Annotated in this window: 54 protein-coding genes, 2 tRNA genes and 2 pseudogenes (1 of these 58 cut by a window edge); 28 read left to right on the top strand and 30 right to left on the bottom strand. The window is 41.3% G+C overall.

Annotated elements, in window-relative coordinates; genetic code table 11:
• Window positions 1-149: 149 nt before the first annotated feature.
• From BFG52_RS14835 to BFG52_RS14825, 3 genes are all read left to right on the top strand, one after another.
• Window positions 150-482 (top strand): DUF485 domain-containing protein, encoded by a 333-nt coding sequence (locus BFG52_RS14835; protein WP_067557951.1) that lies wholly within the window; start codon window positions 150-152, stop codon window positions 480-482.
• Window position 483: 1 nt separating this feature from the next.
• Window positions 484-2,199 carry a cation acetate symporter gene (locus BFG52_RS14830; protein WP_067557948.1) on the top strand — a complete coding sequence of 572 codons (1,716 nt, stop codon included), beginning with the start codon at window positions 484-486 and terminating at the stop codon, window positions 2,197-2,199.
• Between the two features lie 498 nt (window positions 2,200-2,697).
• Entirely contained in the window at window positions 2,698-4,686 is a 1,989-nt protein-coding gene (locus BFG52_RS14825; RefSeq protein WP_067557945.1) for a BCCT family transporter, read from the top strand.
• A 184-nt stretch (window positions 4,687-4,870) separates the two neighbouring features.
• Here BFG52_RS14825 and omp33-36 read toward each other — a convergent pair whose 3' ends face one another.
• Together omp33-36 and BFG52_RS14815 are read right to left on the bottom strand one after the other, a co-directional pair.
• Complete coding sequence (gene omp33-36 / locus BFG52_RS14820; RefSeq protein WP_067557943.1) at window positions 4,871-5,794, bottom strand: porin Omp33-36; 924 nt, start codon at window positions 5,792-5,794, stop codon at window positions 4,871-4,873.
• Between the two features lie 890 nt (window positions 5,795-6,684).
• On the bottom strand, window positions 6,685-7,386 hold the full coding sequence (locus BFG52_RS14815; protein WP_067557940.1) for an HAD family hydrolase: 702 nt from the start codon (window positions 7,384-7,386) through the stop codon (window positions 6,685-6,687).
• 469 nt (window positions 7,387-7,855) lie between these two features.
• On the opposite strand from BFG52_RS14815, the gene BFG52_RS14810 reads away from it, so the two are divergent.
• The 4 genes from BFG52_RS14810 to BFG52_RS14795 are packed head-to-tail and all read left to right on the top strand — an operon-like array spanning window position 7,856 to window position 12,803.
• Complete coding sequence (locus tag BFG52_RS14810; protein WP_067557938.1) at window positions 7,856-8,422, top strand: fimbrial protein; 567 nt, start codon at window positions 7,856-7,858, stop codon at window positions 8,420-8,422.
• A gap of 22 nt (window positions 8,423-8,444) precedes the next feature.
• Entirely contained in the window at window positions 8,445-9,155 is a 711-nt protein-coding gene (locus tag BFG52_RS14805) for a fimbrial biogenesis chaperone (RefSeq protein ID WP_067557935.1), read from the top strand.
• Between the two features lie 6 nt (window positions 9,156-9,161).
• Entirely contained in the window at window positions 9,162-11,738 is a 2,577-nt protein-coding gene (locus BFG52_RS14800) for a fimbria/pilus outer membrane usher protein (protein ID WP_323807456.1), read from the top strand.
• Window positions 11,739-12,803, top strand: a complete 1,065-nt coding sequence (locus tag BFG52_RS14795) for a fimbrial protein (RefSeq protein WP_067557930.1) — start codon at window positions 11,739-11,741, stop codon at window positions 12,801-12,803.
• 142 nt (window positions 12,804-12,945) lie between these two features.
• Here BFG52_RS14795 and uvrA read toward each other — a convergent pair whose 3' ends face one another.
• Together uvrA and tenA are read right to left on the bottom strand one after the other, a co-directional pair.
• The gene (gene uvrA, locus BFG52_RS14790; protein WP_067557927.1) at window positions 12,946-15,786 is read right to left on the bottom strand and encodes an excinuclease ABC subunit UvrA; all 2,841 of its coding nucleotides are present in this window, start codon (window positions 15,784-15,786) and stop codon (window positions 12,946-12,948) included.
• Window positions 15,787-15,933: 147 nt separating this feature from the next.
• On the bottom strand, window positions 15,934-16,611 hold the full coding sequence (gene tenA, locus BFG52_RS14785; protein WP_067557924.1) for a thiaminase II: 678 nt from the start codon (window positions 16,609-16,611) through the stop codon (window positions 15,934-15,936).
• Between the two features lie 408 nt (window positions 16,612-17,019).
• Here tenA and BFG52_RS14780 point away from each other — a divergent pair, with 408 nt between their 5' ends.
• The gene (locus BFG52_RS14780) at window positions 17,020-18,384 is read left to right on the top strand and encodes an MFS transporter (protein WP_067557921.1); all 1,365 of its coding nucleotides are present in this window, start codon (window positions 17,020-17,022) and stop codon (window positions 18,382-18,384) included.
• 51 nt (window positions 18,385-18,435) lie between these two features.
• Complete coding sequence (ssb, locus tag BFG52_RS14775; RefSeq protein WP_067557918.1) at window positions 18,436-19,017, top strand: single-stranded DNA-binding protein; 582 nt, start codon at window positions 18,436-18,438, stop codon at window positions 19,015-19,017.
• A gap of 64 nt (window positions 19,018-19,081) precedes the next feature.
• Here ssb and BFG52_RS14770 read toward each other — a convergent pair whose 3' ends face one another.
• Entirely contained in the window at window positions 19,082-19,999 is a 918-nt protein-coding gene (locus tag BFG52_RS14770) for a DMT family transporter (RefSeq protein WP_067557915.1), read from the bottom strand.
• A 183-nt stretch (window positions 20,000-20,182) separates the two neighbouring features.
• Here BFG52_RS14770 and BFG52_RS14765 point away from each other — a divergent pair, with 183 nt between their 5' ends.
• The 3 genes from BFG52_RS14765 (at window position 20,183) to BFG52_RS14760 (ending at window position 22,067) form a co-directional block, all read left to right on the top strand.
• Window positions 20,183-21,058: a helix-turn-helix transcriptional regulator gene (locus BFG52_RS14765; RefSeq protein WP_067557912.1), complete on the top strand. Its 876-nt coding sequence runs from the start codon at window positions 20,183-20,185 to the stop codon at window positions 21,056-21,058.
• Window positions 21,039-21,188 (top strand): hypothetical protein, encoded by a 150-nt coding sequence (locus BFG52_RS17130; RefSeq protein WP_157758122.1) that lies wholly within the window; start codon window positions 21,039-21,041, stop codon window positions 21,186-21,188. The genes BFG52_RS14765 and BFG52_RS17130 overlap by 20 nt, the downstream gene beginning before the upstream one ends.
• 144 nt (window positions 21,189-21,332) lie before the next feature.
• The gene (locus BFG52_RS14760) at window positions 21,333-22,067 is read left to right on the top strand and encodes an SDR family NAD(P)-dependent oxidoreductase (RefSeq protein ID WP_067557909.1); all 735 of its coding nucleotides are present in this window, start codon (window positions 21,333-21,335) and stop codon (window positions 22,065-22,067) included.
• Between the two features lie 104 nt (window positions 22,068-22,171).
• Here the strand turns inward: BFG52_RS14760 and BFG52_RS17345 are convergent, their stop codons facing one another.
• The 4 genes from BFG52_RS17345 to BFG52_RS14740 all read right to left on the bottom strand — a co-directional run bounded on the left by BFG52_RS17345 (window position 22,172) and on the right by BFG52_RS14740 (window position 25,291).
• Window positions 22,172-22,624 carry a hypothetical protein gene (locus tag BFG52_RS17345; RefSeq protein WP_067557906.1) on the bottom strand — a complete coding sequence of 151 codons (453 nt, stop codon included), beginning with the start codon at window positions 22,622-22,624 and terminating at the stop codon, window positions 22,172-22,174.
• 23 nt (window positions 22,625-22,647) lie between these two features.
• The gene (locus BFG52_RS14750) at window positions 22,648-23,709 is read right to left on the bottom strand and encodes a LysM peptidoglycan-binding domain-containing protein (protein WP_067557903.1); all 1,062 of its coding nucleotides are present in this window, start codon (window positions 23,707-23,709) and stop codon (window positions 22,648-22,650) included.
• Window positions 23,699-24,130 carry a hypothetical protein gene (locus BFG52_RS14745; protein ID WP_067557900.1) on the bottom strand — a complete coding sequence of 144 codons (432 nt, stop codon included), beginning with the start codon at window positions 24,128-24,130 and terminating at the stop codon, window positions 23,699-23,701. Before BFG52_RS14745 ends, BFG52_RS14750 begins: the two co-directional genes overlap by 11 nt.
• 417 nt (window positions 24,131-24,547) lie before the next feature.
• Window positions 24,548-25,291: a hypothetical protein gene (locus tag BFG52_RS14740; RefSeq protein WP_067557897.1), complete on the bottom strand. Its 744-nt coding sequence runs from the start codon at window positions 25,289-25,291 to the stop codon at window positions 24,548-24,550.
• A gap of 146 nt (window positions 25,292-25,437) precedes the next feature.
• Between BFG52_RS14740 and BFG52_RS14735 the strand changes: the two genes are divergently transcribed.
• Together BFG52_RS14735 and BFG52_RS14730 are read left to right on the top strand one after the other, a co-directional pair.
• Entirely contained in the window at window positions 25,438-25,842 is a 405-nt protein-coding gene (locus tag BFG52_RS14735) for a transposase family protein (RefSeq protein ID WP_067552566.1), read from the top strand.
• Window positions 25,775-26,287, top strand: a complete 513-nt coding sequence (locus BFG52_RS14730; RefSeq protein WP_067552569.1) for a transposase family protein — start codon at window positions 25,775-25,777, stop codon at window positions 26,285-26,287. The genes BFG52_RS14735 and BFG52_RS14730 overlap by 68 nt, the downstream gene beginning before the upstream one ends.
• Here BFG52_RS14730 and BFG52_RS14725 read toward each other — a convergent pair.
• The 12 genes and pseudogenes from BFG52_RS14725 to BFG52_RS14675 form a co-directional block, all read right to left on the bottom strand.
• On the bottom strand, window positions 26,273-26,464 hold the full coding sequence (locus BFG52_RS14725) for a hypothetical protein (protein ID WP_067557894.1): 192 nt from the start codon (window positions 26,462-26,464) through the stop codon (window positions 26,273-26,275). The two genes, BFG52_RS14730 and BFG52_RS14725, sit on opposite strands and share 15 nt — an antisense overlap.
• Window positions 26,465-26,466: 2 nt before the next feature.
• A complete protein-coding gene (locus BFG52_RS14720; protein ID WP_067557891.1) occupies window positions 26,467-26,652 on the bottom strand; it encodes a hypothetical protein in 186 nt (61 codons plus the stop codon).
• 103 nt (window positions 26,653-26,755) lie between these two features.
• Window positions 26,756-26,848, bottom strand: a pseudogene (locus BFG52_RS17125) (IS5/IS1182 family transposase); the annotation flags it as partial.
• Between the two features lie 76 nt (window positions 26,849-26,924).
• On the bottom strand, window positions 26,925-27,539 hold the full coding sequence (locus BFG52_RS14715; RefSeq protein ID WP_067557888.1) for a hypothetical protein: 615 nt from the start codon (window positions 27,537-27,539) through the stop codon (window positions 26,925-26,927).
• A 390-nt stretch (window positions 27,540-27,929) separates the two neighbouring features.
• Window positions 27,930-28,104: pseudogene (locus BFG52_RS17520) on the bottom strand (RHS repeat-associated core domain-containing protein); the annotation flags it as partial.
• Between the two features lie 34 nt (window positions 28,105-28,138).
• Window positions 28,139-28,519, bottom strand: coding sequence for an RHS domain-containing protein (locus BFG52_RS17450; RefSeq protein ID WP_067557883.1), 381 nt, complete (start codon window positions 28,517-28,519; stop codon window positions 28,139-28,141).
• Between the two features lie 115 nt (window positions 28,520-28,634).
• Window positions 28,635-28,976: a hypothetical protein gene (locus tag BFG52_RS14700; protein ID WP_067557880.1), complete on the bottom strand. Its 342-nt coding sequence runs from the start codon at window positions 28,974-28,976 to the stop codon at window positions 28,635-28,637.
• Between the two features lie 148 nt (window positions 28,977-29,124).
• Window positions 29,125-29,196, bottom strand: coding sequence for a hypothetical protein (locus BFG52_RS17390; protein WP_267284039.1), 72 nt, complete (start codon window positions 29,194-29,196; stop codon window positions 29,125-29,127).
• Between the two features lie 59 nt (window positions 29,197-29,255).
• The gene (locus tag BFG52_RS14695) at window positions 29,256-29,681 is read right to left on the bottom strand and encodes a hypothetical protein (RefSeq protein ID WP_067557877.1); all 426 of its coding nucleotides are present in this window, start codon (window positions 29,679-29,681) and stop codon (window positions 29,256-29,258) included.
• A 1,213-nt stretch (window positions 29,682-30,894) separates the two neighbouring features.
• A complete protein-coding gene (locus BFG52_RS14685) occupies window positions 30,895-33,102 on the bottom strand; it encodes an OsmC domain/YcaO domain-containing protein (RefSeq protein ID WP_067559620.1) in 2,208 nt (735 codons plus the stop codon).
• Between the two features lie 169 nt (window positions 33,103-33,271).
• On the bottom strand, window positions 33,272-33,412 hold the full coding sequence (locus BFG52_RS17010; RefSeq protein ID WP_228703769.1) for a DinB family protein: 141 nt from the start codon (window positions 33,410-33,412) through the stop codon (window positions 33,272-33,274).
• A gap of 126 nt (window positions 33,413-33,538) precedes the next feature.
• The gene (locus BFG52_RS14675) at window positions 33,539-34,294 is read right to left on the bottom strand and encodes a hypothetical protein (protein ID WP_081408719.1); all 756 of its coding nucleotides are present in this window, start codon (window positions 34,292-34,294) and stop codon (window positions 33,539-33,541) included.
• Between the two features lie 503 nt (window positions 34,295-34,797).
• Between BFG52_RS14675 and BFG52_RS14670 the strand changes: the two genes are divergently transcribed.
• The 5 genes from BFG52_RS14670 (at window position 34,798) to BFG52_RS14650 (ending at window position 39,317) form a co-directional block, all read left to right on the top strand.
• The gene (locus BFG52_RS14670; RefSeq protein WP_067557872.1) at window positions 34,798-35,358 is read left to right on the top strand and encodes a carboxymuconolactone decarboxylase family protein; all 561 of its coding nucleotides are present in this window, start codon (window positions 34,798-34,800) and stop codon (window positions 35,356-35,358) included.
• Window positions 35,351-36,412 (top strand): acyl-CoA dehydrogenase family protein, encoded by a 1,062-nt coding sequence (locus tag BFG52_RS14665; protein ID WP_067557869.1) that lies wholly within the window; start codon window positions 35,351-35,353, stop codon window positions 36,410-36,412. Before BFG52_RS14670 ends, BFG52_RS14665 begins: the two co-directional genes overlap by 8 nt.
• A gap of 176 nt (window positions 36,413-36,588) precedes the next feature.
• Window positions 36,589-37,374, top strand: a complete 786-nt coding sequence (locus BFG52_RS14660; RefSeq protein ID WP_067559614.1) for an ABC transporter ATP-binding protein — start codon at window positions 36,589-36,591, stop codon at window positions 37,372-37,374.
• Between the two features lie 15 nt (window positions 37,375-37,389).
• Entirely contained in the window at window positions 37,390-38,571 is a 1,182-nt protein-coding gene (locus BFG52_RS14655; RefSeq protein ID WP_228703767.1) for an ABC transporter substrate-binding protein, read from the top strand.
• Complete coding sequence (locus BFG52_RS14650; RefSeq protein ID WP_067557862.1) at window positions 38,568-39,317, top strand: ABC transporter permease; 750 nt, start codon at window positions 38,568-38,570, stop codon at window positions 39,315-39,317. The genes BFG52_RS14655 and BFG52_RS14650 overlap by 4 nt, the downstream gene beginning before the upstream one ends.
• Before the next feature lie 300 nt (window positions 39,318-39,617).
• Here the strand turns inward: BFG52_RS14650 and BFG52_RS14645 are convergent, their stop codons facing one another.
• The 4 genes from BFG52_RS14645 to gmk form a co-directional block, all read right to left on the bottom strand.
• Window positions 39,618-40,004: a RidA family protein gene (locus tag BFG52_RS14645; protein ID WP_067557859.1), complete on the bottom strand. Its 387-nt coding sequence runs from the start codon at window positions 40,002-40,004 to the stop codon at window positions 39,618-39,620.
• A 75-nt stretch (window positions 40,005-40,079) separates the two neighbouring features.
• Window positions 40,080-42,182, bottom strand: coding sequence for a RelA/SpoT family protein (locus BFG52_RS14640; protein WP_067557856.1), 2,103 nt, complete (start codon window positions 42,180-42,182; stop codon window positions 40,080-40,082).
• Between the two features lie 199 nt (window positions 42,183-42,381).
• A complete protein-coding gene (rpoZ, locus tag BFG52_RS14635) occupies window positions 42,382-42,663 on the bottom strand; it encodes a DNA-directed RNA polymerase subunit omega (RefSeq protein WP_067557853.1) in 282 nt (93 codons plus the stop codon).
• A 64-nt stretch (window positions 42,664-42,727) separates the two neighbouring features.
• The gene (gene gmk, locus BFG52_RS14630) at window positions 42,728-43,357 is read right to left on the bottom strand and encodes a guanylate kinase (protein WP_067557849.1); all 630 of its coding nucleotides are present in this window, start codon (window positions 43,355-43,357) and stop codon (window positions 42,728-42,730) included.
• A gap of 131 nt (window positions 43,358-43,488) precedes the next feature.
• On the opposite strand from gmk, the gene ispH reads away from it, so the two are divergent.
• The 5 genes from ispH to BFG52_RS14605 all read left to right on the top strand — a co-directional run bounded on the left by ispH (window position 43,489) and on the right by BFG52_RS14605 (window position 51,207).
• A complete protein-coding gene (gene ispH / locus BFG52_RS14625; protein ID WP_067557846.1) occupies window positions 43,489-44,439 on the top strand; it encodes a 4-hydroxy-3-methylbut-2-enyl diphosphate reductase in 951 nt (316 codons plus the stop codon).
• 220 nt (window positions 44,440-44,659) lie between these two features.
• Window positions 44,660-45,172, top strand: a complete 513-nt coding sequence (locus BFG52_RS14620) for a hypothetical protein (RefSeq protein WP_067557843.1) — start codon at window positions 44,660-44,662, stop codon at window positions 45,170-45,172.
• 81 nt (window positions 45,173-45,253) lie between these two features.
• Window positions 45,254-46,738: a TolC family protein gene (locus BFG52_RS14615; RefSeq protein ID WP_228703765.1), complete on the top strand. Its 1,485-nt coding sequence runs from the start codon at window positions 45,254-45,256 to the stop codon at window positions 46,736-46,738.
• A gap of 4 nt (window positions 46,739-46,742) precedes the next feature.
• Entirely contained in the window at window positions 46,743-48,002 is a 1,260-nt protein-coding gene (locus BFG52_RS14610; protein ID WP_067557840.1) for an efflux RND transporter periplasmic adaptor subunit, read from the top strand.
• Window positions 47,992-51,207 (top strand): efflux RND transporter permease subunit, encoded by a 3,216-nt coding sequence (locus BFG52_RS14605; RefSeq protein ID WP_067557838.1) that lies wholly within the window; start codon window positions 47,992-47,994, stop codon window positions 51,205-51,207. The genes BFG52_RS14610 and BFG52_RS14605 overlap by 11 nt, the downstream gene beginning before the upstream one ends.
• 171 nt (window positions 51,208-51,378) lie before the next feature.
• Here BFG52_RS14605 and BFG52_RS16695 read toward each other — a convergent pair whose 3' ends face one another.
• The 5 genes from BFG52_RS16695 to BFG52_RS14580 all read right to left on the bottom strand — a co-directional run bounded on the left by BFG52_RS16695 (window position 51,379) and on the right by BFG52_RS14580 (window position 54,045).
• The gene (locus BFG52_RS16695; protein WP_071890144.1) at window positions 51,379-51,720 is read right to left on the bottom strand and encodes a hypothetical protein; all 342 of its coding nucleotides are present in this window, start codon (window positions 51,718-51,720) and stop codon (window positions 51,379-51,381) included.
• Window positions 51,721-51,884: 164 nt separating this feature from the next.
• Window positions 51,885-51,960, bottom strand: a tRNA-Glu gene (locus BFG52_RS14595).
• A gap of 33 nt (window positions 51,961-51,993) precedes the next feature.
• Window positions 51,994-52,069 (bottom strand) — tRNA-Ala (locus tag BFG52_RS14590).
• 53 nt (window positions 52,070-52,122) lie between these two features.
• Window positions 52,123-53,634 (bottom strand): glutamate--tRNA ligase, encoded by a 1,512-nt coding sequence (gene gltX, locus BFG52_RS14585; protein ID WP_067557832.1) that lies wholly within the window; start codon window positions 53,632-53,634, stop codon window positions 52,123-52,125.
• A 114-nt stretch (window positions 53,635-53,748) separates the two neighbouring features.
• On the bottom strand, window positions 53,749-54,045 hold the full coding sequence (locus BFG52_RS14580) for a hypothetical protein (RefSeq protein ID WP_067557830.1): 297 nt from the start codon (window positions 54,043-54,045) through the stop codon (window positions 53,749-53,751).
• 742 nt (window positions 54,046-54,787) lie between these two features.
• Here BFG52_RS14580 and BFG52_RS14575 point away from each other — a divergent pair.
• The 4 genes from BFG52_RS14575 to ftsI form a co-directional block, all read left to right on the top strand.
• Entirely contained in the window at window positions 54,788-55,807 is a 1,020-nt protein-coding gene (locus tag BFG52_RS14575) for a sulfate ABC transporter substrate-binding protein (protein WP_067557827.1), read from the top strand.
• A 251-nt stretch (window positions 55,808-56,058) separates the two neighbouring features.
• On the top strand, window positions 56,059-56,970 hold the full coding sequence (rsmH, locus tag BFG52_RS14570) for a 16S rRNA (cytosine(1402)-N(4))-methyltransferase RsmH (RefSeq protein WP_067557824.1): 912 nt from the start codon (window positions 56,059-56,061) through the stop codon (window positions 56,968-56,970).
• 15 nt (window positions 56,971-56,985) lie between these two features.
• On the top strand, window positions 56,986-57,318 hold the full coding sequence (locus tag BFG52_RS14565) for a cell division protein FtsL (protein WP_067557821.1): 333 nt from the start codon (window positions 56,986-56,988) through the stop codon (window positions 57,316-57,318).
• A 9-nt stretch (window positions 57,319-57,327) separates the two neighbouring features.
• On the top strand, window positions 57,328-57,671 hold the start of the coding sequence (gene ftsI / locus BFG52_RS14560; RefSeq protein WP_067557819.1) for a penicillin-binding protein PBP3. The gene runs 1,486 nt beyond the window's last position; 344 of the gene's 1,830 nt are visible here — the first part of the coding sequence; the start codon lies at window positions 57,328-57,330; the stop codon falls past the right edge of the window.

The following is a 57,671-nucleotide window of genomic DNA, read 5'->3' as shown; positions in this document are numbered from 1 at the left end:
CGTAATACGGCTCGAATACACCGTATATCCTGTGATTTAACGACCAAAGTCTAAGTTACGAAACTCATCGAACATTGCTAATTTAATATGTGCAAAACAACTACAAAATAAACAGCAATTTTCGGATTGGTTTTACAAGGAGCAAGATTATGGACGGACAACAGGTAGAACGTATTCTACACAATCCAAAGTTCAAAGAGATGGTCGCAAAAAAAAGAAATTTAAGTTGGACACTTACGGCAATTATGTTGATTGTGTATGTCGGATTTATGCTTCTAGTTGGCTATAACAAAGAATTTTTGATGAGTTCATTTGATGGTGGTGTAACCACTTGGGGAATTCCATTAGGACTTGGAATTATTGTATTGTCATTCGTTTTGTCAGGTATTTATTCTTTTATCGCAAATAACTTTTTGGACAAGCTGACACAAGAAGCCATGCGTGAAGTGGAAGCAATCACACATGACAAGGGAGCAAACTAAGATGAAAGGGATTTCATACAAAGCGCTTGCAATGCTGTGTCTAAGTGGCTTACTCAGCACCTTTGCACAGGCAGCACCAGATTTAGGGACAGCAGAGCAACAAGCAACCAACTGGCATGCCATTATCATGTTCTTGGTCTTCGTTGGTTTTACCTTGTTTATTACCAAATGGGCTGCGAAACAGACCACCAGTACCAAAGATTTCTATACGGCAGGTGGTGGTATTAGTGGTTTTCAAAATGGTTTAGCCATTGCTGGGGATTATATGTCTGCGGCATCCTTCTTAGGAATCTCCGCAATGGTGTTTAGCTCAGGCTTCGATGGGCTATTGTACTCACTCGGTTTTATGGTGGGTTGGCCGATTGTTTTATTTTTGGTTGCTGAACGTTTAAGAAACTTGGGTAAATATAATTTATCTGATGTGGTGTCATTTCGTTTAGAAGAAAAACCGGTGCGAACGTTAGCTGCGATTAGCTCCTTGGTTGTGGTTGCATTTTATCTCATCGCACAAATGGTTGGTGCAGGTCAGCTCATCAAATTATTGTTTGGCCTAAACTATAATATTGCTGTCATTATCGTTGGTATCCTGATGATGGCTTATGTCATCTTCGGTGGAATGTTGGCAACCACTTGGGTACAAATCATCAAGGCAGTGTTACTGCTGAGTGGTGCGACCTTTATGGCATTTATGGTGCTCAGCTCAGTCGGTTTTAGTTTCACCAATATGTTCAATAATGCAATTACCGTATTTGGTGAAGTGAATAAAATTAGCTTTGAAGACGCTAGTAAAATTATGGGACCAGGCAGTTTAGCGGCCAATCCATTAGACGCTTTGTCACTCGGTTTGGCATTGATGTTTGGTACAGCAGGTTTACCACATATTTTGATGCGTTTCTTTACTGTAAAAGATGCTAAAGAAGCACGTAAATCCGTGGTGTATGCAACAGCATTTATTGGTTATTTTTATTTATTGACCTTTATTATTGGTTTCGGTGCGATTTTATTTGTTGCCAACGATCCGCAGTTCTTAGATACCGCTAAAGCCATGGTTACTGGTAAATTAGAGTTGGTCGGTGGAAATAACATGGCAGCCGTGCATTTAAGTGATGCAGTCGGCGGCGATTTATTCATGGGCTTTATTTCTGCGGTTGCATTTGCCACCATCTTAGCTGTGGTAGCTGGTTTGACATTGTCTGGTGCATCAGCAATTTCACATGACTTATATGCCAACGTATTTAAGAAAGGACAAACAACGCCTGCATCTGAACTACGTATGTCAAAAATTGCCACTTTAGGTTTGGCGATCTTTGCGATGTTCCTTGGAATTATCTTTGAAAAGCAAAACGTTGCGTTTATGGTAGGCTTAGCTTTCTCGGTTGCTTGTTGTGCCAACTTCCCAGTTTTGGTTTTATCAATGTTCTGGAAAGGCTTGACCACCCGTGGTGCAGTCATCGGTGGTTTGGTAGGACTTATTGGTGCGGTGACGTTGATTGTCTTATCTAAAGCAGTTTGGGTAGATACTTTAGCACTGTCGGATACTGCGCCGAATCCATTTAATGGTCCAGCGTTATTTGCAATGCCATTAGCATTCTTATGCTGTTGGTTCTTCTCCATTACTGATAACTCTGAACGTGCGAGAAAAGAACGTGCTGCATTTGATGCTCAGTTTGTACGCTCTATGACAGGGATCGGTGCATCTGGTGCTTCAGATCATTAAGTTTTGATGGTGCTATAGGATATAGCATCTGCGGTGGTGACAGGCGTGAAGGCTAAATGTCGAAGCTCGTCAACCGCAGTAGATGCTCAAATATACACCGCTTACGGATTTCAATCTTTTTTAAAAAAACCAATATGACCTATATTGGTTTTTTTATGTCACGAGAATGTTGATCGCGAGAGAATGGCTTTTAAGTCGTTGGAATAATAGGTGATTAATTGAAATAAATCACAAATAATTAGAGTGACTCAAAGGATATATCTTGCGTGGTCTAGTTGGGAATTACTTGTTTTTATTAATTTTTATAAAAAAGCTTTTGTAACATTTTTTCATTTTTCACTGAATAGTGAATGTAATTTCGATACTATTACTACGGGTTGTTTTCAGAACTTATTGCGATCCGAAACACACTATTTTGGTGATAACTTTGGGTCGTGTCTTTTTGTATTGCTTTTTTAGCAATCTATCTATCTTTAGAAATAAAAATATGGGGGAGTTATGCCTTCCAATAAACGGCAATGGTTTGATAATGTTAAGCCAAACGTTTTTCTCAGTACCGTCGCAATTATTGCAGTGTTCTTAGCATTAATCTTAATTGACCCACAGGGCTTTGAGAAAATAGCAACAGCACTGAATCATTGGATTATTAATTCATTTAGCTGGTTTTATGTTTTAGCTGTCGCAATCTTCTTAATTTTGTTGGTTTTTTTAGCTTTCTCTGATACCGGTAAAATCAAACTTGGTCCCGATCACAGTACGCCTGAATACAGCAATGGTTCATGGTTTGCCATGCTCTTTACCGCAGGAATGGGCATTGGTTTGATGTTCTTTGGTGTTGCTGAGCCGGTGATGCACTATCTCAGCCCACCAGAAGGAGAAGGTGAGACCATCGCCGCTGCGCAGCAAGCAATGCGAATTACTTTCTTCCATTGGGGGCTACATGCTTGGGCAATTTATGCCTTAGTAGGCTTGGCACTTGCTTATTTTGCCTTTAGGCATAATCTGCCTTTAAAGATTCGTTCTGCTTTTTATCCTTTGATTGGTAAAAAGATTTATGGGCGTTGGGGAGATAGTGTCGATACCTTTGCCACGATTGGTACCGTTTTTGGGGTGGCGACGACTTTGGGGTTTGGTGTTACGCAAATCAACTCTGGTCTTAATTATTTATTTGGTTGGGAACAAAGTGTTGTCACGCAATTGGTGTTAATTCTAATCGTGACAGCGCTGGCATCGATGTCGGTTGCTTTTGGTTTAGATAAAGGCATTAAACGTCTATCTGAAATTAATCTGATCTTAGCAGTGATCTTATTGGTTTTCGTTTTTCTCGCCAGTTCTAGTTTATACATCTTACAAACTTCAATACAGAATGTCGGTCAATATGTGTCAAATCTCTTTGATATGACCTTTAATTTGTATGCCTATCATCCCAATGGCTGGATCGGTGGCTGGACGATTATGTATTGGGCTTGGTGGATTTCTTGGTCACCTTTTGTTGGAATGTTTATTGCTCGGGTGTCACGTGGGCGAACCATTCGTGAATTTATTATTGGCGTGCTGCTTATTCCGACGGGTTTCACCTTGATTTGGATGGGGGTAATGGGTAATGCGGCTTTATTTAGCATTTTAGAACAAGGCAACAGCGAATTGATTCGTGCGGTCCAACAAGACTCATCGTTTGCTTTGTTTGAATTCCTGACTCATTTGCCTTTTTCTATGATTTCCAGTGTATTGGCAACCGTGCTGGTGGCATTATTTTTTGTCACTTCTGCAGACTCAGGCGCATTGGTTATCGATTATCTTACTGCCCATGATGAAAATTCGCCGTTATGGCAGCGTTTATTTTGGACAATTTTAATTGCGGTGCTTGCCATCATGTTGCTCATGGTCGGTGGTTTGTCTGCTTTGCAGTCAGCAACAATTATGAGTGCTTTACCATTTACTTTTATTTTGCTGATGATCTGTTGGAGCTTATTAAAAGCTTTACGTATAGATGTTACCAAAATGCGCGCTTTGCAGGTTGCACGAATTACCCCACGCGCCGTACAAAACCCACGCAGTTGGCAGCAGCGTCTTGGCTTGATTATGCACTATCCACATGGTGCAGAAGAGGTACAGCAGTTTATTGAAAATGCAGTGAGAAAGGCATTTGAAAGTATTCAGCGCGAGTTTGAGCGTCGAGACCTCCAAGTCAAAATTAGTGAGGTCGAAAATGGGCTACAGTTACGTGTCAATCATTTAGACGAAATTAACTTTATCTATCAGGTTGTACAACGTGAAACTGTAGCGCCGAGCTTTATGTTAAATGATGCTGCAGACCAACAACAGCAATTTTATATGGCAGAAGTATTCTTACGTGAAGGCGGACAAAATTATGATGTGATTGATTGGACACAAGAAGATTTACTGCAAGACATTATTGATCAATATGAACGTCATCTACACTTCTTGAGTATTGTGCGTCAACAAGAGCAAGGCGGTTCAACCTGATCATTTAAATGAATGACAGCCAAATTGACATCTTAAAAACCGAGCATGATACGCTCGGTTTTTTATCGCCGCGGGCTTGCTTGATCTATTATGAGAATTTGATAGCAATTATAATAAAAATTGTTTAAAAAAATAGGATGCCATGATGGCATCCTATTTTGAATAGATCAATTCTGCAAGCTAATTAGAAGCGGAATTTAGCATTTACGCCAACAGTATCAGTGTCGTAAGCAGCTTTGATGGTATTGGCATGTAAGTAAGAAACGCCTACTGCAACCGCTGGGTTGATGAAGTAGTTTACGTTCGCCCCCCAAGCTTGGTCAAAACGACCGCCTTCTGGGAAAGTACCATTTTTATGGTTGCTGTTCATATCGCTACCTAAGAAAGTCGCACCTACGCTTAATTTAGGGTTTAGATATAAATCGCCTTTTACGCCATAAATGTTGTTTTCACCGAAAGTCGCAGCAGTTTCAAAACCAACTGCCATGTTTGTACCAGTGATTGGACCCACATATTTCGCACGTGCAGTTACGGCATCAGATTTGTTTTGAATACCAGCAAGGGATTCAAGTGCAGCTGGTGCGATACCGTTATTTAGAACACCAAAAGTATCCATTGAGAATTGGTTAGTTACATTGGTATAACCAACAGCAACTAAAAAGTTTGGTGTTAATACTGCACCAACTTCAAGTGCATAACGGTCACCATTGTCTTCACCAGAAAGAGCTTTTTTACCTTCTGTATAAGTATGGCTATAAGATGCGCTACCGTATACAGGGACATATTCAGTTGGTAAATAACCTTCAGCTTTTACACCGTAGCTTTGGCTTTCAGTACGGAATTTTTGACCAGCATGTTTAACATCATGCTGTGCAAAGCTGTAGCCCAAAGAAACGTTAGAAGCCTGGTTTAAGAAAGCTGCTTCAGCCAATGGACCTTTAGTGCTGTCTACATCTTTGAAGTAGTAAGTACCTTGTACTGCACCAGCAAAGTTCTCAGCATTTTGAGGAGTATCAATATACTCAGCTTGGCCTTGAACTTCGAATTGATAAGCTTGAGCACCAGTTACAGCCAATAAGAGGGCAGTTGCTAAACCAAGTTTTTTCATAATCATTTCCAAGTAGTTGAAATGGGTTAATTTCCACCTATTATATTGTAACAGTATATGAGTTCAAACCCGTGTCAGGGCACTCAGCAAGAGTCTTTTACGTTACTTTTCAACTAGCTTGTTTTTTGTTCATTTGGTTTTGATTTTGTCAACCAAAAAATAAACATATAGAATACAAGTGCTTGTGATGTTGTTGTTGCGTTAGTTTAGTGGGATTTTTGATACTAATCTCATAGTTTTTTTATTGAGTTTGTCGATTGGAAGTGCATTTTTAATCTATAAATAAAATGAGTCCTGCAATAAAATTGCAAGAATTAATGTGAATTATTAGGTGTTTTTGGCGAAATTCGACCAAATTATATTCTAAAATTTATCGTTTTCAGTCAGTTATTTATGTCGGTTATTCCTAATCATTTTTGCTTAAATTAAAAGCAGAGTAGCCTGCTTGGTTATTGTAAATAATAATCCTTTTCATCTAACTTGTATAGTAATAACTCACCTGATTGTATAAAAAAGTTGCATTTTTACAAGTGTTAAAAGTGTAAGGAAGAGAAGGTTTGTGTATCTATGAATGGTTGCGATTTTTGTTTGATTAAATGCCTTAAGGCATGCATTGAGTTGAGTGGATTGCTAGGTGAGAGCTAAAGCCAAAACAGCTGAAGACCTGTAAATATTTATTTTTTTCCATAAAAAAATCCAGTCTCTCTGGAAAACTGGATTTTTAAGCCAAAACTTAGATATCTTTCAACTATTCTGCTGAGAAATAGTGCTTAATGATCTAATTTGGTGCATTATGCACCATAATGTCGCCTTTGTAAATATGGTGTTTTGTCGTTATTGCGGAATTTTTTTGGTTGAATCCATTGGATTTTGCCATAGAATTTACAGGGTTATATTTGCGCTAATATGCTGGGTAGCTGACTGAATTGTTGCATACAAGCATCAGCAGCATAAAGATCATTTGCCAAGGGTTTTACTTTTTGCGGTTGCATGACATGTTGGTGACATGTGGGGTCAAATAAGACTGCACGCATCATGGCTGTTTTGGCACCACGGATATCTGCTATAGCATCATCTCCAACCATGACACATTGCGAAGTCTGAAGATTGAGACATTGCGCTGTATAGGTGAAGATTGCTGGATCTGGTTTGCGCATGGCTACAGCCTCAGAGACTACAACGGCTGAAAAATACTGAGCCAGATTTAAGGCTTGAAAGTTACGTTGTTGAAAAGGACTGCGACCATTGCTGAGTAGAGCCAGTTGATAACCGGAGGCATGCAATTGCTTGATACATGCTGTGACACCTTGGTTTTCAATACAAAATAAATGAAAATTCTCGATATAACTGCCAAGTAACGCGGTCATGCTAAATTTTAAAGCAAAACACTGAATCAGCTCTTGATAGACAATATCTTTCCATACATGACCTTGTGCATCTAATTCGATAAATTTTTTAATATAGTACTGTGCGATGTCTGTTGGGAGTTGTAGTTGAGAGATGGCTTGCCATGTACAAAAGTCGCGTAATGTCTGTTGCCGATTCAATAGTGTTTGATCTAAATCAAATATAACCGCTTGTAATGGGGGCATGGGGATTCCTGAATTATTTGATCTGAATTATTTAATAATGAACATCATAAGTGCTATAGAGTGGTGTTGTTCATTCAATTGAACAAAGACTAGACTCAATATTGAAAAATCTATTGAGAAATCTTTTTAAAACTAAGGTGAGTTTCATCTAATTCCTAGTGCTGAAATTCTATAAAAAATTAGCTAGATTTTATGGGCAATCAATTATCAAAATACTGTAAACATAAAATTACAAAACAAGTCAAATCCAATAGTCTTTAGATTCTTTTATGTTATTAATATATTGATTTTAAATAAATTTTTATCATTATATTGGGTTAATATTTATTTATATTACTGCGATATAATCCGCTGGAATGATCAAAAAATAGTAACATTCTTCTAATTTTTTTGATTCTGATTCATTTTCTTAATAGTGAAAATAATTTAATGATGTCTAAGCTATTTTCACACTAAAAGGCGTTTCAATATGAAAAAAATGAACTTTAAGTTTTTGGTTGCAGCTCTAGGTGTAATGGGTATAGCAAATGTTGCATTAGCAACTGATGGCATTATTTCGGTCAATGGTAAAGTTGTGACAGCGACTTGTACACTTACAGGTTCTGATGGAGCTACAGGAACAGAAGATGTTACCGTTCAGCTTGATACAGTACGTAATGATGTTTTTAGTGCTGTAAATACTACAGCGGGCGAAAAAGAATTCGAGCTCAAAATAACGAATGCGAATGGTCAGGCTTGTGATGACCTAACAATAGGGGCTATTAAGGGCATTACTTTAAGTGGTACTGAGGGTACAAATTTTGATGCCACAGAAAAATCATGGTTAATCAACACAGATGGTACTGCACCAGAGACTAAAGATGTGTATGTACAAATTTTAAGTGGTACTACAGCCATAGATTTTTCATCAAACAAACAATTAGGCACACCTGTTGATGGTACTTATAAACTTGCTGCTCGATATATTTCAAATAAAGCAAATCCAGCACCACAGACTGTGAAAACAAGTATTAACTACACTTTGGAATATAACTAAGTATTTGAGTTGGAGTGAAATAATGTTGCGTACCAGTCTTTTATCATTAGCCGTACTTTTGAGCCAGTCACTTTATGCTGGTGTCACGATAGATGGTACGCGCGTTATTTTTCCATCCAATGCAAAAAGTGTCAGTGTTCAGTTGCGTAATGGATTAAATACACCAGCTTTGGTACAAACATGGATTGATGATGGCGATGTTAATCGAATTCCAGCCGCAGACCAAATTCCATTTGTACTAACACCACCTTTATCTAGAGTTGAGCCCAATAAAGGACAGATAATCCGTATCATTCCAACAGGTTCACCCAGTTTAGCACAGGATCGTGAGTCATTATTCTGGTTCAATATGTTGGATATACCGCCTAATGATCCACAATATATTGGGAAAAACCTTTTAACGTTTAATGTACGAACGCGCATTAAGTTATTTTATCGACCTGCAACATTAAAGATGTCTACCAAGACTGCCTATCGTTCAATCAAGGCTACCTACAATGGGGCTTCGCAAGAAGTTACTCTAAATAATCCAACACCTTACTTTATTACGATTACGCAAATGGATTTTAAGTCAGCCTCTAAAAATACCAATTATAAGCAAGCCGTTATGCTTGAACCTTTTTCGCAACAGACTGTGGAAAAACTGATCGTGAACTTTTTACCTGAAAAACTTTCTTATCAAATCATGAATGATCTTGGCGGAATCCAAAGTTTTGAAACTCAATTTGATTAAAAGTCTTTGCCAGGAATAGAATTGATGAATACTAAAAATCGGTGGAAGTGCTTTATTTTAGTAGCACTGGTCACAAAAGCGTATGCAGTTTCTGGTGAAGAAGCACTTACACAAAATATAGAGAAACTCTCAGCCAAAGATAATACTCAATTCATGTCTTTTAACTCTGCCTCTTTATTCGGGGAACAAAATAAAGATGTCAATTTAGATTTATTCCGGACAGCAAACTATATCGCTGAAGGTAATTATTTTGCTGAAGTTTTAATCAATACCAACTCATTAGGTGAGTTGAATTTTAGTTTTCAGCATTTAGATGCTTCGCAAAGTGTCGTGTTATGTATAGATCCGGTTTTGCTCGCTAAATTGGATCTTCAAACACAGCATCTAAAACAGCTTGAGAAAAAAGATTGTTTAACGATCAAAGAAATTTCTCCTGATGCCTATTATGATTTTGATCTATCAACTCAAAAATTAGCGATATTTATTCCGCAAATTTTTGTTAAAGAAAGACCGGTTGGTTATATTGACCCTGCACGATTTGATAAGGGCGTGAACTCTGGTTTTATTGGTTATAATGCCAATTATAATCATACCGAAACCAGTGATGATCAATATCTAAGTCTGACTGGCGGATTAAATTTGGGTGGCTGGTATTTTAGACATTCAGGAAGTTTTCAATCAAATAATCGCTCCAGTTTAGGGAGTTATCGTTCATATCAGAATGTTTTAAATCGCGATATTCTACCGATTCATTCGCGTATCAGTGTAGGTCAGTTTAATAGCAATGCGTTACAACAAGAAAGTATCCCTATTGTTGGTGTGCAACTTGCTTCTGATTTGAATATGTTACCTTGGTCTATGCGATATTATTCGCCTGTGATTGAAAATGTGGCGAATACCAATGCGCTAGTTCGTGTTTTTCAGAATGGGCAAAAAATCTATGAGCGCACAGTGCCCGCAGGACCTTTTAAAATCACAGATTTGACATCAAACTTATCTGGTAATTTATCACTTGAAATCATTGAGAATGGTGGTGAAAAGAAAACCTTTATTATTCCAATGCAGAATAGTTTCAATTTGCTAAAACCAGAACAATATAATTATAGTTTGGTGTTGGGTAACTATAAAACGATTGATAAAATCACTCATGATACTATTTTTCAGGGAGGATATAACTATGGTATTAATAATTATTTGACATTATTGGGAGGAGTAAATCTAGCAGAGAATTACCAGAGTATGCTTGCTGGGGTTGGGTTAAATACAGCTATTGGTGGTTTTAACTTAATCGGGAATATCAGTAAAGCTTCTATATACTCTAATGATTACCAAGGGCAGCGCATGTCTTTGGATTATGTTTATAATTGGCACCCATATGATTTTAATATAAATGTTGGTGGTATCTTACAAAGTAGAGACTATTTAACCGTATCGAATGCATTGGCGATATTAAATTATGATGATTTAGTTGTTGATGAACAAAAAAATTTAACATTGACTGCTGATTTAAAAAATCAATTTAATATTAATTTTAATAAAAGCTTTAGCAATTACCGTTTAGGTTCTTTTAGTTTCGGCTTTTTAACCAATCAATATTGGACAAACAAACCGAATCAATATCAGTTTAATCTGAGCTATGGAAATGCTTGGAAACTTCTTAACTATTCTATTGGGCTAAGCCAAACAAATTATGTCGATAGTCATACTGGCTCTGACCGTAGTGTTTATGTCAGTTTATCTCTTCCATTCGATTATAAAAAATCGAATGTATTTGTGAATTCAAATTATCAACATAATACATTGCAAGATCAGACGAGCGATCGTTTTGGTGTCAACCTATCAGGAACCGCTGGTGAACAAAATCAATTGAATTATGGTCTAGGAATTTCTCAATATAAATATAATGATCATAACAGCACTAGCTATAATGCAAATGTTGGTTATTTACTTCCGCAAACGAACCTAGCTGCAACGGTGTTTAAAAATGGCAGTGATACTCAATATTCTCTGTCAGCTCGGGGAGCAATTGTTGCACACCCTTATGGCATAACAGCAACCAACTCCGCGGCAGATACTTATTCTATCGTGCATGTAGAGCATGGTGCGGGTGCAATTGTAGAAAATGCATGGGGCATAAAGTTAGATCGTTGGGGAAATGCAATTTATCCAAATGTATCGGCTTATAATATTAATTCAATTGCAATTAACCCAGATCAACTTCCAGCAGAAGTTACTTTAGATAGTAACCAGACTCAAGTGATACCACGCTTATATAGTTCAACTTTGGCGACCTTTAAAGCAAATATTCAGTCAAACATTTTGCTGAGAATAAACAATACGATTGATAATGCTCAATTTCCAATGGGAAGTCGCATCGAAACTCAATCTGGTAAATTGATAGGAATCATGGGGCAGTCGAATCAATCTTTATTAAGCAATGGTATTCATGATTTAACTGAGCCTTTAACAGTGGTTTGGGGAGATCAAATGAAACAGCGTTGTGTGATTCCTCTCAGTGAGCTTTCTTCAGCTGCAGAAAATAAACAGCGTTCGATAAATATTGTCAATGTGGAGTGCCGTTAAATGTACAAGAAATTTTTGGGACTCGTGATGATATTATGTTCATCCAAGGCATATTCTGTCTGTCAGGAAAATCCAGATCAACCTGCTAATTTTACAGCAATTATGACCAATGCTCTCAGTAATAATGGTTATCTTCAACTTTCTTCGCAAGCTGTTACTCAGGCTTGGGCAACTGCTATTAATGGCTGCTCTAAAGCGAAGGAACATTCTAGTGACTTTACAATGAAAGCAAATACGGATTTAGAACTCGCTTCGCGTTTCTCTAAGGATGGTTATACCTACTATGAGATTCCTGCAAGTTATATTACGCCGACACCAACATTTAAGGCATATATAGCCTTTAGTGTAAAAGATAATTCTAATACTGTCCCAGAAATTTGGGTCAATGACCCTTCAGCAGCTTATCGACTTTATGCTAAAACTACTGGAAGTAATAATGATGTCCCAACCAGAGGTATCCGATTACCGAATGTTCGCTTACTGATTACTGGTCTGGGGAATGCCGAGGGGGTATATACAATTAGCCCTATAAGACTTGGAGCACTGATCGCTAAAGCTGATGGTGAAACGGCGAGTGCTCCCGTTAGACTTGTGTCATCTACTTTTAAAATCACCAAAACAACTTGTGTTGTGAATGGTGGCGCAGCGATCAATGTCTTATTGCCGACGGTGCGTACAACAGACTTCACTTCTGCAGGGCATGCATTAGGTGATACTGACTTTACAGTGACTGTTGGGGGCTGTGATGCGAGTGATACAAATAAAAGCCTTGTAGCGCTTTTGACTGATAATAATAGCCCGTCTGAAAGTAATAATTTAGGATTACTAAAAAATTCAGGAGTAGAAAACTCTTCCAATGTGTCCGTACAAATTACTGACAGTAATAGCTTACCGCTTCCTATTGCGCCTAAGTTAATAAACAGCTCAAATAGTTTTTTTAATTTTGGTACGATTACAGGTGGTACGGTTTCTAAATCATTTAAGGCTCGTTATTATTCTAATAGCATGCCTGTACCTGCGACCCATGTACAAGCTCAAGCAACGATTACGCTGATCTATAATTAATATATAGCACACTTGGTTGAGTTAAGGTTGGTCCGGTTTTTAATCGATTACTGCATTGTTGTGGCCTGCGGCATAAATAAAAAAGGGATCCTAAGATCCCTGACTATGCCTTGTCTGCAAAGTTGGCATTTTCAAAATTTGTTTAGCGTGCAGCCGCTAATATCGGTTTTAAAAAGCGGGCTGTATGGGAAACATCGGATTCAGCGACCTGTTCCGGTGTGCCTTCAGCAATGATTTGACCTCCACCAGAACCGCCTTCGGGACCCAAGTCGATAATCCAATCTGCTGTTTTAATCACATCCAGATTGTGCTCAATCACAATAATGGTATTCCCTTTATTGCGGAGTTCATGCAGGATATCGAGCAGTTTCGCGATATCATGAAAATGTAGCCCTGTTGTTGGCTCGTCTAATACATACAAGGTTTTGCCTGTATCTCGTTTTGCCAACTCTCGTGCCAGTTTAACTCGCTGCGCTTCACCGCCAGATAAAGTCGTCGCTGATTGTCCTAGACGTATATAGCCTAAGCCAACTTGAAACAAAGTCTCTAAACGACGGTGAATCACTGGAATGGCGTCAAAGAAATGCATAGCATCTTCAACAGTCATATTGAGTACATCAGCAATATTTTTACCTTTATAGCTGACCTCTAAAGTTTCGCGATTATAGCGCTCGCCATGACAAGCATCACAAGGCACATACATATCGGGTAGAAAATGCATGGCAACTTTAATCATGCCATCACCTTCACAGGCTTCACAGCGTCCGCCTTTGACATTAAAAGAGAAACGACCCGCAGCATAACCACGTGCTTTTGCTTCTGGTGTTTGTGCAAAGAGTTCACGAATCGGGGTAAATAAACCTGTATAGGTAGCAGGGTTGGAGCGGGGGGTACGACCAATCGGGCTTTGATCGATGTCGACGACTTTATCAAGATGCTGCAAACCATCTATAGAATCAAAACTTTCTGCGGTTAGTGTGGTTGCTCCATTGAGCTGCGTTGCAGCCAATGGCAATAGCGTACGGTTGATCAGGGTCGATTTTCCGGAACCAGATACTCCCGTTACACAGGTCATAATACCCAGCGGAATGTTTAAATCGACATGTTTGAGATTATGCCCAGCCGCCCCCATCAGTTTGATCGATTGCTCTGGATTTGGAGGGCTAACCCGCGTTGCTGGAATGGCAATTTTAAGTTTGCCTGATAGATATTGTCCGGTTAGAGAGTCTTTATTTTTGGCTAACTGTTTGTAGGTTCCCTCGGCAATGACGGCACCACCATGTACGCCTGCGCCAGGACCAATGTCAATAATATGATCTGCGGCACGGATGGCATCTTCATCATGCTCAACAACCAGTACCGTATTACCCAGATCGCGTAGGCGGATCAATGTTTCCAATAAACGATCATTATCACGTTGGTGTAAACCGATTGATGGTTCATCTAAAACATACATGACCCCCATGAGACCTGCGCCAATTTGTGAGGCCAAGCGAATCCGTTGCGCTTCACCACCAGATAATGTTTCGGCGGAACGAGATAGGCTAAGGTAATTGAGTCCAACAGAGACCAAGAACTGTAGGCGTTCACGAATTTCTTTAAAGATCTTATCCGCAATTTCACCTTTGGCTCCCGTTAAGTGTAGTTGCTGATAATAGTTTTCGGCATCACCAATCGACATTTTGGTAATGTCAGAAATGGTTTTGTCTTGTACTCGGACATGGCGTGAGATTTCATTGAGGCGTGAGCCATCACAAGCATCACAAGCGGCATTGGACAGGTATTGTGCTAGATCGTCACGAACATAGTTGCTTTCAGTTTCTCGATAACGCCGTTCTAAATGCGGCAGTATGCCTTCAAAGGCTTGAATGCGATTATGTTTACGACCGCGCTCATCGATATAACTCATATCAATTTTGTCGCGACCAGTACCATAGAGGAATTTTTTCTGAATGTCTTTATCGAGTTCTTGCCAAGGTGTTTCCAGATTATAAGCATAGTGATCGGCAACTTTTTGAATCATGCTGTAATAGTAAGGGCGTTGACGGTCCCAACCACGAATCGCACCTTGACTCAACGATAACTCAGGATTGGGAATCAGTTTGTCTACACTAAAATGGCTACGTGTTCCTAATCCATCACAGACTGGGCAAGCGCCAAAAGGATTATTGAAAGAAAATAAACGTGGTTCTAATTCGGCAACTGCACGATCACAAGCGGGGCAAGAATGCTTCGCTGAAAAAACGCGTTCAGGATTCTCACCGTTCATCCACGATAATATTGCAATGTCGCTGCCTAAACGTAGGGCTGTTTCAAAACTTTCAGCAATACGATTACCGAGATCTTCGCGGACTTTGAAACGGTCGACTACCACTTCAATGCTATGTTTTTTCTTTTTATCCAGCTCTGGTGGGCTATCGATATCAATGATTTCGCCGTCTACGCGGGCACGTACAAAACCTTGGCTTTGTAATTGTTCAAAGAGATGACCGTATTCACCTTTACGTTCACGGACCACCGGTGCCAATAACATTAGCGCAGTGCCTTCTTCTAAGGTTTTGACAGCATCCACCATTTCTGAAATGGTTTGTGCCACCATCGGTAAGTCGTGTTCAGGGCAGTAAGGTGTGCCGACTCGGGCATAAAGCAAGCGTAAATAATCATAAATTTCGGTAATCGTGCCGACAGTGGAGCGAGGATTGTGACTGGTAGACTTTTGTTCGATGGCAATTGCAGGACTTAAACCTTCAATGGCATCGACATCGGGCTTTTCCATTTGCGATAAAAACTGTCTCGCATATGCAGACAATGATTCGACATAGCGACGCTGCCCTTCGGCATATAGGGTATCGAAGGCTAAAGAAGACTTACCCGAACCAGAAAGCCCCGTAATGACCACAAACTTGTCGCGTGGAATATCAAGGTTCACATTTTTCAGGTTATGGGTACGTGCACCTCGAATACGGATATAACTTTGGCTCATCGATGCTTCCTAGAAAATTCATTAAAAAGGTGTATATGATAACGCATGAAAATTGTTCAAGTGTTCAATGTACATTTAAAACGACAGATTGTGTCTGCTCAATTTACATTGAACACATTTTAGACCTGTATGTTCGGTCAGCATGGATTAAGCTTTATTTAAACCAACTGGCCAAGTACGGGAATTATAGGCACTTTCCCAGAATAACCATTCCAGTTCAGCACCACGGGTATAGGCACGGTGCATTTTTTCTAAGGTATCCGCATCACTGCGTGCAGCAACACGGTCCACAGCTGCAATCACCTTTTGTACCGCTTCAGTGAACTCCTCACCGGAATAGGTATCAATCCACGCTTGATAAGGGTTAACTTTTGCGGCATTTTGCACAATATCTTTACCGACTTCAGCATAAATCCAGAAGCAGGGTAATAACGCTGCAAGAACAACAGGATAGCTTTCTGACCAAGCTGTTGCGGTTAGAAAACTGGTGTAGTGGTGACAGGCAAGACTCAGGGGAGTGTTGTCAAATTCATTTTTACTGATGTTAAAATCTTGCATAAAGCTATCATGCAGGCTTCTTTCCACCACAATGGCGACTTTGGCAGATTCTGTAAATAAAATAATCTCATCGGCATCATAAGCTTTGGCGGCACAGACGGCTAATGCGCGACCATAGGCTTCTAAGTAATGTGCATCCTGAATAATATAATGACAAAATGCTGCTTGACTCAGCGTGCCTTGCGCCATTTCCTGATTGAACGGCAAAGCCAAAATATTTTGATATAAATCGAGATTACGCTGCCACAATTGTTGGGTAAAGCTCATGATTACTCCTAGACATCACAAGATAAAAAACAGCTTATGCTCTAGATTTGTGTAAATACCATGACAGTTTCAGTGACAAAAATAGAGTGCTCAAGGCACTATAACAATTGTGTGAATAACAGCATAGTTTAGAACGAAAATTCTGTGTAAGGAATCATTGAGAGGGCTCGGTGCAATACTGAGTTTGATCGCATGCAAAACTGCATTGAACCGCTGTACACATGAGATAAGTCGATTTTTTAAATTTTAACATGCATAAAAATATCACTGTGATTTGAGCAAAAACTGTATAAATATTTAAGTTTTATACGGCTAATAAAAGCATGTTGCGCTATGAAAATATTCGCACAAAGCCATACCAATATGCGATGATAGCAGCATATATTTATAGTCTTTCCCACGATTGATATGATGAATGCTTTAGAACGTCGCTCCACTGCTGCACTGAGCAGTATTTTTGCATTACGCATGTTGGGCTTGTTCATGATAATTCCTGTATTTTCAATCGCAGGTCAATCATATCAACATGCCACCCCCGTATTGATTGGGCTAGCTGTTGGTATTTATGGATTAAGCCAAGCAATTTTACAAATTCCCTTTAGTTTATGGGCTGATCGTTATAATCGTAAAAGCCTGATTATTATTGGGCTGTTATTATTTTCTTTAGGCGGCGCGATCGCGGCACTGTCTGAAAGTATTTATGGTGTGATTATTGGTCGTGCCATTGCCGGTGCAGGGGCGGTTTCTGCCGTGGTGATGGCGTTGTTGTCTGATGTGACACGTGAGCAACAACGTACCAAAGCCATGGCAATGATGGGGATGAGCATTGGTTTGTCCTTTGTGGTGGCATTTAGTTTAGGTCCTTGGCTCAGTGCTAAAGTTGGGATTTCTGGTTTATTTTGGGTCACGACCATCATGGGATTGGTTGCAATCCTCATGTTGCTCATGGTTCCAAAAACCACTAGGCACCATCGAAATTTTAATCAAGACTATTTGAAGCAACTGGCTGAAGTTTTAAAAATGGGCGATCTTAATCGCTTACATGTTTCGGTCTTTATGTTGCATTTATTATTAACTGCGATGTTTATTTATATTCCATCACAGTTAATTCAGTATGCCGGTATCCCTCTAGCGCATCATGGCTGGATTTATTTGCCTTTATTGGTGATTAGTTTATTTTTTGCCTTTCCAAGCATTATTTTGGCTGAAAAATATCGTAAAATGCGCGGTATTTTTTTGACAGCTATTGCGGCAATTATTGCGGGATTGGTTGTTTTAATATTTGGAAATCAGTCTAAATATGTTCTGATTTTTGGTATGGGTTTGTTCTTTATCGCTTTCAACGTGATGGAAGCTTTGTTGCCATCATGGTTATCCAAAGTTGCACCGATTCAATCTAAAGCGACAGCAATGGGCGTTAATGCCAGTGGCCAATTTCTTGGTGCCTTCCTCGGTGGCACGCTTGGTGGCCAATTAATTATGCTGAATAACACCGCAATTGGATGGAGTGTACTGGCAGCTATTGCTATAATTTGGCTGTTGATTTGCTTTGGTCTGGCGCAGCCTCGTTATTTAAGTTCTATCGTTTTGGACTTGCCAGAACAGCAGGCAACAGATCAATGGGCTTCTCAATTACTCAAGATTCATGGTATTGAAGAAGTTGTGATTATGGCTGAACAGAACGTAGCCTACGTCAAAGTTGATAAGCGAGAAATTGATGCTACAGCGCGACAAGCGTTAACGCACTTGTGCGGTAAAGAGGTAGCCTTTTGAACATAACTCTTATAAAGTCAAACATAGAAATGAATAGGAAGATGTAAGCTCATGCGTGGTATTAATAAAGTCATATTAGTTGGTACATTAGGCCGTGATCCAGAAACCAAAACTTTCCCTAACGGTGGGTCACTCACGCAGTTTTCAATTGCAACCAGTGAGTCTTGGACAGACAAAAATACTGGCGAACGTAAAGAACAAACAGAATGGCATCGTATTGTGTTACATAACCGCTTAGGTGAAATTGCACAACAATATTTGCGTAAAGGTTCGAAAGTCTATATTGAAGGTTCATTGCGTACGCGTCAGTGGACTGATCAAAATGGTCAAGAGCGTTACACCACAGAAATTCGTGGTGAGCAGATGCAAATGTTAGATTCACGTCAGGGTGGTGGCGATCAAGCCGGCTATGGTGATCAAGCTGCTTATAATACACCGCGCTTTAACAATAATGCGCCAGCACAACAAGGCGGTTATAACAATCAGCCCAATAACACTGGTTATAACCAAGCACCTGCAGGTGGCGGCTATGCTCAACCAGCCGCGCCAGCACAAACAGGTTATAATGCACCGAAAGCTGCACCACAACCTGCTGCTGCTCCGGTAGATTTGGATGATGATTTACCGTTCTAACTTGTACAATACTTAATTATTGTATTTATTGAAAAGAACCTGACATCTATCAGGTTCTTTTTTATTATCTTTTTGCGGAGCGTCGGTGAGCTATGCGCGGCAGTCTAAAATTGGACCATTTGATAAAGAAAATCGCATTACCGCATAAAATCAAAATGACGCCGACCACAGCATTTATATGCCATTGATAACCTTCCCAGCGTGTAGAAATAAGCAAAGCGACCAATGGAAATAACAAGGTACTATAAGCAGCCTTCGCTGCACCAATTCGACCAACTAAATAAAAATAAATGCTAAAGCCAATCACTGAGCCAAAAATAGCTAAATATACTAAAGCACTCACCGCACTGAAGTGCATGCTTGGAAAAAATATATCCTGTTTTAGTCCAGCAATACCGGCCATGATGATCGAACCGTATAGCATGCTGTATGCATTGGTGCTAAAAATATCGAGCCCTTGTTTTTGGTGGCGCGTACTGATCATATTACCCAAAGAAAAACCATAGGTTCCGAGCACACAAAGTGCGATGCCGATGAGGGTATGTTGATTTAAGCTACTCCCGATCAGATCATGCCAGAATAAGGCAATAATACCCAGCCCACCGAGCAAAGTCGCAGGATAAAAACATCTGGAGATTTGTTGTTTAAAGAAAATTTTGGCATTAAGTGTGTTGAAAATTACCGCCATAGAAAAAATAACAGCTTCCAAACCGCTGCTGATATATTGAACGGCATAGTAAAAACAAACAAAGTTAAATCCAAAAATACAGCAAGCTTGCAGCATACAAAATAGATGATCTTTTAACGCTAGTTTTTGCAGCTTTCGGCACAAAGCCATAAAGACAAAGAGGATGAAAGCTGAAATAAAGAAACGCCAAAATACTGCCACATGAACCGATATACCACTTTGCTGCTGCAGACTGATGGCAATCCATGTTGTTCCCCAGATTAAGACAACCAAAGCATATAGAAGCGCATTCATACTCTTTTTAACCGAACTCAAATGATCGGTACTATTTTGCGTGATTGATGGTATTTATTTCTTGCATTTCCTTGTGGTCATTATCATGGACTTGCGCTTTCTTGCTACTAACTTTCTTATATCAATGATAAAGTAGCCTGAAAGCGCTACATTAAATCTTCAATTGGGTACGACGTATAGAAGATGGCATATCAGATTCTAGAACAGTTGCAACAGTATAAAGCTCAACTGCTTGATTCGGTTGAGTTAGGTTCTGGTATGCAACTCGCCATGTGGCAAAATAATCAAGACCGCGTCAGTGTCTGCAGTGATCACCACACACTTAGTCTATATATTCAAGGGGGTTATCACAGTTATCAAAAGACTGCTCAAGGCTGGCATAACGGGGGTGGACCAGACCGGATGTGTTTGATGCCGCAAGATTTTGAGTCGACATGGGATCTACGTGATCCGCTTACTTTTGTACATCTGTATTACACTAAGCAACACCTGCAACGCATAGCTCAGCAGGTGTGGGATCGTGAGCCGAGTCAAATTATTTTAAATCCACAAATTTTTGTGGCAGATCCACAGATTGCCATTATCTATCGTCACTTTCTATTAAATACAGCTTGGCACTATCATGAAAATCACTTGCAAATGAGTACAGCTACTACGTTATTGCTCAATCATTTGATTCAAAATTATAGCGCTGTGCAGTGGCAAGCACCTGAGATCAAAGGTGGCTTGTCACCTTATGTGCTTAAACATTTATTAGAATGGATTGATCAGCATATTCAGCAAAGTTTAACTTTATCGGATTTGGCGCAACAAACACAGCTGAGTGAATATCATTTTGCGCATATGTTTAAACAATCTATGCAGATACCACCGCATCAATATGTGATGCAACGCCGTCTTGAATTGGCCCACCAAGCTTTACAACAGACTTCAGCTCATATCATTGATATTTCAGAACAATATGGCTTCAGTTCCAGTAGTCATTTTAGCAATCGCTTTAAAAAACAATTTGGGTATTCTCCGTCTCAAATAAGAAAAAGTGGAAAAAGTAGCCGTTGATATTATGGCAATCCGTTATCGCCGTCTGCAAATTGCAACTGATTTATTGCAATTGATTGGATTGGGGATGGCGCTTTGTGATTGCTCTGACCGACATATTGAAAAAAAACTGAGTGGTTATGGCGAGTGATGCTGTGACAGCTGTCTTGCATAAAACACAATAATACATTGCATATTTGGGAACGATCTGCGCTTTTTGAACTGCTATATTGAGCGATAGCTTTTGAATGATTTAATTCAACGCAATCATTGTGCAATATTGGAGGATGGCAAGATGGATTTAGGTCTAAAAGGAAAACGTGCGGTAGTAACAGGTGGCACGGCAGGTATTGGTGAGGCGATTGTTCGTACTTTGTTAGAGGAAGGCTGTTTCGTCGCATTTTGTTCACGTTCGCAGGACAATGTTGATCGATTATTAAAGCAATTAAACTGTTCAACAGATCAGGTTGTCGGCAAAGCATTGGATGTCACGCAATATGCAGCGCTTGAAGCATGGTTTGAAAGCTTGGGGCATTTTGATATTTTGGTTGCCAATGTCAGTGCAATATCGGCAGATTGGCAGCACTCAATTGCTTTGGATATGCAGTCAACTATTCATTGTGTTGAGACTGCGATTCCTTATTTAAAAGCTTCAAAATTTGGTGCGATTACTTATATTGGATCAAAAGCGAGTGGTTTTGCGACACCAGGTTTTGAAGCCTATGGCGCTGTAAAAGCAGCCATGACACATTATATGAAGTCGATGGCGAAAAAGTTGGTTACTGAAGGGATTCGCGTCAATGTTGTGGCACCAGGAGATACCTTTGTTGAAAATGGTTTTTGGGACAATATGAAGCATGCAGCGACTGAGGTTTATCAAGCCACATTAGATGCTAATCCGATGGGACGTTTTTGTACGCCGCAAGAAATTGCCAATGTTGTTGCTTTTATTTGTAGCCCACGCGCAAGCTTTGTGGCGGGTAGTCAAATTTTGGTAGATGGTGCGGCAACGGATTACGTTCGGATTTAGTGAGAAGATTAGGATGAATATGCTGTGATGCATGTGGATAGTATTCTATTGGCACCGATCATAAAGAGGATAGCCTGCTCTTTACTGCTGTGCAAATTTGGTATTTAACGACACATAGCGAGACTTTGAGCGGACATTTGTTTTTGATATAACTGGAAGTCTGCAATTAGCCCTTGCTGAACAGTTTTATCTTGTAAATAGTTTCTATAGCGTATTTTTTTTGATTTTTGCTGTGCTGCATCATCTAAAAAGATGGAAGCAAAAGCACGTTTTGTTGCGCGAATGATTTTTTTATGATGGAAGTAGATTATATCTTCATAGCCACCAAAACCAGATTCATTATTGAGACGTGCAACAATGACACAATGCTGTGCATCCAGTACATAGAGTTGGGCGTGTTTAGGTAAAACGGTATCATTTTCATAGACTGCTGCAATCACGAAATGTTGATGTGGCATGTAGTGCTGAGCAATTTCCTCACCTTGCATACTTAAAGGCGCTGCAGCAAATAGGTCGCAAGATAAAAACAAACAGGCGAGTAGGATGTTCTTTATCATAGTTTTATCTTCAAGATATTGATTTAAAATACTAATTTTTTATAGTTTTGTATGCCTAACTGAAGTAGTTGTGGTTTAAGATCACGCCAAGTTTTGGCATTGGGATGTAATTCAAAATGTGGATAATCAGGACCATTTTTACCTTGAAAACGACCACCCCACACGAGTCCGAGTTGCTCACCAATGGGACCGAGTGCCTGACTATCACGGACCGATTGTTGATCATTTTTAAGATAAGTGATTTCACCTTGTCGTACAGAAACTACATCAATGGCTAAGCCGTATTGATGATAGCTTTGCAGTGGACCGGCATTGGTGACGTTTTTGGCGAGAGCACCTTGAGCGGTTGGACTGCGATAGCCATCTGTAATGACCCAAGTAATACCTAATGTTTGAAAACCGGTATTGATTAATTGAATGACTTTGGCTTGATAACTTGGGTGTAATTCAGCAATACGTGCCAAGCTACGTTGATAGTGTTTTTCACCTCCGCAGGCTTGTGCTAATAGTGCAGATGTATTGACAGGTTTGGTCGCTTGCACTTGAACAACTGGTGTTTCAGTTTTATGTTTCGAGTTTTGTTGTTGTAATATTGGGGCATTATTTGAAATATGAGTGTCTTTTTTGTGGGGGATTTTAAGAATTTGATTGGGATAAATTAAGCTATGTGGTTCTAGGTTATTTAATATTTCTATTTCAGCCACTGTACTGTGTTGGGAAAGGGCAATACTTGATAAAGTATCTCCAGCCTTGACCACATAGGTGGAGCGTACATATTCTCCAATGGGCTGAATCTTGCGAATAAGCAGTGCTGCTTGCAGTAAAAGTTTTGAGCTACGGACAATATAACTGGCTTTTGCGCGAGATAAGGTAAGCGTGCATTGTGATTGATAATCACCAGTGATATTGCGAACTCGAATATCCACAACAGTGCCTAAGGGGCGTTGAATCCAAACGGATTCTCCCTGTGCGTTACTAAGGTGGTCTGAGATAAGGGTTTTTCCAACCCAAAGCTGATGTGCCAATCCTGCTATAGGCTGATCGAGTGCATCTAGAAATCGGATCATTGCCAAACTATTCGTCATGAGCGCGTCCTGATAAATGTGCAGAGCATACATAAGAAAGAGTCTGCTCTTGATCACCATCATCTATTGAAACAGTCCATGCTTGAGTCGGACCAACTAAAATATTGTACTGTTGAGCTTGTGCATGATGAATGCGTGCAGTACGTCCATGTTCATCTAACTGACCCGTACTGAAGCTTTGATTTTTTGTATTGATAAGTTTGTAATGTACCGTTGAGAAGGTGAGAGGGTAGAATAAGTGATAAAAATCCCATTTATTACTATAGGGTAGATCAAGCTGTTGATTTGGTAAGATGGGGAGTTCGGTGTTGATTTTAATTGCTTTCTGAAAAATATGTTGTGCGGCATGAGCGCGAATTATACGTGCTGTTTGTAGATGAACTCCCTGTTCATCAATAATGATTTGTGAACCTGCTACCATGCTGAGATCCTTAGCTTAGAATGGAAAAGCATGATCATAACCAGATTAGTCTTTGGCTAAGATTGTATTCTTACTTCAAGGCGTAGTGATTATTTAGAAATTTGCTGGATTCTGATCGATAGACTTGACTTCGTCGATGAAGAAATTTGTCATGTTCCACGTGGAATAATTATTGATCACTGATACAAGAGCGCAATATGATGATAAGCATTAAGCTTTTTGCAGAAAATAAACCTAATCTTTATTTATCATGTCTTCACTGCACTAGCTCGATCCAATACCCAAGTTGTGTCTTAAATTTATGGGGTGAGGGGAAAATTGGACTTGTGAATCTTTATGCAACAAACTCATTGGTAACTATCACTCACAGTGAAAGTCACACGTTAAATCTTATTCTGCAAATACTTGTTTATATAGTTAATGATGAATATCATATTTGATTTTTATATCATTATCTAGCAGTTTTATAATCTTATTTTTGATTTTTTTGCTTTTAATTTTTCTAAATATGTATGTGTAGAAGAAAATGGAATTTTCAAATATTGAATTAAGAATCTTTGTTAAAATTAATTCCTTAGTCTTGAAATATGAAAAAAATTCTTTTAGCTCTTTCGGGGAGAAGAAGACAATATAGCAAATGTAGTTTTGTAAAAAAAAATGAATGGCTTGATCATTTTCTTTGGCAATATCCTCCATTAATTTAAATATTTTTTCTTTGTCGTTGTAGTAGTCTTTTAAGAAAACACCTACATCGTTGAGATAAAGTTGTATTTTTTTATTTTTGAAGTCGATAGTGTTTATTTTGATTTTTGATTCAATAATATCTGCAATCATTAAAGAAATCTTTTTTGCTGTGAGCAATTGTTCTTTTGAAATATTTATTTTGTTCGAGTAGGATTTATAGTTTTTATAATAAAAGTCATAATAGTTTTCAATATATTTTCTTATAAAGATATCTTTATATTTTATTTTGCCTTTATTTATTTTAAAGGTTTTGTAGTCTTTACTATTCATTGGGTGTGAGTATAAAAATAATTTAAAAAAAAGTGTTTTTATTTTTTTTGATTCTAATTTTTCACAAGCATTTAATTGAAAGAAGAAATAGTTTTTCATAAAATTATTCATGGTTTTTTGGGGATCTATCGTTGTAATTGTATTCATGGTTAAAAAGATGTTATTTAATGACTCGCAATCAGAGTGTGTGATTTCTGTTTTTATAATAGACTTCCTTCATAAATTAAAAAATACACAGCTGTTTGATTACCAACTATACAGCTAAAAATCTAATTCTTAGCGATAATATCTCAATGAGATATAAAGACGTTAAAAAGTTACCTGATGATAAGTTTCGCAGACTTACAGGCATTAGTTGGTCCACATTTAATTTAATGATGGATGAATTAAGAGTTCAATTACCAGTCAATACTGGCAAGGGTCGCCCTCCAAAATTGCCCTTAGAAGACCGTCTTCTCTTGTGTTTAGAGTATTGGCGGGAATATAGAACGCTATTCCATGTCGGCATGAATTATGGTGTTTCAGAAACCAGTGCACTCCGAACCACCCGTAAGATTGAAGATATTCTGATTAAATCAGGGAAATTTAGTCTACCCAAACAAATGCCTGATCGAGAAGAAGCTAATTGGGATGTTGTTGTCGTTGACGCAACAGAGATTTTCGTGCAACGTCCAAAAAAAACAGAAAAAATGGTATAGCGGCAAAAAGAAACGTCACACGATTAAATTTCAAGTTTCAATGCACTATATGACCGGTAAAATACTGAGTGTTTGTTGCGATAAAGGTAGAGTTCATGATTTTAAGATATTTAATAAAAGTATTAAATATCTTAAATTTAAACCATTTTTTATAGTTGACAAGGGCTATTTAGGTATAGAAAAACTTGGATTTGGTTGCTTGGTTCCTTTTAAGGCTAAAAGAGGGTGTGCTCTAGATAAGCAGCTGAAAAAATTCAATAAAGAAATCAGCCGTAGACGAATTGGTATTGAGCATGTTTTTGGAAGAATGAAAATCTTTAAAATCTTATCCTGTGTGTACAGAAATCGGCGAAAAAGAATAAATTTAAGATTCAATTTATTAGCAGGTATATATAACCTTGAGTGGGCGGGAGATCAAAAAGATGGCTGTTTAAAAAATGATTAATGAAGGAAGTCTAATATTATTGGAGATGATTGTAGCATAGTTGATATCTAAATTAGAGTTCCATAAGATAAAAAGTTCATCACTATCAATAAAAAAAACCTCTAAGCAATCATCATCGCAAACAGCATACTCAATATATTTTGATAATGAACTATTTTTAAATAAATCAAATAACATAATTACCTCCTTTTCTTTTTAGTGAGTAATTCTACTATATTAAAGCTAATAATAGTGCTATTAAAGTCGTCTATTCTGTCTGCGTCAATACCGCAAGCTCCAGGCTCATTTGATTTTCGCATAATTTTTTTTGTTTTGTTAGACTCTTTTGCATCGATATCTAAAAGCTCTAAATTTTGAGTTAACATTTTATATCCATCTTCACTAATTTTAAATTGAAGTTGGTGAGTTGGTCCAGGATTTGTCGTTTTATTATAGTTGGATCCATCTATACTTACCCATTTTGCCCTTATTTCGTATATTTAATTTGAGATAAATATTAAAACGTCTAAAAATAGATTTTAACTTAGACCAGTGTTGATCATTTAACATTGTACGAGGCATGGTGAGTGTAAAAATAGGTTTGGTGATTTTATTTTACTATCTCGCTATTTTTTTTTGTAGAAAATGTCAATTGTCCCTAGTTGTTGATGTTTTTTATAACTTGTTTTGAGTTTGGATCAAGGTTTAGAAAAGTGATGTAATCTAACATACCTTGAATATTCCCGTGAAAATCATTATAGAATTTTTCTGCTTCAATTATATCAATCTCATCGTAATTCTTGCTTAAGTTGAAGCTGTTATTTAAAAATAATAATCCATAACTACTATCTAGGAAATTTAAGAAAAAAACATATTGATCCTGTACTTTTATAAAACATAAATCAGTATTATATCCTAGATTAAATAGTTCTGTATTCTCACTACTATTTGGATTGTACTGTACGATATCGAAAAAACATAGTTCTGTATTTAGATAAAATTTTTCGCTATAAATTTTATTCTTATTATAGTTTAGTAGATTTTTAGATCCCAAAGCACCTTTAAAATCAATCATTTTAGGGTGCCCTATTAAATTTAGTTCTCTTGCAATTAAATATATTTCTATGTTTTTGTTGGATATATTATTTAAATATTCAAGCAGAATTTTATTTAACTTTTCTTTGTTGTCAAGAGCTAGAAAGCCTTCATAACTCTTTAGCTTAGTCTCAATTGTTATAAAGTCAGGTACTTTTTTAAATTTGCATATTAACATCGGAAGTCATCTCCTGAATATTTGTTTGTTGAGCGAGGGGAACCGCTATCATATGTTATATGTGAACCTTTAGAGTCATGATAATGTTTTTTTCATAAGTCTTATAAGGAGTATTTTTACTTTCGGGAAAAACGTGCCCCTCAGGGTGAACTGTTAACTTATGAATCTCACTAGTTCCATTTATTTTTATTTGTTCAACGTACATTCTTCTACCAGAAGAATCTATTGAACCTTTGGGATCAAGTTTTAGGGTACTTGTATAACTTTTAGAGGTAGGAATACCTTGTCTTCTCATAGCCTCCCTTCTTGCTGCTCTTGACGTTTTTAAGTCAAGATATCCTTGTGTTGCTTTTCTTCTGGTAATGCCATCAACATTCCCAAGTTTAAATGCCAACCCCCAAGGATCGACCCATTCCACAGGATTGGGTGCATATTGAAAATGATTTTCGCCGCCGAGTAATCCAATCGGATCATGGCTGATAAATCGGCCAGCATCGGGGTCATAATAACGGAAACGATTATAATGTAAACCGGTTTCGATATCGTAGATCTGACCTTGGAAACGATGTGGCTGTAATAAAAAGGCTTGCTCATAAGCATTAAGCTGAATCGGATTGAGCTGTTGGGCGGTCGCTTGCCATTCCACGCTCACGGTATTGCCCCAGACCTGATCTTGCGCTGCAACGAAGTGCTACTTCGTTTTGCTCATCCCATGCAATATCACCTTGCTGATCCGTCAGCTCTCTAGGTGTACCCAAATGGTCATTTTGATACCAATATAGTTGATGGGTACTATGGCTGGGGGGCTCGTCATTGGCGGCAGTCGGGAGGCTGTTGACCCCACCAAGCTCACCGATATGGGCAATGGCTTGGGCTTGTAACTGTTGTAGCTTTTCAGTATCCGCTCTGCTCAGTGCTGGTGCATCATTGGCGGCTTGGGTCAGTGGATCATCCAACCAGACCAATCGTGCTAAGGGCACAAAGCTATCGACCTCATAGACCGTGGTAAAGACATGCTTGCCATTATGGTCTTGTAGAATGCGATTGCCATCCCAAACATTCCAGACAGCACGTTGTTCAATCAGTCGTGTTTGCTCATGTGCGATTAAAATGTTTTTTTTGTATTTTCTTAATTGTCTTTTTTAATTTTTTTATGTTGCAAATATAGGTATACAATTTTGTTGAATCAATATTACTTTTAAATTTTATAATTTTTTGAGAATTTTCATCGATGATTAATTTTATAATATAATTTTCCTCTAAATTTTTTGCAGAGTAAATAGGGTTGGCATCAAAAAAAGGAGTTCCATCCATAAAATGTGTTTGATAATAAGGTGTAATCCATTTTTTATCATCAATGCTTTCTAAAAAGTAATCGTAAACATACTTCTCAAGTTTTATATACTCATCATAGTCTTTTAGATAATTTTTAAACATTACTTAACTTACTCTTTAACTCCTGTATCATCTGTTTTGCTTGGTCTCTAGTCAAAGGTGTATCTTGATTCCATGCTACAGATTGTTCGAGTTTCAAGCCTTAAGCTTGTATTCTTCCTCGATTTTCAACCAACCCCCACGGATCGACTCAATACACTGGATTAGGTGCATATTGAAAATGGTTTTCGCCACCGATTAAAACAATCGGATCATGGCTAATAAATCTGCCAGCATCGGGGTCATAATAACGGAAATGATTATAATGTAAACCGGTTTTTATTAATTTAGATTAAAATACCATTCCAAGAAGTTATTAAATGATGACCAAGACTGTATTTTTTTTATTCCAGATTCAGAATAACCAATTAATTCTACACATTGTGTTGTTTTATTATAAAAATAAGCAGCCTCACCCTCAAACTCACTAAGTATGTAGTAATCGTCAGATAGGGATAAATTCTTATTCATTATTTTTCTAATTTCTAAATAATCTCCATTGTCATACATCCAACAAATTTGCCACAATTCAAAGTCTTTAGAATGGAAACCGCCTGCATATTCTTCTGCACAAGCGTAGAATTTTCCAAAATCTGAATTTATATTAATCCCGATTTTCTCTAAAATTATTTCATAATCATTTGGTTCTATTTCATCAAACCAGCTATTATTTAATTTTAAGTATGCTATTACTTTTTGACTTAACATTCTTAATCCTTCTTTATTAAACTAACAAAAACCTAAAGATTTTCTATGTTGGATTTCTTCAGCAGTTTGCTGCGTCTCTCTAAGGTGTGCAATAGAGTCTCCTTCACGATCTATCATATGAACCAATTTTTTCTCCAAGTTCATTGATTCAATATGATCAATTTGCTGCATTAATGCATTGAGGTGATTCTCCTTTTCAGCATAATCTTGAAACGTTGAATAACGTCCTGTGCTATCACATAAAGTTTGTGCTAAGGGTGCGATAGGTAATCCCTGATCAGCATCAATTAATAAACTACTTTGTAATTCATATCCCGTGTCATAAGCATGAGTGCGTTGTCGTTTATTTATTTTATTAGAATGTTGAACATATTGAAGTTGAGACCAATCATGAGCAACAAGGGCATAATTATTCTTTGAATCAATCAGTTGTTGCGATGCTAGGAGTTGAAGAGGTTGATTGTGTTGTTGAAAAGAAATTCGTTCGTTATTTAAAAATCGCCAGATTGCTTAGGTTGTTGCAAAATTGGTTTTTTGGGCAGAGGCAATATCTTTGATACTCGGAGCAAGATTAGCAATTGGATTCATATTGAGTCGGACTAACTCTGCATAACGTTTGGTTAAACGAGAGTCTAAGTTGGAAATGTTAAATTGGAGAGCATGCTCTCCAATTTAACCGAATTAATAATATTTGTGTAGATACATACCTATGTCCTTTAGGTCGGGGAGGATGTCAATAGAAGTGAAATCGCTATGTTATGCAAAGGAAATGACGCCTACACCAGTATTATGCGCGGTATTGCCTCGCCATATGAGTGCTTGTTTTGGCGTGAGAATCCCTTTGATTGGGAAAACTCAGCGTTAGCATACGATTATTTTGAGCAATGCTGCCAATCAATTGGGCTATCGTTTTAGAATATTGCATATTATATCGATCAATATTTGGTATAAATTATACTAAAAAGAATTTTTGAATAGCGCCTATCATAGAGCATAAATTGCGCTGAGGCTATGCTGATTTAAAATAAAATGATCTATTGACACGTTTAATTTTAATATGTGGGTATATTATTTTAGGCATATCATTTTAATTGTGGTAAATGCTTATTGAAAAGCAAACTGCCCGCGCAGTGGCGAGCAGTTGGTATGGCGGTGTCATTTTTGCATCTGATCTGCTGGTGCTCACAGAGCTGCTTTAGATCTACCGCCAAGCTTATTGTGCAGTCGAAGCTGCTGCGCGTGCGCGCGCTTGGTGAAGTTTCTTATAACTTTCAATCAGGCGTAAATGACGATCTAAACCTTCCAATTGCATATTGGTGGTGCTAAGACCATAGAAACGCACGCTACCATTGACTGAGCCCAGCACGGCATCCATACGTTCATCTTTAAACATGCGACGGAAATTGGCTTCAAAATCTTCTAGTTCGAGTTCATCGTCCAAGATCACTTCCAACACCACATTCATACACTGATAAAACAGTCCGCGTTCCACGGTATTGGTGTTGTATTGCAAGAAGGCTTCGACCAGATCTTTGGCTGCTTCAAATTGCTGTAAGGCAACATAGATCAACAGTTTGAGTTCTAAAATGGTCAATTGCCCCCACACGGTATTGTCATCAAACTCGATCCCGATCAGGGTTTTAATCTCGGTATATTCATCCAGTTCACTTTCTTCTAAGCGTTCGACCAATGCCGCTAATGCCTCATCGTCTAAACGATGTAGATTGAGAATGTCAGAACGGAATGCCAAAGCACGGTTGGTATTGTCCCAAATTAAATCTTCAACTAAATAAATCTCAGAATAATCCGGTACTAAAATACGGCATGCTGTTGCACCAAGATGCTGGTACACCGCCATATAGGCTTTTTTGTCGAGGGTTTTGAGGATGTTAAACAATACTTCAGCTTGTTCGGCATTGCTGGCTTGCGCTTGTTGGCTAAAGTCCCATTCGACAAAGTCATAGTCTGCTTTGGCACTGAAGAAACGCCATGACACCACACCACTGGAGTCGATAAAGTGTTCCACATAGTTATTGGGTTCTGTGACGGCATTTTGGCTAAAGCTGGGTTGGGGCAAGTCATTTAGCCCTTCAAAACTACGCCCTTGTAATAGTTCGGTCAGGCTACGTTCTAAGGCAACCTCAAAACTTGGGTGAGCACCAAAAGAGGCAAATACACCACCAGTACGCGGGTTCATCAAGGTGACACACATCACCGGGAATTGCCCACCGAGTGAAGCATCTTTAACTAAAACAGGAAAGCCTTGTTCTTCTAAGCCTTGAATGCCCGCGACGATACTTGGGTACTTGGCGAGTACTTCTGTCGGCACATCAGGCAGTGCAATTTCACCTTGAATAATATCGCGTTTTACCGCACGTTCAAAAATCTCTGACAGACACTGTACTTGCGCCTCCGCCAAGCTATTGCCGGCACTCATACCATTACTTAAAAATAAATTTTCAATCAGGTTTGATGGAAAATAAACCGTTGCACCATCAGACTGACGGACATAAGGCAGTGAACAGATACCTCGTGCAATGTTGCCCGAGTTGGTGTCATACAGATGCGAACCACGCAGTTCATCTTCTGGATTATAAATAGCCAGACAATAGTCATCTAAGATTTCAACAGGGAGTTCATCGTTGGGTCCGGGTTGGAACCATTTTTCTTCTGGATAATGGACAAAAGCCGCATTGGCAATGTCTTCACCCCAAAACTGATCATTATAGAAGAAGTTACAGTTTAAACGTTCAATAAACTCGCCTAATGCCGATGCCAATGCACTTTCTTTGCTTGAGCCTTTGCCGTTGGTAAAGCACATTGGCGATTGAGCATCACGAATATGCAATGACCAGACATTGGGTACGATATTACGCCAAGAGGAGATTTCAATTTTCATCCCAAGATCGGCTAAGATTCCCGACATATTGGCAATGGTTTGTTGTAGTGGTAAGTCTTTACCCTTTATGCAGGTTGCACCGTGTAAGTCATTGCTGGGGATGAGCAGCGCTTGGGCATCGGCATCGAGGTTGTCGACTTCTTCAATCACGAACTCAGGACCAGTTTGTACTACTTTTTTGACGGTACAGCGTTCGATGGCACGTAAGATCCCTTGACGGTCTTTGGCTGAGATATCCGATGGCAGTTCGACTTGGATTTTAAAAATTTGCTTATAGCGGTTTTCAGGATCAACGATATTATTTTGTGAGAGTCGAATATTTTCGGTGGGGATATCGCGCGCTACACAATAGACTTTGACAAAGTACGCAGCACACATGGCCGAAGAGGCGAGAAAATAGTCGAAAGGTCCAGGTGCTGAGCCATCACCTTTATAGCGTATTGGTTGATCGGCGACCACGGTGAAGTCATCAAACTTGGCCTCAAGCCGAAGGTTGTCGAGAAAATTGACTTTGATTTCCATACTGGTACCTAATTGTTCTGCGCTGTCATACTGGACTGCCCAGGACTTCATGTTAAAAAATAGAAAGATTATCCGAGAATTGGCTTCAAAAATGAAGCGCTAAGGCTTCGCCGATCATTGCGTGTATTGAACAGTCTGAACGATATCAATAGTCATTATTGCTAGAGCACTATGCTGGCGCTCGGCTGTGTCGTCGTTGCGGTTCAGCCTGATGAATAAATACGGTATAGCTATCGGCAGGGTGGCAGAGATCTGCATGATGTAAAGCATGCGCGATATTACCACGATGATAGGTCGCATGATTGCTCAAATGAAAGAATATTTCTGTGATCTACGGTCTGATCTACTATCTGGTGCTCTATGGTATGATGGTCAGGATCTGTTGATCTGACCAGACATGGTATTGAAATTGAATGCTGGGCATCACATCTGAGGATTAAAAAATCGGTAGGTTAATGCCAATCACCGGACCGTGTTGTTTGATATCCCAATGGAAATTGCCTGAACGATAATCTTGTTCAAAATAACGATAGCCTGCGCGTAGATTGACATCACGTTTGAATACCGGAATTCGATACCCCACATAACCTTGTGCAGAAATGGTATTTTCAGTGCCTACACTAAATTCGCCTGCGAGGTTCCAAGGTGAGTCAAAATTGTATCTAAAGCGACTTCCCCAAAAAAATTCATCCCAAGATTTAGACACATCCGTTTGATACTGCATGACCGCCAAGGTCGCATCGGCCTTGGTATGGTGCATGCCAATAGTTGGTTCAATCACCAGCTTGGCACGATTTTTTTGCGTGCTTTCAGGAGAGCGATAAGCCTGATAATACACCCCATAACTGCTTTGATTTAACTCAGTACCCAACGCCACAGGAACCTGCATGACGTGTTGTTGTTGACTGGTTTTGACGATTTGTCGGTCGACATAAACACCCCATTGTCCTTTGCTGATATCAAGATGCGCCATAAAGGAGTCATCGAGATTTTTGAGGGTTTCTTTAAAGGGTTGATCGACATCATATTGCAAATTGCCTTGCCCAATCTGACCACTGACATCTGCGGCAAATAGATAAAGATTTAAATTGACTTTCGTTGCGCCTTGAAAGGTTTCGCTAAAGGCATTGGCCCATAGCAGTGGGCTAAAGCATAGGGCGATGGGAAATAGCGCAAAGCGTTTAATATTCACAAGTTCTCCGCATATTTTTATCTTGAAATTGCGTTATTTTTAACATGATCGCTAGATTGACACCATGTTTTTATCTCTTTTTATGCAGGACTAAGCAGAAATAATGTCAAATTTTCAGATCAATACCCGGGAAAATCAGCAAAGTCGCATTGCACCAGCAGCATATTTTTTGCCACTATAGGGACCCACGCCGTGCATCAAATCATGACAAACCACGCTAGACCAATAAAAACAATAAGACCAATACGCTAAGCAGCACCAAACAAAAAGCACTAAGCAAGAAACACTCAGCAAGCAGAATCAAGCAAGCAGAATCAAGCAAGAAAGACCAAACAAGAAGCACTAGACAGGAAGAACTAAACAAGCAGCACTAAGTAAAAACAACAAGGCAATACAAAACAAGAGAGCGCAAGTCCTGTTCCAATATAAGCCTGATCAAATTTGGATATTGCTTAAAGAGTCACAAGAACAGCAACAACTGCGCGATAGGAGAAAAACCACCGATGTCTTATTTTGCACCACTTCGCATTGATCAAGCCGCGACAGCGTTACAGCAGCGCTTAACTACAGCACAACAACAAAATGGCTTCCATTCCAATTTACTCGGGGTGTTGGCTTATTCTGCACAGGCATTGCAGAGCTATCAATTTCTGGGAGAGATTAATGCTCAAAGTAGCCTCAACGTAGCACAGCGTGAGGTGGTCCAACTGGTTGCAGCAACCCATAATGGTTGCCGTTTTTGTGTGGCAGGGCATAGTGCCTTGGCCAAACATAAAGCCAAAATGACAGCGCAAAGCATTCAAGCCCTACGCCTTAGACAGAGCTTGGCAGACCCAGCGCTCAATGCTTTGGCTGATTTTGCCGGTTTAGTGTTACAGCATAAAGGTGCTGTGGCAACGGCTCAGATTGAGGCGTTTTTTGCAGCGGGTTATAGCCAACAACAAGCCTTGGATGTGTTGCTGGGGCTGAGTTTAGCGACCTTATGTAATTATGCTAATAACCTGGCACGTACACCATTAAACAGCCAATTAAGCGCTTATCAATGGGAGCCTGCCGATGCTTGATGCCACATTACAACAATGGTTAGTCCAGCAGGCTGATGCACTGCATGCCGGACAGCCGGAACCGAGTCATGCATTGCTCAAACATCTGGCCGCTGCCGATTGTTTTCGTCATGGTGTCCCCACGGCATGGGGTGGTTTGGGTGACCCCTTCACGGCGGCAATCGAGACCATTGCCGACTTAGCAGAATATTCATTTACCGCAGCTTTTGTTTGTTGGAGCCAACGGACGTATATAGAGTATATTTTGCATACTGAGGCTGTGCATCTGAGAGAAACCTTGGCTGATCTCTTGACAGCTAAACTTGCTGGGGCAACAGCATTGTCCAATGCCATGAAGTTTCTTTCTGGGCTTGAGCCCTTACAGATTCATGCTGTTGCCCATGCCGAGGGCTGGGCATTAACAGGCAAATTGCCATGGGTCAGTAATTTTCATCCAGATGGTTTTTCAGTTGCGGTCGCTGCCGATAGTGCAGATGGTGCGCAGTTATTTATCGTCGAGTCAACACTGGCTGGCTTTACACGCCATGCTGACCTAGATTTGATTGGTCTACGCGGAAGTGCTACGGCTGCTGCAAGCTTAAAGCAGGTACAGGTCGATAGCAGAGCACGTTTGAGTGATGATGCCGTGACCTATTTACAGCACATACGCCCAGCATTTTTAGCCTTGCAATGTGGGCTAGCCATAGGTTTAACACGCCGATGTCTGCAACAGGTACAAGCCAATAAACATGCGCCGTATTTGTTGGCGCAAGCCGAGCAATTGTCGGTCAGGCTGTCGGATTTAACCCACAAACTATATCAGGGGCTGCTACAGAAGATTTTTATCTTTGAGCATGCTCAGCTATTTCAACTACGCATTGCCTTAAGTGCATTGTCGCAGCAAGCCATACAACTTGAATTGTCCAGCGCCGGTGGTAAAGCTTATCTGCATGCTTACGATGACGGTTTTGCGCGACGTTTCATCGAAGCGGCGTTTATTCCGATTGTGACGCCCAGTATTGTACAGCTACAGAGTGCATTGCTGAAAACAAGATCAAGCGAGATGCAGCAATGATCTCTCGTATGGATCACAGCATCAACATTGGCTCGAACCTATAACATACTGATTGATATTCGATTGAGAGGCGAACTCGCAAAGAATTAGTGACGAATTAGAACAGAATTAGCGATGAACTCGCAAAGAATTAGAAAAGATTTAAAGACGAATTAGAAAAGAGTTAGAGAAAAATGATGGCTAAAATAATATTAAATGTTAAAGACTTAACAATTTACCATCGCAATAAAATATCACGCGAAGCAAGCAAGCAGCGTGTCATCTTAAACAAACTTAATTTTTCCGTCAGCACCGGGCAAATTGTGAGCATATTGGGTCCAAGTGGTGTGGGGAAATCGACGTTATTGTCTGCCTTGGCGGGTTTACATCAAGCCATGACTGGACAGATTGACATTTTAGGGCAGGCAGTGGCGCAGCAAAAATCGCAATTGGCGATCATGTTTCAAGATGCCATCTTGCTGTCGTGGCTCGATGTGGCAGAGAACGTTGCGTTTGGATTGCGCTTTAAGCAGCAACAAGCACTCGACGCCACACAGATCAAGCAACGGGTACAACAGGCCTTAAACTGTGTCAAATTACAACACGACCATGCTGCCAAACCCGACACCTTGTCGGGGGGAATGGCGCAGCGGGTGGCGTTGGCGCGGGCACTGGCAAAAATGCCGAAATTACTGTTACTCGATGAACCCTTTAGTGCATTAGATCAGTTGAATCGTCACCATTTGCAGACCTTGTTACAACAACTGGTCGCACAGCAGCAGATTGCAGCCGCGGTATTGGTAACTCATGACTTAGATGAGGCTTTGGCAATCTCAGATCGTATTTTATTTCTATCTGGGCAACCAGCACAGATCAGTGCACAATGGCAACTTGATCGACAACTTAAACCGGTTCCCAGTCAACGCCAATCTGAACGGATTAAAAAAGAAATTTTACAACAATTACAACAATATATAACTTAGGTCTAGGATATGTGTGTGCTCAATGAGGATTATTCACGCCGTGAGTTTTTAAAGCTGATGGCACTTTTAGGCGGTGGGGCTCTATTGCCCAAGACAGCATGGTCGGCGTCAGCAGCGGAGCAAAAAACCGTGCGAATAGGCTATTTACCGATTACCGATGCCACTCCCTTATTGGTGGCATATCAAAATAAAATTTTCCAGCGTCAGGGTTTGAGGGTTGATCGTCCAATATTGTTTCGTAGTTGGGCGCAATTGATTGAAGCGTTTATTGCTGGTGAGCTAAATGTCATTCACCTACTCTCTCCTATGGCGGTCTGGGCAAGATTTAACAGTGCTGTTGCCGCAAAAGTTGTTGCGTGGAATCATGTGGCTGGATCAGCTTTGACGGTTGCTCCGCAGATTGAGCAATTGAGGGATTTAGGCGGCAAACGCGTTGCGATTCCATTTTGGTATTCGATCCATAATGTGGTGTTGCAAGAAATGCTGCATCATGCGGGGTTACATATTGTGACGCAAGTGCAAGCACCATTGGCGAAGCATGAAGTCGGCTTAGTGGTGCTACCACCGTCAGATATGCCGCCTGCATTATTGAGTGGTCAAATCGCGGGTTATTTGGTGGCTGAGCCCTTTAATGCCATCGCTGAGCATTTAAAAATCGGTAAGATTCTGCGTTTTACAGGCGATGTCTGGAAACAACATGCCTGTTGTGTGGTTTATATGCATGAGCAAGATTTACAACAGCATCCACAATGGTCACAGCAGGTTGTTAGCAGTATCGTCGAGGCGCAGTTATGGTGTCGTAATCATCGTGCAGAGACCGCACAGTTATTGGCACGTCAGCATAAACCTCGCTTAACGCCACATATTTTGCCTGTATTACAGCAGGTGCTAGATCCCTCAGCACAACAACAACGCGATTATCAACAGCATGGCGCGATTCAACATGCGACATGGCACAGTCAGCGAATCGATTTTCAGCCTTATCCCTATCAAAGTTATACCATTGAACTGATTAAACGGATGCGCTATACCCAAGTCGAAGGCAATAAAGCTTTTTTAAAGCGCTTAGATCCACGCTGGGCAGCACAACAACTGGTCGATGAGCGCTTTGTAAAACATGCCATTTTACAATTGGGGGGAATGCAAGCTTTTGGTTTGGATGAAAGTTTTACTCGACAAGAGGTATTCGCATTATGAAACAGCAGACCTTATCATCGAGTGCATATCATGCCTTTGGGACCTTGGGCTTATTGTCGGTTTTATTGTTGTGGCAAATAGCAAGTTATTGGATCGCTGAGGGATTTTTTCAACAGTTTGCACTGGCTACGACCTTGTCTAAGTTAGTAGCACTATTACAAGATGTTGAAATCTATCATCATATTGCTGCCAGTATGCAACGCATCGCTTGGGCACTGAGTTTTGCCTTGGTGCTGGGTATTCCTGTGGGGGTGTTGCTGGGTCAATCACAAATTGCCGATGCATTGAGTTCACAAGTCTTTCAATTACTCCGGATGATTTCGCCATTGTCTTGGATGCCAATTGCCGTCATGGTGCTCGGCGTTGGTGATCAAGCGATTTATTTTCTGTTGGCGTTTGCTGCTATTTGGCCGATTATTTTAAATACTGCCAGCGCGGTACGTCAGGTCGATCCCAATTTATTGAAACTGGCGCATAGTTTAGATGCCACACGTGGAGAAATTTTAAGGCATATTGTCTGGCCAAGTATTATGGGGCAAATCTTGGTTGGGCTACGCTTGGCATTGGGCATCGTGTGGATTGTCTTGGTTCCCAGCGAAATGCTTGGCGTGAGTTCAGGCTTGGGGTATTTTATTTTGGATGCCCGTGACCGTTTGGACTATAGCGAATTATTGTCGATTATTTTAATTATTGGTTTGATTGGCTATACACTGGACCGAATCTTGGTTGCGGTGCAACGACACTGAGACAGGTTGGTCAGTTAGAAATTGTGGATAACTTGCAAGTTATACCCAATAGAAGCTATACCCAATAGAAGCTATACCTAGTAGAAGTTCTAGCCAGTAGAAGTTCTAGCCAGTAGAAGTTTTAGCCAATAGAAGCTCTACCGAATTGCAGTTCTAGCGAACTCATGTGCTACTTAATTGTTTTGTCCAATATCGATGATCCCATCGAGTTGTGCATGGATGTTGATGTGATATGGCGATGCTTTAGAACAAACAAAATAGCCCGCATGGTGCAGGCTATATCTAAAGCGGCAGGCTAGTTTATTTATTTGGAATAATAACAATGCCATCCATTTCAACCAAGGCACCTTTGGGTAGGCTCGCAACACCCAGTGCTGCACGCGCTGGATAGGGTTGCGCGAAGTATTCACCCATAATTTGGTTGACCAATTGGAAGTGACCAAGATCAGTCATAAAGATATTGAGTTTGGCGAAGTCAGCCAAACTACCGCCAGCCTCTTCAACGACCGCTTTGACATTGTCAAATACGCGACGGATTTGCGCTTCAATTCCATCTACCAATTCCATGCTATATGGATCTAAACCGATTTGGCCTGAAAGATAAAGTGTGTTGCCAGCTAAAATAGCCTGTGAATAGGTCCCAATCGCTGCTGGGGCATTTTCAGTATGGATGACTTGACGGGTCATGATATTCTCCTGATTAAAGTTATAGACCACTCTAGCACAAGCAATTGATCTGTATGAACTTGTTTTGATTATTCCCTAACCAACCTTGTTGAGTTGGCTATGGGTTGCAGGCATTCCCAAACGGGTAATACGTGGAAAACCAAAGTGCATGCGCAGTTCACGAATAATTTTGGCAATTTGATTGCGGTCATTGACCACGATATTGACATAAGTCTTGTCATCTTGGGTATAAACAGACTCTACCCCAGTTTTGGCTTTGCGGCACTGATAAATCAGGTCAGAAATTTGTTCATCATCCAGCAGCATGTCGATACAGAGAAAAGCATTAAAGCTGACGTCATCGACATCTTCACTTGCCCAATGCAGGGGCATAATGTTTTCGGGATGTAGATGTTGTTCATGCAAAATATTGTGGCAACGATTGCGATGTACAATCAAACCACGCCGTGATAAATGCCCTTGGATTGGGTCGCCAATCACAGGGTTACAGCAATGGGCATATTTTACGTCTACGCCATCGGTACCTAAAATCAGTCGGCTCGAATGAGATTCTTGCCCATGATCTTGAGAGAAAAGATGGTTGGCGACCAATTGCGGTAATAAATCACCGACCGCAATTTGTTGAAAGAGTACGTCTTTATCACTGATATGCCGCCACTCTAACAGATCTTTCCATTCGTATTCTGAAAGGTCATTAATGCTGACATTAAACAGTTTTAGCGCACGGTTCAGTGCTTGTTCACCAACTAAAATCTGCTCTTCAATGTCTTGTTCACGTAAAATATTTTGTAGTGCGCGGCGGGCTTTTTGGGTATTGATGAAGCTGAGCCAGTCAGGATTTGGTGTTGCCAGAACGTCCGTAATAATTTCAATTACTTGACCACTGAGTAGTGGGGTTGAAAGCGGTTTGATTTCACCATTAATTTTGGCGCCCACAGCATGGTTACCGAGGAATAAACTTGCTGAGTACGCAAAGTCGACCACCGTTGCTCCTTGGGGGAGTTCATGCAACTGACCATGCGGGGTATAAACCCAAATTTTTTCCTGATGTAAATAATCGAGTAAATCACTAAATGTGGTTTTAGCACAATTACTGTCGACCAAGACGTTGAGATTTTGCATCGATGCCTGGATGACGGAGCGACAGGCTTGCGGTGCATTCTCGCCTAAGACCACACCAAAGCGCGCTGCTTTACGCATTAACTCAGTTTGGATGGTTAGCGATAACGCCGTTTTTTCACCTTTGAGTTTGAGTTTGAGCGATTGATTGCCGCCAGGTAAGGGGCGACGAATATGATCTTCATAATGCAGTACTTGGAAAGTTTCACGCAGTGCATCGACTAAACGGTCACAGTCCGCGATGTTCTGTAAAATAATTTCAAAAGCGTGACTATGGGTGAGTTCTTGGAGGTTGATTTCATTTTTAAAGAAATGGCGCAGTAATTCGATATTGTTATTTTTCTTTTTGATGCGACCTTCGAGATGATAGTTGTCTAAAATACCGGCTAGATTTTTTTCCCAAATGGCTTGGTATTTGCAGCGTTCAGGCTTGGTGTGTTGTAGGGCATTTTGAATATTGGTGAACATATCTAAATCAAGATTTTGATAACAGAGATGTTCTAAGTTGTCGGCCATTTCATTCATGCCCACCAAGCGTGCCATCGGCACAAAAATATCATAGGTTTCTTGGGCAATACGGGCGCGTTTATCTGGACGTAATGACTCTAAGGTGGTCATGTTGTGATAACGATCGGCCAATTTAATAATGATGACGCGGGGGTCTTGTAGGGTTGCTTGTAAAATTTTTCGGAAGGATGCGGCTTTATTATATTCTTTATCACTGGAATGGCTGAGTTTGGTCACGCCATCGACCAGTTCGGCAACGGTCTTACTAAATTGGGTGGTGATGTCATCTTTGGTGAAGTCGGTGTCTTCAATCACATCATGCAATAAGGCCGCCATTAATGTTTCGGCATCCAAACGCATGTGTGCCAAAATACAGCTCACAGAAATAGGGTGAATAATATAGGGCTCACCACTTTTACGGGTGACGCCAGTATGTGCAATATCAGCATAATCGCAGGCTGCAAGCACTCGCTCAACGTCGCTTTGGTTTAAATACGCGTCGATAATAAGCTGAAGTTGCTGCTTGGCACGTCTGACATCATCGCCTGGCATAGAGTCTACCTATTGGAATTAACGGGAGGATATACTTTTCTATATTTGTATAATAAAAAGCATATCGCGTAAATTACTAATTTGCTTGGTACAAGAATATTTTTTTATCAAATAAAAAGAATCTTGTCTAACCATAAACTAAAATGCATAAACAAAAAAGCCTAGTGCAATACTAGGCTTTCGGCAAGCTATTTTTAGCTTATTGGAATGAAAAACCATCCAAGTTCAGACTATTTGCAGAAAGTGCAAGGTCTAAACTTGAACTTTGGTAGTCTTGATCACGTTGTTTTAAAATGTCTTTGGTCACATGACCAGCTGCAATTTCACGTAGCGCAACAACAGTCGGTTTATCATTGTCCCATTCTAAAGTTGGTTCAATGCCTTGACGTGCCAATTGACGCGCACGTTTGCTTGCGACCAGTACCAATTCAAAACGGTTGTCTACGTGGTTTAAACAATCTTCAACGGTTACGCGTGCCATACAGTTCTCGTGTGCTTGCAAAAAATATTCAGACTGCGCAGTATAAAATGCTTTCTCTGTAGACTCAAGCGTCTGGGCTTTGCGGGGTGATTAATTTTTGAATTAATTCTTGATGACGTTTTGCCTGTTGTCCTTGCGTTAAACGATTGGCATTGATCACCGATTCAAGATCATGCAAGGCTTTGTTGAAGTCGTCATTTAAAATAATATAGTCAAAGTTGCTGTATTGACGCATGTCTTCTACCGCACAGCTGAGGCGATGTTCAATTACTTCAACCGAGTCGGTGCCACGGTTAGACAGGCGTTGACGTAAATCGAATTGGCTGGGTGGCAAAATAAAAATTTGACGTGACTCAGGGAATAATTTACGTACTTGCTCGGCACCTTGCCAATCAATTTCTAATAAGACGTCATGTCCTTTGGCAAGCTGGTCACGCACTGTGGCAAAGGCCGTGCCGTAGTAATTGCCGAATACTTCAGCATATTCGATAAAATTACCTTGCGCTACTTGTGCAATAAAGTCTTCTTTACCCGTAAAATGGTAATGCACACCGTCTAGTTCACCTGGGCGTTGTGGACGCGTGGTGTGTGAAACTGAAACGTGCAAGTTGCTAACACGCTCAAGTAGGGCTTTGACCAAAGATGTTTTGCCTGTTCCTGATGCAGCAGAAACGACAAACAAGAGACCCGACATGATATTTTTCCTGATATGATAAAATATCTTCTCTATTTTAGAGTAGACGCGTTTCAAACAAAATAGCAAAGCGCAGTTTGTTGGTGTTTTTCTCAAAGAAAATTTTATCTGCAATGTAGATTGAGGATGTTATGGAAATTGTATTGGCAAATCCACGTGGTTTTTGTGCAGGCGTAGATCGAGCCATCGCGATCGTCAATCGTGCATTGGAGAGTTTTAACCCACCGATCTATGTCCGCCATGAGGTGGTACACAATAAATTTGTGGTGGATGACTTACGTCAGCGTGGCGCTATTTTTGTAGATGAACTCGATGAAGTACCAGATGACAATATTGTGATTTTTAGTGCACACGGGGTATCTAAAGAGGTACAACGCGAGGCTGAACGTCGCGGTTTAAAAGTTTTTGATGCGACCTGCCCATTGGTAACCAAAGTACATATCGAAGTGACCAAGTACGCGCGTGAAGGCATTGAGGCAATTTTGATTGGTCACGCCGGTCATCCAGAAGTGGAAGGCACCATGGGACAATATGACCTAAGCAATGGTGGTGCGATTTACTTGGTTGAAGATGAACAAGATGTTGCTGCTTTGCAGGTGACTAATCCTGCGCGAGTTGCCTTTGTGACACAAACTACCTTATCAATTGATGATACCGCCAAAGTCATTGATGCACTACGAGCGAAATTCCCACAGATTCAAGGTCCACGTAAAGACGATATTTGCTATGCCACACAGAACCGTCAGGATGCTGTGCGGGCTTTGGCACAACAATGTGACGTGGTCTTGGTGGTGGGTTCACCCAATTCATCTAACTCAAATCGCTTACGTGAATTGGCTGAGCGTATGGGTAAAACAGCCTTCTTGGTTGATAATGCAGACGAATTACAACAACAGTGGTTTGAACACGTCAGCAAAATTGGGGTCACTGCAGGTGCATCCGCACCAGAAATTTTGATTCGCCAAGTCTTGGAACGTCTACAAAGTTGGGGTGCTACTGCTCCGCAAGAGTTACAAGGTCGTGAGGAAAATATTACCTTTAGTCTGCCCAAAGAATTGCGTATCCAGATCACGCAAGCCTAGCGCTAAGCAGATGTCGATAGATCCATGACGGTGCGCAAAAAGCTAGGCAACGCCGTCGCACCGCTCACGTGTAACTGAAACCAGCAACAGAAGTAGCAACAGAAGTTTTGCTGGTTTTTTTGTGAATGTAATTTTATTACATAGGGCTTGATTGTTATATTGCCGAAAGTCCTGCTTATTTGATAGAACGCTAATTTAAATCGAAGATTGAGGTTGTTGTGTGAAAAGTTTGGCAATTTGGGTCAGCATCTTGTTGTCATTGCTCATGTTTCAAAGTGTTTGGAACATGGCGGCAGCGTTTTGCGTGCACCAAAGTGCTGGGCAAAGTCAGCGTCATCAACCGCATTTTGGTCATCATAGCAGTTATAACTGCCAGCATACTGCATCATGGCAGCAGCAGGACCAACAGCTGCAACGCATGCTCACAACAGACAAGACAACCGATAAGGTCGTAGATTCGGCAACGACAGACCCAACAACACATTCAACAACAAACTCGATCACAATAGATGTTGATGGGGCTGATTTGCAGTCAAAAATTCAGTTTTTATTTGATGATCATCAGGATCATGCCCCTTCATTTGCCCACTATGTGGTGGTGGCTCAACAAGATATCGACTTACAGCGCTTAGAATTACCGTCTTATCCACAACAATTTTACTGGGAAAATTTATACCAGTCCCCCGCCTTAAAGCGTCCAGTTCCACCGCCAACCGTGCTGCATCAGCTATAGGCGGAATAGCTCCTCATCCATCGTCATAGTCCGTCACTTTATATCGAATCAAATTATATCGAATCAAAGTGAGGCATTTTCATGTCCAAAATAAATTCAGGGCTGTTTGCAGTGCGCAGTGCGCCAAGCGACGCCATACAAGAGATGCAACTGCATAAGCCATTACGACCAGCATATGCTGCATTATTAGCGCTATTGCTGTTCATGCCGAAGGCTCAGGCGGCTGTTGCGCAACTTACACCAGCCAGTACCGCATCAAGCACCCTATCACTCAATGCATCGCAGTCATTGGAAGAGACGCAGCGCAATACGCTGCCACAACGGATTAAATTGCCACAAGCAATCGATAAAGTTCAGGCTTTTCAAGCAAAACAAGGGGTATGGCAAGCCCAACAATCGATTCATACCGCCAACAAACAAGCCAGCCGATTATGGAAAAATCCAACCATCAGTGTTGAACAAAGTGGTTGGGATCGAGAGCAAGACCGCGAGCTATCCTTTGCTGTATCGCAAGACTTAGATTTGTTTGGAGCGCGTCGTGCGCAATATCAGTTGGCAGAATGGGCGCAGTCTCGATCAGATTTAGAACAACAAATCTATCAACAAAAACTGGCGCTGCTGGTGAAATACCTTTGGTCACAGCTGGCAATTTATGACTTAGAGCGCGAGGTGGTCTTAGCACAGTTACAGGTCAGTGCCGATAATGTACAAGCTTTACAGCGGCGTTATCAGGCAGGTGCTGTCGCCCAAGTCGATGTCGATCGTGTGCGTATGAACCACATGGAAAATCAACGTATATACCAACAGGTTGATTTACAACGCAGCCTTGCCGCTCAGCAATTGAGTCAGTTATGGGGTGAGTCAAATGAAGACATCATGTCTGATTTTGCTGCGAATTCTTTGTGGCCGAATGATGTCGCAGAGCAAATACAGCGTTCACAAGCGCATAATCTGTTAGAAAAATCACGACAACTCCAGCAGCAATATCAGCAAGCGCAGGTGAAATTGCTACAAGCACAGGCACGCCCCAATCCAACGCTCAGTATCGGGATGAAAAACAATCGTAGCCCGAACGATGCCAGTGACAATCAGCTGGTGCTTGGGCTGGCTGTGCCTTTGCATATTTTTGATCGGCGGCAATATGCAGTCAAAATCGCTGAAGTCAAAACATCTGTTTTAGCGCGTGAACAACAGTTTTATCAACAACAAAATCAGCTGCAATTGGCGAGCTTGGTCAAAGCCTTGGCGGGCTTAACAGCACAGTTCAAACAACTTGATCAAGCGCAATTACCACTTGCCATACAGGTGCAACAAAAGAGTTTGCAAGGTTTTAACGTGGGTAAATTTGCGGTGAGCGATGTGCAGCAGGCAACTTCGCAATTGCAAGAGATTGCTTTACGTCGCGTGCAATTGCTCAAAGATGCATGGCAAGTGGCGATTGAAGCCGAGAGCTTGAGTCTAGGGATTGAGCCGAGTGTCATCATGGCCAAGGATGCCTTAGCACAATTAAATCAACCTTTATGGCAACAAATACAAGACATACCAGCCTTTGCTACAGGAGAATAACCGGATGCGTTTTCAAACACGTGCTAAATTTTCACAAGGTCGATGGATCGTTGCGGTTGTACTCCTGACTTTAGGCTTAGCTGCGTTCATCTTGTGGTTGAACCCCAAGCATGAGGCTGATGATGGGCATGATCATGGGCAAGCAGCGCCTCAAAACAGCCATCAAGCAGATGAAAAGACGACAGCGGATGAGGCAGGGCATGATGAACATGCGCATGAACAAGACCAGTCGGTGCGACTCACTGCCCAACAGATAGCAGAACAAGGTGTAAAAATAGAAACTGCCAGTATGGGAGAGGTCAGTAATAGTACCCAATATCCAGCACGATTAATTGCCAATACCGACCGTCAAGCCCATGTGGCCTCGATTTTTGCAGGGCGGGTAGAGCGCGTTAATGTTGATCTCGGGCAACATGTTCAGAAAGGACAAGCTTTGGCAACATTGCTCATTCCCGATTTGGTCGATCAACAAGCCAATTTACGTGTGGCACAAAGTACGCTCGAACTGGCACGACAGGAATATCAACGGGAAAAAACCTTATGGTCGCAAGGGATATCGGCTAAGCAAGACTATCAACGTGCTGCCAATGCTTATCAACAAGCGCAGATTCAAGTACAAGCAGCACAGTCTCGGCTAAGTGCCTACGGTGCGCAGGGCTCTACTCATGGTCGTTATGTCTTGACTGCCCCCATTGCTGGGGTGATCAGTCAAAAAGACATTGTGGTGGGTGAAAATATCCAATTGGCGACACAGCTCTTTGTGATTGATCAACTTGACCAGCTTTGGCTTGAGTTTGTTATACCCAGTGATCCTAATTTACCGGTGTTGCCTGAGCAAAAGCTGAGCTTTAAATCACTACAAACCCAAAACACTTTTCAAGCGCAAATTCAAACGCTCAGTGCCGAAGCAGATGCACAAACAGGGCGTTTAAAAGTCCGTGCCAAAGTCTTGTCTTCGGCACAGGAATTGCGTCCGAATTTGATGGTTAATATTGCCATTCCACAGCGGCAACAACAGACGGTATTGCGTGTGCGTAAAGCTGCTTTGCAGCAACTTGAAGAGAAGAGCGTGGTATTTGTGGCAGATTACCAAGGCGATCAGGTCAAATTTAGTCCGCAGGTGGTGAGCTTAGGACAAAGTTCTGCAGATGGTCAGTGGGTGGAGATTAAACAAGGGCTGCGCAAGGATCAATCTTATGTGGCACAGGGCAGTTTCTTACTGAAATCAGAGCTGGAAAAAGGGGAGGCGGCACATGCACATTAAACCTGAAAAACCGCAACAGTCCGTATTTCCTAAGCCAGAAGGTCTATTTGATCGGATGATTCAGTTTGCAATAAGCAATGCCATTTGGGTCATGCTGATGGTTGTGGCTTGGGTCGGTATAGGGCTGTGGAGTTATCAAAAACTTCCCATTGATGCGGTTCCCGATATTACCAATGTACAGGTCCAAATTAATGCACAAGCCAATGGTTTTACCGCGTTAGAAGTTGAACAGCGCATTACCTATCCCATAGAAAATGCCATGGCAGGCTTGGCTAAGCTGCAACAAACTCGTTCCATTTCCCGTTATGGTCTGTCGCAAATCACCATTATTTTTGCCGATGGCACCGATATCTATTGGGCACGGCAGTTGATCAATCAGCGTTTGCAAGAAGTGGCTGCCGAGTTGCCTGAAGGCATCCGCCCCAGCCTATCACCGATTTCGACGGGCTTGGGTGAAATTTATCAATGGGTGGTGCGTGCGCAACCAGATGCGCGTAAAGCCGATGGGCAGCCCTATAGTGCAATGGATTTAAGGGAAATACAGGATTGGGTGATACGACCACAATTACAGCGTGTGGCTGGCGTTGCCGAGGTAAATAGCATCGGTGGCTACAACAAGACCTATGTGGTGTCGCCAGATTTAACCCGTTTGCAGCAATTACAAATTCCCTTGTCGGCATTGCAAAATGCTTTACAGCGTAACAATGAAAACCGTGGCGCAGGCTTTATTGAGGAGAATGGTCAGCAGTATACCGTTCGAGTACCTGGCATGCTACAAAGCATTGCCGATATCGAAAATGTCAGCATTCCTTATCTCAACAACGATGCTGGCAGTGTGGGGCAAAATAGCACCCCGCTACGGGTCGCCGATGTGGCACAGGTTGCCATTGGGCATGACTTGAGAACAGGTGCGGCAACCTACAATGGTGAAGAAACAGTACTCGGTATTGTGATGATGATGATGGGTGAAAATAGCCGCGATGTCGCCCGTGCGGTAGATCTGAAGCTGAGCGAGATTCAAAAAGCTTTGCCCCCAGGGGTGGTGATTGAAACGGTATATGACCGTACCGATTTGGTTGAGCGTGCGATTGCCACGGTACAAAAAAACCTGGTAGAAGGCGCTATCTTGGTCATCGTGATTCTCTTTGTGTTTTTAGGGAATTTCCGTGCCGCATTAATTACAGCCTGCGTGATTCCATTGTCCATGCTGTTTACCTTGGCGGGTATGGCAGAGCGGAATATTAGTGCCAACCTGATGAGCTTAGGTGCTTTAGACTTCGGCATTATTGTTGATGGTGCCGTGGTGATTGTAGAAAACTGTATTCGTCGTTTGGCTGAGTATCAACATCAAGTCGGACGTCCACTCAGCCGTCAAGAACGCTTTCGTGAAGTATTTTTGGCGGCAAAACAAGCTCGTCGACCACTGATTTTTGGTCAGCTCATCATCTTGGTGGTGTATCTGCCGATTTTTGCGCTCACTGGCGTAGAAGCCAAAATGTTCCATCCGATGGCTGCGACGGTGGTCTTTGCATTATTGGGGGCCATGATCCTATCGATTAGCTTTGTGCCCGCGGCTGTGGCGATGTTTGTCCGTGGTCAGGTCAAAGAACAAGAAAGCCGCTGGATGAGCGCCTTGAAAAAGCATTATCAGGCACTGTTGGACTGGGGCTATCAATGTAAGTATCTGGTACTGACCTTGGCATTTTCGCTGTTGTTTTTAACGGCAATCTTGTCAACGCAGATCGGTAGTGAGTTTGCACCTCAATTGGGCGAGGGTGACTTTGCGGTACAACAAATGCGTTCTCCGAGTACGGGCTTAGAACAGTCTTTGCGGATGCAGGAAAATACCGAAAAACAGTTATTGCAAAAATTCCCAGAAATTAAAGCTATTTTTGCCCGTACCGGTACGGCAGAAGTTGCTACCGATGTGATGCCACCCAATATCTCTGATGCTTTTATTTTGCTGAAAGCACGTGAGCAATGGCCTGATGCCAAGCAAAGTATTCAGCAATTGCGTGAACGTATGCAGGACTATTTGGCGACTTTGCCTGGCAATAATAGTGAGTTTTCACAGCCGATTGAGCTCCGTTTTAATGAATTAATTTCCGGCGTGCGGAGTGATTTGGGGGTGAAAATCTTTGGTGATGATATGACTGTGCTGAATCAACAAGCCCAGCAGATTGCCAAGAGTATTCAAAGTATCTCGGGTGCAACCGCAGTCAATGTGGAACAAACCAGTGGCTTGCCTTTGCTCAATGTCGCCGTTAACCCAGCATTGGCGGCGCAATATGGGCTGGCGCTCAGTGATATTCAGGACTTGGTGGCGACCAGTATTGGTGGGCAAAATATCGGGCAGATTTTACAGGGTGATCGCCGTTTTGACTTGGTCATTCGCCTCGATGAGCAGTCTAGGAATCCGCAACAACTCGCCAATTTACCGATTCAACTGCCCAATGGTGGATTGATTCAGCTGCAAGATGTGGCGACGGTGGAAAATATTTTAGGGCTAAACCAAGTCAGTCGTGAAAATGCCAAGCGTCGTGTGGTGGTCACTGCCAATGTACAGGGGCGAGATTTAGGCTCTTTTGTGCAAGAGGTACAAGCACAATTGTCGAAGCAAGCTTTGCCAACGGGTTACTGGATTGAATATGGCGGTCAATTTGAAAATCTGGCTTCAGCCAAAGCCAGAATGCAAATTGTGGTGCCGATGGCTTTATTGACGATTTTTATTTTGTTGATGGCGGTCTTTCATCATGTGAAAGAAAGCCTGCTGGTGTTTAGTGGTGTGCCTTTTGCATTGTGTGGCGGGCTGATTGCTTTATGGTTACGTGATATCCCCTTGTCGATGTCGGCTGCGGTCGGCTTTATTGCCTTGTCTGGTGTGGCGGTACTGAATGGTTTGGTCATGCTGACTTTTATGAAGGAGCTGCAACAGAAAATGCCCGTGCAACAAGCCATTTGGCAGGGGGCAGTGCTACGTTTACGCCCAGTCTTGATGACGGCATGTGTGGCATCATTGGGCTTTGTCCCGATGGCCTTGGCAACTGGCACTGGCGCAGAAGTACAACGCCCACTGGCAACTGTGGTGATTGGGGGGATTTTATCTTCAACGCTACTGACTTTGATTTTACTGCCAATTCTTTATCGTTGGTTGAATGAAAAAGGCAGTGCAGCGGCAACATCTACAACAGCGTCTATTGGTTAAAGAAAGGCTGTGTTGCTGGTCTGGCAGCATGGCTTAAAATCATTACTTGCAAAAGCAGAAAAATGGCTTAAAGAAAAGTTGTTTAAAGAGAAATGGCTTAAAGAAAAATTGTACAAAAAGCAGGAAATGATCCTGCTTTTTGTGTATTTGCATGCTGATCTGGCGGGCTTATTAGATGTGCCACTCATGCTGGCAATCACGACATTTCCAATCACGGTTATTGTTCATAAATGCTTGCATGGACAATTTGAAGTTGGGAAGATCTCGCCAAAAAAAGAAGCCTGCGATCACAGCAATCACAAAGACGATGATCGTGGCATTTTGCAAGGTGGTACCTGGACCATTGCCAAAAATCCACATGCCGATGCTGACCACGACCAAGAATAATAAAATAAATAATGCTGGAATGAGCATCACTAAACTTTTAGGCACTTCTGGGCGTGCGGCTGGATTTTGATTATTGGCCATCGGCATAATTTTAGGGCTTTGGCATTGTGGGCAACGATATTGCATCATAACTCCATCATTTGATTGTTGCTGATAACAGGAATGTGATCAGCGCTAGATGAGGGGTGTAGCAAACTGAGCACGGCAAAGATTTCATAGTATCGCTTATTGCGAATCGTTTAGACAATAAAAAAAAGCCACTGATTTATGCAGTGGCTTCTTTAAGAATCTGGCGTCCCTACGGGGATTCGAACCCCGGTTGCCGCCGTGAAAGGGCGATGTCCTAGGCCTCTAGACGATAGGGACGTTATCGAGAGGTAACACAACAGAGCTAGAAAATGGTGGAGCCAAGCAGGATCGAACTGCTGACCTCTACAATGCCATTGTAGCGCTCTACCAACTGAGCTATGACCCCAGTCTGTGTGAGCGCCATATTAGCAGATTGTGTTCACTCGTCAATAAAAAAATTTAACTTTGGCTTTCAATTGCATCATTTTTCGGCAATTTTAAGCTTTCATTGTGTTTTTCCCAAACTTTAAGCTCTTTTTTGCTCGGACCACCAACAATTTCAAGCGCATGACGTAGTCGAGCAAAGCTGAGATCGGGTCCTAGCGTGACCATCGATTGCATCACTGGAGTTGAGCTGGTTGAACCGGCGATCGCAATAAAGAAGCTGGGCATGAAATCACGTAGTTTGATTTCCATTTGTGCGGCCAAGTCCATTAAGGTCTGGCTCACGCTATCGTTATTCCAGCTGCTGAGTGCTTCTAAACGCCAGATTGCAAACTGTAGGCTTTGACGGACTTGTTCTTCAGTCAGTTTTTTGCTGACGAAATCTTCTTTGCTCAATGTTGGGAATTGATTGAAATAAAAACCAGCCCAGTTGACGGCATCGGCCAATAACTGAATACGGGGTTGAATCGCTGCGGCGATGTCTTCTAGTTTATTGCGATCAGATTTCCAGTTGAGGAGGCGATCTAATAACTGTGCTGGGGTTAAGCCTTTGATCCATTGACCATTGAGCCAGCTCAGTTTGTCTACATCAAAGATGGGTCCACCCAGAGAAACCCGTTGAATATCGAAATGTTCAATCATTTCATCCAAAGAGAACTGTTCACGTTCGTCAGGCATAGACCAGCCCATACGTCCTAAATAGTTCAATAAGGCTTCAGGCAATACACCGATATCTTTGTAATAGGTGATTGATGTTGGGTTTTTACGTTTAGACAGTTTGGATTTATCTGGGTTACGCAGCAAGGGCATATGACAGATCGTTGGCATGTCCCAACCAAAATACTGGTATAGCAACTGATGTTTGGGTGCCGATGGAATCCATTCTTCACCGCGTATAACATGGGTGATTTCCATCAGATGGTCATCAACCACATTGGCCAAGTGATAGGTCGGTAAGCCATCGGTTTTGAGTAGGACTTGCATATCGACTTGTGCCCAAGGAATCTCGACCTCACCACGTAACAGGTCATTGAAGGTACAGATTCCTTCACTAGGAACTTTCATACGGATGACATGCGGTTCACCCGCTGCAAGGCGACGTTGTACTTCTTCTGCCGATAAGTTCAAGCCACGACCATCATAACGGGGTGTTTCACCGCGTGCTTGTTGTTCTGCACGCATTTGATCAAGCTCTTCTGCAGTAGCAAAGCAGTAGAATGCATGACCTTTTTCCACCAGCTCTAAGGCGTATTGTTTGTAGATATGCATGCGCTCAGACTGACGATAGGGTGCATGTGGTCCGCCAATATCAGGACCTTCAACCCAATTGAGTCCTAACCAACGGAGTGAATCTAAAATCATTTTTTCAGATTCGGCGGTAGAACGCACTTGGTCGGTATCTTCGATACGCAGAATAAATTCACCACCATGTTTTTTGGCAAAACATAAATTGAATAAAGCAATATATGCGGTACCAACGTGAGGGAATCCAGTAGGGGATGGAGCAATACGAGTACGAACAGTCATAGCCAAATATCAAGAATTAGAACAATAGGCTATAGTATAACGAAAAATCAGCTGGGCATAAGCGCTTAATTACATTGCGGCATAGACATGTATATCTGTTGCAGTCGTCAAGCCTTAAGAGTTTTGCGCGGGTTGAAAAATACTTTGTATGAAGCGTGAAAAGCGCTGGTGTTGTTCAGCTAAGAAGTTCTGTGTGGGTTCAACTTTTAAATTGGTCATCAATTTTAGACGATCTTGGTCACGATGATGTTGATTGTTGCATTTCTGCTGAATCAGCGCTTTTTCGATCGGTGAAATTTTAGCAGCGTGTGGCGTGGGGGTGCAATGACGAATTGCATTTGCCTGTGCCGTTACAGCAAACCCCAGCGCTAAAAGCACAAAAAAGTGGACTTTTAAAATCTTACTTTTCATTTCAAATATCCTTTCTAGAAGCTTGGTTTTGTTGTTGTTACACCTAATTCGCCATATCCCTTGTTTGAGTGAGGCTGTCTGTATTGAAGAAGCAGTATTGAGGAAGTCGTATGTGCATCGATCCTCACAACTCGCTTCAAGAGAACAGACCCAATAAGCGGATGACTGTGAATACACCGAGAGAAATGATCAGACTTGTAGCTTGATCAATGTGTCAAAAGGGTATTTCACTTTGTCACAAATACGTATGAAATTAAAGTGGTAGCTGAGATTTTAGCATTTCTAAAACGCTAAGTTATCATTTTTTTTCATTTATTTGGCAAAAAATAGACGAACAGACCGGCTTTGCTCCAGCCACAGACCAGCGCGTAGCCGCTCGACTAAAAATGTTCTAAAAACAGTATGCCAGCGCTGAAAATACATTCATAAGACCATCAGAAAACAGCGTTAATCATCAAAGCATGCGGTAGACTAGTTTTTAGCGATTATTTTTCTTTGCTTAGCAGATATTCTTGCATCACGATGTGAAAAATCTCAGTACTGTAAGCAGGTTGTTCACTCAAAAAACTAATTAAAACGTGATGTTGTCATGCCTAGACGCAGCTCGCTATGGGGCTTAAGCATATGGTTTGGGCTGTAAATTGCCTGACCATGCGCTTGACTGACAAAGTCGTGGCATGGCATTGCAGCACTCTGGCATATTGCCTATATTGCATTCACTGATTTAAAAAAAGCGTGGCTTATGAAAAATCCAATTCAAAATATTTGGCGCAGCGCAGTGGTGGCTTTGAGCTTACTGGGCTTGGCACACACTGCACAGGCTGAAGACCGAGAATTTCTCAATGTGTCCTATGATGCAACACGTGAATTCTATGATGAATTTAACAGCTCTTTTGCCCAGTACTGGCAAAGTCGTACTGGTAAGACTGTTCGTTTTAAGCAGTCGCATGGCGGTTCTGGTAAACAAGCCCGTGCTGTGGTCGATGGCTTAAAAGCCGATGTAGTGACTCTGGCTCTGGCCAATGATATTGATGAAATCGCCAAGACCGGTCAAATCAATAAAAACTGGCAAAAACAATTCCCTCATAATTCAGCGCCGTATACTTCAACCATTGTATTTATGGTGCGTAAAGGCAACCCCAAAAAAATCCATGACTGGACTGATTTGGTTCGTCCTGGTGTAGAGATTATTACCCCAAACCCTAAAACGGGTGGTTTACCGCGTTGGATCTATCTGTCTGCATGGGGCTATGCCTTAAAACAGCCGAATGGTAGTGATGCCACCGCACGTGATTTTGTGTCGAAGATGTACCACAACGTTAAAGTCATGGATCCTGCTGCCCGTGCCTCAATGACGACTTTTGCGGAACGTGGTATAGGCGATGTGTTGTTGACTTGGGAAAACGAAGCATTGGTGACGGCACGTGCCTTGGGCAAAGACAAGTTTGACATTGTCTATCCATCGATCTCTATTTTGACTGAACCCTCTGTGGCAATTGTTGATCGTAATGTCGAAAAAAATGGCAATAAATGGCTCGCACGAGGCTATATCAATTATCTCTATTCTCCACGAGGGCAAGATATGGCCGCACGCTATTTCTATCGTCCACGTAATCCTGAAATTTTAGCCAAATATGCGGCACAATTTCCAAAGCTGAAAACGTTTAGTATAGATGAAGTCTTTGGCGGCTGGGCGAAAGCACAGCAAACCCATTTTGTGAATGGCGGTGTATTTGACCAGATCTATAACCAAAAACGTTAAAGGAACCAAAAACGTTAAAGGGAAATTTTGCTGAAACGTTATAAGTTTTGCTGGAATAGCTAAAGAATCGTCTTGATTGAAAAGCAGTGCTGCGCAGTTGGTGTGCGGTGCTGCTTTTTTTATCGCCAATTATGGCTGTGGCAGTGAATTTTTCTATGGATTTTAATATTTCCGTACAAAAAGACGTTTGGCGCAGCGCCTAAATAAAGCGATAATGTTCAGTTAAATTTTTTAGTGATTTTATTAAAGTTATGTCGCATATTTCTGTATTACTTCATGAAACAATCGATGCTCTGCTGGCAGAGCGCAATACAGGAATTTATGTCGATGCGACTTTTGGTCGTGGCGGGCATAGCCGTTTATTGCTCTCCAGACTGGATGCCGATGCAAAGCTATATGCCTTTGATAAAGACCCACAAGCTTTGGCTGTTGCTGCTGAGTTGGCACAGCAAGACCCACGTTTTCATATTATTCATGCCAGTTTTGCCGATTTAAAAACCGCTTTGGCAGTAGAAAATATTCATGCTGTAGATGGCATTATGGCAGATTTGGGCGTGTCTTCACCGCAACTAGATCAGGCTGAGCGCGGCTTTAGCTTTATGCATGATGGTCCATTGGATATGCGTATGGACTATAGCCAAGGTCTAACGGCGGCGCAATGGTTGCAACAAGTTGATGAAACGCATTTGGCCAATGTGATTTATCAATATGGCGAGGAGCGTTATAGTCGTCGTATTGCCAAGGCGATTAAAATGGCTGGAGCTATGCAGCGTACCGCAGAGCTGGCAGAGGTGGTCAAACAAGCGCATCCAAAATGGGAAAAACACAAACACCCTGCAACACGAACCTTCCAAGCGATCCGCATTGAAATCAATAAAGAACTAGAAGATATTCAACTTTTTTTACCTCAAGCGGTAGATTTGCTAAAATCGCAAGCAAGACTGGCAGTGATTAGCTTCCATTCGTTAGAAGATCGTATTATTAAACAATTTATTCAAAAAGAATCGAGCTTAGCTGAGATGCAAGATTGGGGAATGCCACAGCAGCAACAAGACACCCGCCGGCTGAAAAAAATTGCTAGAATTCGAGCCAGTGATACAGAAGTACAAGCGAATCCTCGTTCACGTAGTGCATGGCTACGTGTTGCCGAACGCTTAGATTAGAACAACAGGCTGAAGATGAAAGCACAGACCAAATTAGTCGTACCCACAACGGTGAATTTAAAACGCGTTGCAGCTTATGCGGTGATGATCCTTGCCATTATGATCAGTGCATTCATGGTGGTTCTACAAGTCTTTACCTACCGGCATGATTACCGTGAATACAACGCATATATACGTGAGCGTGAAGATTTAAAAGCTGAAAAAGGTCGACTATTAATTGAAAAACAAACATTTGGTGCAACGGCTCAGATTGGAACGCGTGCGGTAACCCAGCTCCGTATGTATTCTCCGCCTGCAAGAGAAACCGTGGTGGTGTCTTTACCGGCAAAATCTGAGCACAATAAATAAGGCAATGGCATGGTTGAGCAACGCGTAAAATCTCCTCGAAAAAAAACAAAACAGTCCATTACCGAAAAGCCCACTTTGGCGATGGATATGTGGCGCTACTATCTGCTGTGGGGAGTGGTCTTGTTGTGCTTTATTGGGCTGGTTGGGCGTGCCTTTTATGTACAAGTGATCAATAAAGACTTTTTGCAAAACAAAGCCAATGCCAAAATTTTACGTGTGGAAAAGCTCAAAGCCATGCGCGGCATTATTTCAGATCGTAACGACGTTCCTTTGGCAATCAGTACCAGTATCATGAAAATCGCGATCGATCCGCGGGATTATTTGGAAACCAAAGCAGATTTTGAAAACATTAG

This window comes from Acinetobacter larvae, from assembly GCF_001704115.1.
GTDB lineage: Bacteria > Pseudomonadota > Gammaproteobacteria > Pseudomonadales > Moraxellaceae > Acinetobacter > Acinetobacter larvae.
The sequence above is the reverse complement of the archived record's forward strand: the minus strand, read 5'-3'. Positions and strand labels throughout refer to the sequence as shown.

Coding starts and splice junctions, on each gene's coding strand:
- BFG52_RS14835 (WP_067557951.1), top strand. CDS start 150: ATGGACGGACAACAGGTAGAACGTATTCTACACAATCCAAAGTTCAAA.
- BFG52_RS14830 (WP_067557948.1), top strand. CDS start 484: ATGAAAGGGATTTCATACAAAGCGCTTGCAATGCTGTGTCTAAGTGGC.
- BFG52_RS14825 (WP_067557945.1), top strand. CDS start 2,698: ATGCCTTCCAATAAACGGCAATGGTTTGATAATGTTAAGCCAAACGTT.
- omp33-36 (WP_067557943.1), bottom strand. CDS start 5,794: ATGAAAAAACTTGGTTTAGCAACTGCCCTCTTATTGGCTGTAACTGGT.
- BFG52_RS14815 (WP_067557940.1), bottom strand. CDS start 7,386: ATGCCCCCATTACAAGCGGTTATATTTGATTTAGATCAAACACTATTG.
- BFG52_RS14810 (WP_067557938.1), top strand. CDS start 7,856: ATGAAAAAAATGAACTTTAAGTTTTTGGTTGCAGCTCTAGGTGTAATG.
- BFG52_RS14805 (WP_067557935.1), top strand. CDS start 8,445: ATGTTGCGTACCAGTCTTTTATCATTAGCCGTACTTTTGAGCCAGTCA.
- BFG52_RS14795 (WP_067557930.1), top strand. CDS start 11,739: ATGTACAAGAAATTTTTGGGACTCGTGATGATATTATGTTCATCCAAG.
- uvrA (WP_067557927.1), bottom strand. CDS start 15,786: ATGAGCCAAAGTTATATCCGTATTCGAGGTGCACGTACCCATAACCTG.
- tenA (WP_067557924.1), bottom strand. CDS start 16,611: ATGAGCTTTACCCAACAATTGTGGCAGCGTAATCTCGATTTATATCAA.
- BFG52_RS14780 (WP_067557921.1), top strand. CDS start 17,020: ATGATGAATGCTTTAGAACGTCGCTCCACTGCTGCACTGAGCAGTATT.
- ssb (WP_067557918.1), top strand. CDS start 18,436: ATGCGTGGTATTAATAAAGTCATATTAGTTGGTACATTAGGCCGTGAT.
- BFG52_RS14770 (WP_067557915.1), bottom strand. CDS start 19,999: ATGAATGCGCTTCTATATGCTTTGGTTGTCTTAATCTGGGGAACAACA.
- BFG52_RS14765 (WP_067557912.1), top strand. CDS start 20,183: ATGGCATATCAGATTCTAGAACAGTTGCAACAGTATAAAGCTCAACTG.
- BFG52_RS14760 (WP_067557909.1), top strand. CDS start 21,333: ATGGATTTAGGTCTAAAAGGAAAACGTGCGGTAGTAACAGGTGGCACG.
- BFG52_RS17345 (WP_067557906.1), bottom strand. CDS start 22,624: ATGATAAAGAACATCCTACTCGCCTGTTTGTTTTTATCTTGCGACCTA.
- BFG52_RS14750 (WP_067557903.1), bottom strand. CDS start 23,709: ATGACGAATAGTTTGGCAATGATCCGATTTCTAGATGCACTCGATCAG.
- BFG52_RS14745 (WP_067557900.1), bottom strand. CDS start 24,130: ATGGTAGCAGGTTCACAAATCATTATTGATGAACAGGGAGTTCATCTA.
- BFG52_RS14740 (WP_067557897.1), bottom strand. CDS start 25,291: ATGAATACAATTACAACGATAGATCCCCAAAAAACCATGAATAATTTT.
- BFG52_RS14735 (WP_067552566.1), top strand. CDS start 25,438: ATGAGATATAAAGACGTTAAAAAGTTACCTGATGATAAGTTTCGCAGA.
- BFG52_RS14730 (WP_067552569.1), top strand. CDS start 25,775: ATGTTGTTGTCGTTGACGCAACAGAGATTTTCGTGCAACGTCCAAAAA.
- BFG52_RS14725 (WP_067557894.1), bottom strand. CDS start 26,464: ATGTTATTTGATTTATTTAAAAATAGTTCATTATCAAAATATATTGAG.
- BFG52_RS14720 (WP_067557891.1), bottom strand. CDS start 26,652: ATGTTAACTCAAAATTTAGAGCTTTTAGATATCGATGCAAAAGAGTCT.
- BFG52_RS14715 (WP_067557888.1), bottom strand. CDS start 27,539: ATGTTAATATGCAAATTTAAAAAAGTACCTGACTTTATAACAATTGAG.
- BFG52_RS14700 (WP_067557880.1), bottom strand. CDS start 28,976: ATGTTTAAAAATTATCTAAAAGACTATGATGAGTATATAAAACTTGAG.
- BFG52_RS14695 (WP_067557877.1), bottom strand. CDS start 29,681: ATGTTAAGTCAAAAAGTAATAGCATACTTAAAATTAAATAATAGCTGG.
- BFG52_RS14685 (WP_067559620.1), bottom strand. CDS start 33,102: ATGGAAATCAAAGTCAATTTTCTCGACAACCTTCGGCTTGAGGCCAAG.
- BFG52_RS14670 (WP_067557872.1), top strand. CDS start 34,798: ATGTCTTATTTTGCACCACTTCGCATTGATCAAGCCGCGACAGCGTTA.
- BFG52_RS14665 (WP_067557869.1), top strand. CDS start 35,351: ATGCTTGATGCCACATTACAACAATGGTTAGTCCAGCAGGCTGATGCA.
- BFG52_RS14660 (WP_067559614.1), top strand. CDS start 36,589: ATGGCTAAAATAATATTAAATGTTAAAGACTTAACAATTTACCATCGC.
- BFG52_RS14650 (WP_067557862.1), top strand. CDS start 38,568: ATGAAACAGCAGACCTTATCATCGAGTGCATATCATGCCTTTGGGACC.
- BFG52_RS14645 (WP_067557859.1), bottom strand. CDS start 40,004: ATGACCCGTCAAGTCATCCATACTGAAAATGCCCCAGCAGCGATTGGG.
- BFG52_RS14640 (WP_067557856.1), bottom strand. CDS start 42,182: ATGCCAGGCGATGATGTCAGACGTGCCAAGCAGCAACTTCAGCTTATT.
- rpoZ (WP_067557853.1), bottom strand. CDS start 42,663: ATGGCACGCGTAACCGTTGAAGATTGTTTAAACCACGTAGACAACCGT.
- gmk (WP_067557849.1), bottom strand. CDS start 43,357: ATGTCGGGTCTCTTGTTTGTCGTTTCTGCTGCATCAGGAACAGGCAAA.
- ispH (WP_067557846.1), top strand. CDS start 43,489: ATGGAAATTGTATTGGCAAATCCACGTGGTTTTTGTGCAGGCGTAGAT.
- BFG52_RS14615 (WP_228703765.1), top strand. CDS start 45,254: ATGTCCAAAATAAATTCAGGGCTGTTTGCAGTGCGCAGTGCGCCAAGC.
- BFG52_RS14610 (WP_067557840.1), top strand. CDS start 46,743: ATGCGTTTTCAAACACGTGCTAAATTTTCACAAGGTCGATGGATCGTT.
- BFG52_RS14605 (WP_067557838.1), top strand. CDS start 47,992: ATGCACATTAAACCTGAAAAACCGCAACAGTCCGTATTTCCTAAGCCA.
- BFG52_RS16695 (WP_071890144.1), bottom strand. CDS start 51,720: ATGCAATATCGTTGCCCACAATGCCAAAGCCCTAAAATTATGCCGATG.
- gltX (WP_067557832.1), bottom strand. CDS start 53,634: ATGACTGTTCGTACTCGTATTGCTCCATCCCCTACTGGATTCCCTCAC.
- BFG52_RS14580 (WP_067557830.1), bottom strand. CDS start 54,045: ATGAAAAGTAAGATTTTAAAAGTCCACTTTTTTGTGCTTTTAGCGCTG.
- BFG52_RS14575 (WP_067557827.1), top strand. CDS start 54,788: ATGAAAAATCCAATTCAAAATATTTGGCGCAGCGCAGTGGTGGCTTTG.
- rsmH (WP_067557824.1), top strand. CDS start 56,059: ATGTCGCATATTTCTGTATTACTTCATGAAACAATCGATGCTCTGCTG.
- BFG52_RS14565 (WP_067557821.1), top strand. CDS start 56,986: ATGAAAGCACAGACCAAATTAGTCGTACCCACAACGGTGAATTTAAAA.